Here is a 56,343-nt window from a genome sequence, read left to right as displayed (position 1 = left end):
CGTCTTTCCACGGCCGGTCGAGCTCTTGGCACCTCAACACTTCGCGCACGGCATCGCGGATCGGGATCAGCTTCCGGATGATGCGGACATGCTTCTCCGGGATGCCTTCGGCGCTGCGCCCTTTGCGCGCTTTCACTGCGACGGGCTCACCGTCGAGGACCTGCATCAGGCCGTGGGCCTTGTCGAAGAAGTAGCTGCCCTCGCGGACATGGCGTTCGGCGGGCAGATCGACGTTAGACGAATCGCCGGCTTCTTCCAGGTCGGGATCGATCACCTCAGGCTCGCCGTCGTAGACGGCTTCCGGAAGGAGACCGACCGCTGCCGCGACTGCGGTCTCGAGGTCCACGCTCTCGCGCCGCAGGCAGGTGTAGGCCTCGCCGAAGGGACCGGAGGCAAGCGCATGTTCGCCGAGCACGAACTCCGGATGCCGTGCGAACCAGCGGTTCACGCGGATGGCGCCCTCATCGGCTGTCGCCGGTCGCACCTCATCGAGGTCGAGCCAGAACATATTGCCTTCCGCGTCGCCGAGCTTGCGCTTGCGGAAGAACAGGAGGTCGACGACGACATCGGTGCCGGCGCTGGCGCGGAAGCTGCCTTCGGGCAACCGGATCGCGGCGATCAGATCGGCTGACTTCGCAATATGCTCGCGCGCCGAGGCATCCGCCTTGTCCATCGTGCCTGAGCTCGTGACGAAAGCGGCGAGGGCACCCGGCTTCAGGAGATCGATCGAGCGCGCAATGAAGTAGTCGTGCAAACGCAACCCCATCGACCGATAGGCACGGTCTGACCGCACAGTGCGGTCTGAGAACGGCGGATTGCCGATGGCGAGATCGAAGCTTGCCGGCAGCTCGGTGCGCGCAAAGTCCGCGGGGACAATGCGCGCCCGCGGCTGCAACAGACGCACGATGCGCGCCGTGACCGGATCGAACTCGATGCCCGTCACATGCGAAGCCTCGCGAAGCCCCTCCGGCATCAGCGCCGGAAACAGGCCGGTGCCGATACCGGGCTCGAGTACGCGGCCGCCGCGCCAGCCGAGACGTTGCAGTCCCAACCAAATCGCCCGGACGATAAACTCCGGCGTGAAGTGCGCATACTGCGTGCAGCGCGCCAGCGAGGCATGGTCGAGATCCCCGACCGCATCCTGCAGGTCCTCGCCGATTGCCTCCCAGCCCTTGCGAAACTCGGCCTCGCCCGGACGCCGGAATACGAAGTTCGCAAGTTCGGACGCACCGAATCCGGTGAAGCGGATCAGCTCCTCCTGCTCTTCAAAGGTGGCCGATCGGTCGTCGGCCTCAATGGCGGCAGCGAGGCGGATCGCCGCGATGTTGTCGCGGGCGCGGTCCTTCCAGCCCTTCGCCAGCGCGCGGTCACCAGCGAGAGAGAAATTATCGCCTTTCGCGCGACGCGTGGATGATGTCGAATGCGCGACCGCCGCGACCGGGAGTGCAGGGGCCGGCGTCGACGGATCGGAATCGTCGTCATCGTCCGACTCGGCAGTACACCCGCCTGCGAACGCGGTGACACCGAGACCGAGGCCCGAGGAAAGCGCTGTGTTGCCAAAGAGGTCGAGGGTGAAGGGATCGTCTTGCGCCATGAAAGTTCTCCTTGTGGTGAAGGCGCGCGCCATCGGCCCGCCGAGTTGCCTCGGTCGGTTCGATCGTCACGGGGGGTCGGGTTGCGAGCGCTAGCGCGCCATGAGCGACAGCGAGACGTCGGTCTCGCTCAACTGCACGCGCAGATGCGTGAACCGGAAATCGCGATTGATGAGAGGGATGAGTTGCTCTGCGTCGATGAACTCGATCCCGTCGTCACCGCCGAAGTGGCGGCGCTTGTAGTCGAACCAGTCCGGATTGCCGACCGGATGGCATTCCTCCGAATAGACCACAAACGGGCGATCTCCTCGGCAAGCTTGCCGTTCGACATGATGTAGACGCCGTTGTCGCCGACCAGCCAGAGGCCGGATCTCTCGCCCTGACCGGGCTTGAGGCCGTAATACGGATTGCGAAACCCGCCATTGGCGGCGGCGTCGAACTGTCCGCGTTCGATCACCACGCGGACGGACGGGACGGGGAAAGTGAACATCGCCGCCTCCCTCACGCCGCTTGTCGCTCAGGCAGGAGCAGGTGCACCGGCAGCTTCGCTGAAATCTCCGCCTCGGTGAGCTGGTCGAGAAGCTTCAGCACGGTACCGCGCTGACCGCCGTAGCACAGCACCGTGCGCGCGCCGCGCAGATCCTCAGCGAAGCGTTCGCCCGCGTAGCCGCGGTAGTCGTCGTGTGTGCTCGACCAGATGTGCTCGAGCCGCTCTTCGCGCGTCATCGCCTTCACCGGCCGCGATTCCCGTTCGATGATCGCAACGCGCATGCGGTCGGGCGAACTCTTGTCGGCAAGATCGCAATATCCGTGGAAATAGCGTGGGGCGCCGTCAATCGTCAGCGAGAGGAAGACACTGGTGACGCTGCCGGTGAGGAATTCGCGCATCGTGAACATGTCGCCACGCATCCAAAGCGGCGGCAGGATCTCGAACATATGGTCGTGCTCGGCCTGGCCGATCTCGAACCATTCACCGCGATAGAGAGCGCTGGCGTCATCCTCGCAGCGGTTCGGCCGCTGCGCGTGGCGATCGAACATGCGGAACATCTGCCGGCGATCGGCGATGCCTTGGTAGACCTTGCGGACGGATAAGAGGGTCATGGGCGGGCTCCTTCAGCCTCGTCGGGCTGGAGCGCGGCTCACCCCTTCGGCTCGCCATCCTCTTCAACCCTTCTGACCCTCCTTCGCGGCCGCCTCTCCGGTCCGGCGGGTCAAGGGCCGCGTAGCGGGCGGAGCTTCCCTTGACGCGCCGGCCGGGCATGCGGCACGTCATTCCTCCTTTCCAGGTTCCTTCTTTCTCCTTCACCCCTGCATGACGCTGCTCGGCGCTCCTAATGGCGGCGAGGGCGGCCTTGAACAACGCAGAGCCTCGCTCCTCTGAGAGGTCCGCCGAGGCGGTCACCACTAGGCACGCGCCATGAATGTCCTCGTCAGCGATGACGTTCCGGCGACAGCGTAACGGCGTCGTCATTCGCGATCGTCTTATCTGCACCAGGGGGGGGGGCGCGCCACCCCAGCGCCGGCGCGCACCCGAAGCAGCAACGGCCGGGATGCGACCTGCATCACCCGGCCTCGGCGAATGGTTTGTGCACCGGCCGGGCGAGAAGGACTTTCAGGTCCTCGTTCCAGTCGTCGGCGCGCGGCCGCGAGCGCGCGTAGGCAGCCCCCATCTCGGCTGCGATCGCTCGAATGCGCTCTGCGTAGACGTCGCCCTGTCGGTTGTTGTCGGTAGCAGCGACGAGCCGGGTGCCCGGGCGTTCTGCGATCCGCCTGATGGCTTGCTCGCTCGCCGGCGACCACCCGCCGCCGGTGCTGACATAGAGCGAGTCTGGCCGCAGCACCTGGATGGCCGCGAGGCTCATCGCGTCGATCGCCGCTTCGGTGACGCAGATCCGCGGCGCCGCCAAGGGACCGAGCCGGAAAAGCTCCTTGGCCCCGCCGGTGGCGAAGCCGCGCCACTGCGGGCCGCGTTCCTCCCACCCCAGAAGCGCGCCGTCGCCATCGCGGTGTGCTGCCCACATGCTGCCGTGCGGTCCTTCGCGCAGCAGGTCCTGCTGGACCGCCGTCGCGACGATGGTCTCGGGGATTCCGCGTTCTCCTGTGAGATAGCGCCACGTCGCCGAACCAGGCCGAGGACGGACGCGGCGCGCCCAGCGGTCGGCGGCCGAGTGGACCGGTGTGGGCCGGCTCTGCCGCTCCCACGCGGGTGTCGTCGGAACGAACCCGACGAGGGCGGCGACGCACGCGCAGGCTTCGGCGAAGCCACGGGCGCCCAGGTGCTCGGCCAGGTCGAACACATCGCCTTTCGCCGTGGACAGCGGGTCGAACCAGCCGCGTCCCTCGTGGATCACGATGACGATCTTCACATCGCGGCGGTACTTCACGGCGCGGCGCGTGCTTTCCTTCACGTCGACTTTCCAGCCATCATCCTCGAGCAGCGCGGCGCAGCCGACCCTGCTTCTCAATTCCTCGATTTCGGTTTTCTCCATAGTCTTCACTACGCGGGCATCCCGCCCGGTCCTTTCTTCGGTTGACGCCCCTCGCCACACCGCGACGGGACGCCACCCGCCTGCCGCGAAGCGTGCCGGATGCAAGGGCGCGCTGGCAAGTCGTTGCGATGATTTCGTTTCGACCGCGGCGCAGCCTCCCTTGCATCGGGCGCCGCGCCAGCGGCACCGGTCGCCCGGCTCAATGAGCCGGGGACCACGGGTCGTACTCGTGGACGATCGAATCTTCTTCGCCGTCGTACTCGCTCGCGACCATCACGCCGAACGCGTCGTCGACCTGGAAGAGCACCACGGGCACCATCAAGGTGCGGGCGAGGTTGAAGGCGTTTTCCTGGGCGAGGTTGAGATTCTGCGACATCGTGAGGCTCCCGTCTTGGGGCGGGGACCATCCCCGCTCGACAGGCGCCGACGTGTCCGGGCGCGGCCGCGGTCACCTCGCAGGCGAAGCCGGAGAGGTCGCACGCTTGCGTAGCGAACCCCTTGATGTGGTGGAACGGCCCGCTCCGACAGCATCAAAGTGCTAACGTGGTCGTTGTTGCAAACGCCACAAGGAGGGACCGTTCCGTGAAAGAAGTTACCACTATTGGGCTGGACTTGGCCAAACAGGTTTTTCAGGTTCATGGCGTCGATGCTGATGGCGCACCACTGTTCAACCGAAAGCTGCGACGCGCAGAAGTTTTGCGCTTCTTTGAAAGACTGCCGCCGTGCCTAGTCGGGATTGAGGCATGCGCGAGCGCGCACTACTGGGCGCGGGAGATCTCAGTTTTCCGCCATGACGTTAAACTGCTACCGCCTCAATATGTGAAGCCGTTCGTCAAGCGCGGCAAGACCGATGCCGCCGATGCGGAGGCCATCAGCGAGGCGGTGACGCGGAAGACCATGCGCTTCGTGCCGGTCAAGACGGCTGAGCAGCAAGCTGCGGTGATGGTTCTGAAAACGCGCGCCCTGCACGTGCGCCAGAGAACCCAGGCAATCAATGCCCTGCGTGCCCATATGGGCGAACTGGGCATCATCGCTCCAACCGGCATCGCCAACGTCAAGGCCCTGGCAGCCATCATTCGGGATGAGGATGATGCGCGACTACCTCCCGCCGCGCGCTTCGCCCTCACCGAAATCGTCGATCAAATCGAAATGCTTGCCGCGCGGATTGACAAGCTCGAACGTGAAATTGTCGTGCAAGCTCGTCGAGACGACGATATGCGGCGCCTTACGACAATCCCCGGCGTCGGAGCCATCATCGCAACCGCCGTCAAGGCGTTCGTTCCCGATCCCGCTGGCTTCAAATCAGCGCGCCACTTTGCTGCATGGATAGGATTGACCCCGAAAGCCCATTCGAGCGGAGGTAAAGAACGGCTTGGTCAAATATCGAAAATGGGCAATCGGGACTTGCGATCATTGCTAACGACCGGAGCAGCATCTGTGCTTCGCCATGTTCGATATCATGACAGAGTATGGCCCTGGTTGAAGGGCATGCTGGGCCGACGGCCATTTAAGGTGGTGGCAGTCGCTCTCGCCAACAAGATCGCCCGGATGATCTGGGCGTTGCTGAACAAAGGTGGAGTATATCGCAATCCTATTACGGCGGATTCAGCTCCTGCATAGGTCGCAGCCGCCGACACGAGCTGCCCGGCAACTGCCGGCATGAGCGAGGTGCACAACAGACGATGAACCACGGGACGAAATCCCGAAACAGGCCAGGCCGAAACCCGTGACGCGCACAAAGCGCGCCCCCTTGATCCAGCCACCTGCTTCGCGGACTTCATCGAGGCCAGCGGTCAACCACCGCGCAAGTAGGCCGGACATATGACCGCACCGTCCTCATGTGGTGAAATCGACTGAAATGTATCCTTGCACCGCGGGCCGTTCCACATATGCGGGTTGATCGTGGAAGGCCGTGCCCGGACCAAGGAAAGCCCATTCGAGAGCGGGAGGTCCTTCCCCGGACGGTGCGCCGAACATCACAGTCTCAACGCTGACCAGTCGCCGGCGCCACTCTCACGCGTGCGCGCAAACCGGCAGTGATTGTAGATCGGACTCTGCGCTGACACCACAGGCGCAGACTCGGTGCAGGACACACTTCCACCGATCGCCGGGATAGCCCTCGATAGCGCTATTGCCGTCCGACGACCCCGGACCACGCTTTAGCCGCGGCTTCATGCGCATCGTGGTCGATGAGGCGGGCCTCCGGCGTTCGCTACCACGACCGCCAGGTCGTGGTGCTGCGGCCGTCCGACTGGGCGCACTGGATTCTATCTGACACGCCCCGAGTCCGAGCTGCTGCGTCCGCTGTCTCCAGACTCGCTCGGCGTCGAGACGGTGCGGACTGGCCGCGATAGCGCGGCCGACTGAGTCCAGCCCGGGGCTTCGCCTGCCACCCCGCCCGCGTGGTGCGCCCTGATTTCCGCTGTGGTGCAAGCCTTTGCATCGGCATCGCGGTCGGCTGCTTTACCGAATGCATCTGGAACGCGGCCCCGCAAGGGGTTATGAGTCGTGCGGGGCGGTACGCGCCGCCCTGGGGCGTGGAAACCCCTACGAACGGTTTGGTGCCGGCCGTTACGGCGCCGCACTCCTTGACCTTATGGTCGGGGAGCCTGTGGCGCATGCAACAGGTTCACCCGAACTAAAGGCCACAGGGCCGTTTCGTACGGTTTCCAACTCCCCGATCACCAAGAGTCACCGAGTTTGTTTGCGGGGGCGTACCGCAAACACTGTTTTCGCCGGGAGAGATCGAGTGGCCAAGGCAGGGGAGCGACGCGACAGCGCGCTCGAGTCGCAGGCGGTCTCAGCCCACCGCGCCTACGTCGAGGCGCTGGCGTCATGGGAGCGCGCGCTCCACACAGCGAGTTGCCCGGCCTGCTGGCCCGAGGGCACAACCGAGGAGCAGCACCTTCTCCGTTGCGCATCTGCCGAGGCCGAGAAGGAGCGCCGGCGCGTTGTCTTCCGCGATCTATGCGACGAGCTCGGCTACCTGCCCGACGGCCACGGCGTCGCTCTTCCGCCTGAGGGTTGCCCATCGGCCTCCGGCGCCGGCTAGCCCAAGCCTGCCTTTGCGGTCTTTGGCACGGCGTCTGCAATACGGAACTCTCGCTGGCAATGGTCTTTTCTGACCATACCGGCACCGCGTCATGCGTGGCGAAGTCGTCTTGTCTAACAAAGCCGAGGAGTCATCGATGCTCACGGTCATTCCCGACTTGGACATCCGCCGTCACGCTGCGCCGATTGACCAGGCTTTTCGTTTCGCCACGGTCGAGAAGAAGGGCCGGGAGGAGGACCTGCGCCAGCCTGACGGCCTCGAGCACGACAGTTCGACATTCGCGAAGCGCATCGGCGCGGCGAGGTCGTCGTGCTGCCGATATCCTTAAGCCGCGAGACACTCAAGGCGACCCAGGCCGGCAGCGCGAGACCGCCTTTCGGACGCAGTGTGCCCGCAGCCGGGTGAACGAAAACGAGTGCGAAAGGAGATGCCTGTGATTCGGACCGCCGACACCAAAATCATCGCCCGCGAACTGCACGCCCGCTACGACCACCTGAGAGCGGTCACCCTGATCGGCAGGACGCTGCAGAAAGCCCTGTTCGCCGGCCGCTCGGACGAGGTCGTATTTTGGGCGCTGGTGCATGCGCACTATCGCGGCGGCGATCTCTGCGCTGCGATCGAGGAGCAGCTGAACTTTTTCGCGCCCTTCATCATCCGCGAGCCGTCCGAGGTGAATTGACCGCGCGGCCGCCTAGACGTCGGTCGGGTTCACGATGATCGATGCGCTCGAAGCTGTCGGCGGGTTGGCGGCGATGCCGGTCGTGGTCGGAAAGTCGCCCGGCCCGGAGGGACCGCAGACGACTTGACCATCCTGGCAGTTCGGATCTCCCATCGCGCGCGCATTATTGGCCATCTTGCAAATGGTCGTGCCGTTGATGTCGGCGAATCCGGAGCATTTGCCTGAATTCAGCATCTTCTGGCAATTGCCGGTACCGAGTTGGATGCACGCCGCGATCAAGCTGGCGTCGACCTTCTGGCCATCGAAGGTCGACATCGAGGCGAGGTGCCGGACGGCAGGCGAGTTGTAGCCGTCGTTGGTCAGCCTCGCCCAAGAATCGACCTGGTCCTGCAACGACATGCAGCCGTAGCCGGCTCGGTCGGTCCCAGCGTACTTCTGGACGTTGGCATTGTTGAGCTGGAAGATGCCGGTGCAGCAGCTGCCATTGTAGTTGCCTTTGTTGCCGCCCGACTCGAAGCGACCCAGGCCGCCAAGCGAGCATGACGTTCCCTTGAGGTCGTCCCGTAGCGGGGAATTTCTTACGGCGTCGGTGATATCCTGGGCGGAGTAGTTGGTGCGCTCGCAGTATTGCCCCGCCGTCGCCTGCTCGGCTCCAAGCCACAGAAAGCCCGCGTAAAAGACAAACGCCAACAGCAGGCTGACGAGACGCGTGCGCATGGTTTCCTCCGCATCCTGGGGCGTCACTTCAGGGAGTACGTCCGCGCGCAACTCGGCACATCGCGGCCTCCGATGGTGGTGCGGAAGCTGATCGTGCCCGCGGCCGGGTCGTAACGCGTGTAGGAGTTGTCGTTGCGGTTTTTCGCTGGAAGGTCGGGGTCGGTGTGGTCCGTGTAGCAGCCGGTGTCTGACTTGATGGTCAGGACCTTGCCGTTCTCGATGGTCACGATGCGCAGAGGGCAGGTCGACGGTTCGATCCCGGCGCCCTTGTCGTTGGCCCCGCTTTCGCAAGCACGCGAGAGCGCCGTGCTGACGATGATGGTGCGGTCGCCGTCGCGATAGGTCGATGCGAGCGCGGTCACCAGCGCGTTTTTGCCGCCGAGGGGTCGCTTGAGCTCGGTGGTCACGTAGGCGTTGGCCTCGCGGATCACGTCGGGCCAGACCAGCGTCTGCAGCGGGTCGGTCGTCGACGGAACCTGGAAACTGTAATAGCTCATCGCCTGCCAGCCATCGGCAGATTGATCCTGCGCGGCTGCAACACCTGGAATGGCGAGCAGCGCGATGATCGAAACAGTCAACTTGAATCGCATCGAAGCCTCCTGATGCTGAGATTGCCGATCAGCATGACACGGCCGCGAGCGCGGTCCAGGCCGCGCGCCAGCGCGCCCCGAAGGGGTCGCCTTGGCGGCGCCGTCAGCGGGTGTGGCACCATGATGGATGGATGGGCAGCGTTTCATGGCGGATAAAGGGCGATGTTTTGTGAGCAGCCATCGACGGCCTGATGATCGATGATGAGGCCGGCTTTCACGGTCTTGGTGGCGACGTCGTAGGACGCGTAGGAAGCAGCCTGCGGCGTCACGCTCGCCCCGGCGACGGGCGAAGCGAGTTCGAGGAAGCAGGCGTGGCCGCCGTCGAGGGTGCGGACCTGGAGTCCCTCGTAGATGGCGATTCGCAGCGGGCAGCGTTTTACGGTGGCGCCGGCGGCCGCGCGCAGTTCCTTGAGCGTGCAGCCGGTGACCGTGTTGAGGATTGAGAGCACGACGGATTTCGTGGAACTCCAGATCACGAAATGCGCTTCCGTGGCGGGCGCATTACCATCGGAGAATCTCTGGTCGCCACGCGCCTTGTAGGCGCGGTTGTTGGCATCGACGGCGTCTTTCCAAATGTCCAGGTAGGTCGCGGTCTGCGGTGACGGCTTTTGAAGGTCCGCATATGACATCGGCCGCCAGGCCCCTGGGTCGGGCGTTAGCGATTGCGCGTGAGCGCCAATGGAAAGATCGACCATCATTGCCCCCGCGATCAAGACGCGTGCAAAGCGCCCAGGATGACGAAAAAGCGCGCACGAAATATACCGACATCTAATATAGTGTCTTTGCTTTGTCGACACCAGCGCATCGCACACGCCCGCCTCCTATTCGTAGCGCGGACGGCCGGGGACCCACCACCAGAAGTCCTTGGGCGACCGCTCGCGATTGCGCCACGGCACAGCACTGCGTGGCGGATAGACGGGCTGCATGTTCCAGACGGCCCCGTAATAGTAGAAGTTTGCCGTCTCGCGCCGTGTACGACGCCCCACGCTGTCCAGGAAATCCGTCGCGCAATGGACCACGGGCCCGTGGTAGCGCGTCACCCGCGCGGTTTGTTCGTCAATCGCGCCCGGCTTGCAGCCGAACAGCCAAATCGAGGTGGGGTAGGTATGATCCGCCGGCGCTGTTGCGAGCAGACGACGATAGGCCGCGTTTGCCTCGGGCTGCGTCGGATACGGAAATCGTTCCGTCAGAACCGGCGCGAAGGTTGAACGGTCGCGGGCATATTCCAGGCGACCCGGCTTCACCTGCTCGGGGCTGTAAAGCGGCTCCGGTATCGGCAGACCATTGTCGACGACGGGCGCAGCCGGGGCGCAACCGGCCAGCGCAATCAACAATGGTGTCACCAGATAAGGGTGTCGCCGGATCATGGTATTGCCTCGCCGCGCGCCATCGGTTGCAACTTGACGTCACGGCTGGCGCGCCAGTCCCACGGCATCTGGAAGGTGCTCGACCACAAGCCACGGTACGCTTTGCGCGCTTCCTGCTCGGCCAACGCATAGCTGCGAATCCCAGGATCGTCTTGCGAAGCCGGGATCGCCACCGCCACCCCTTCACGAACCATGTCGGCGGCAATGTCGGGATGACCGGCGGAGGCGCAGCGTACCAGGTGTTCGCTGGCCTCATCGCGCAGCGTGGCGCAAGCCAGCCACGTGTTCAGTGTCGCGGTCACAAGCCACGCCGTCGCCATCGTGCCGCAGGGCCAGGCCTGCCGGCCAAGGCGTGCGGATTGATCGGGCGCGCAGGTGTCGATTCCGTAGAGCCGATAGGCTTCGTGCGTTTCGATATCGCGGAAGCGCGTGCCGTCGATCACCTCGACGCGCAACGGCGGCGACTGGACGGCGGCCTTGGGAGAATAAACGCCAGGTGAGGTGGCAGGGGTTTGAGCCAACCCCACCTGGCTGCCGAACACTGCAAAGCCCGACACCATCCCAAGAACGAGCTTACGCGGCAACATCGTCGCGCGATCCAAGATCGAGCTTGTGGAAGACGTTGGCGATAATGTCTGTCGTGTAGACGGTTTCGCCATCCTTCTTATAGGAACCGTCGGCAATCCGGCATTCGGCGTAGACCGCGTCGCCCTTGGCGATGTTCGCGATCGCCCATTCGGCAGCCTTTTCATTGAGGATCGTGACCGTCACCCAGTCTGTTTCCTCGCGGCGCTCGCCTTTGCCGTCGGTCCAGGCGCGATCGGTCGCGACATTGATCTTGGCCGCCTTGTTGAAGGCCTTCGGCGCCTGGCCGACCCGGCCACGCAGGATGAACAGGTTTGTGGTTCTCAAGGTTAGTCTCCTTCATTACTGGCTGGACTCTGCGGGAGTTGGCGGTTGCGATGGCGGCGGCGTAGGCGGGCGCGCCTGTTCGTGAAGCGCGCGCAGGATGATCGCGTTCGGATCGGGCAGGTCAGGGAACGCCCACAAGCCTGCCTTGGCGCGCTGCGCAACAAGCTGCGCGACGAAATATGGGGCGTGGACGGGCTGACCGTCCGGCTTCAAAGCGGCGAAGGCGAATCCAGTCGCGACCAAGGCTGTGCCGAGATCAATCCGCGATCCGGCGCCCGCGCCGGCCACACGCGTCGCGACACAGAAGACGAAGACGGTCTTGGTTTCCGGCTGCTCGGCGGCATCATAGCATTGCGGCCGCAGATCGCGGGTGAGCGCCACCAGCATCGCGAGCGAAGCCTCGCCGCAATCGCGTTCAAGACCATGGGCGTTGGTGAAGCTGGTGCCACGAAGGCAGGACTGCACACCATACAGTCGGTAGGTCACGCCGGCTGCGGACCAACTGTCGCCAGTGAGATAGAGCGCACTCGCCGGCACCGGGAACCAACGAGAGGCCGGTGCCTCCGCGAACGCCACATTGAGCGTGAGTAATGGTGCAACGATTCCGGCAACGACGTGGGCGCGCCTCATCTCAAGTCACCCTGCAGGGAGAAGTAGAAGCGTTGGGTGGCGTTCGCCGTGCTGATGTCGATGGAGTAGGGAGCGCTGTGCGGATCGCGCGCCGTCGATGGATAGGTCGTGGTGCAGCCGCCATCGCCGCCGGAACAGATCTGTTGCGGCTTCGAGACGTCGGCGCAAAGATTGCCGTTGGGCGCCGCGGACACACCGACTCCGCTGTCGGACCCTGAGTTAACCGGGGTCAATTCCGCCGGACACGCTTGGTAAGACTCATAGCCGAATCCACTGGCGTTACCCTCAGAACAGGACGGCCAGCCGCCGCCTTTCGCCAACTGGCGGAACAAGGTCTGCATGACCGGTAGGCAATAGGGGATGCCCGACCAGCCCCGCGCGGCCGCGGCGGCACACAGCAACACCTTGCACCCAAAGGACGCATTTCGCGCGTGCGCGCGCTCGGCGCCAGGCGCACACGAGAGGCCGACGGCCACCGACAGGGCTGCACTGCGCTTCATCCAACCTCCGGGAGTGAGAGCAGGGGACACATCGCTTATCCTGTTGCCAACCTATCAACATCTAATATATTGTCTATTGGAAAATGAAAATGGGGTGGCATGTCGATTCGCATCACGGCGATCGGGTTCAGCGTCCTGGCGGCTTTCGGCGGCGCGCATGCGCGGGACATCGGGAAGCCGGCCCGCCTCGCTGCCGTCGATGCCATGGGCAGGGTGCTTCCCGTTGAGTCTCCCCCGGCTTCGATCGAACGCATCGACAGCACCTTTGCCGCCATCGCGCCCTGCGCGGGCGTCAAGGCGATAGCGCCCGGCGACGCGCGCGCCCTCGTCGTGCGCATCGCGATGGAGGAGAATTTTTATCCCGACTTCGTCCAGGCGGTCGCCAAGAACGAAAGCCACTTCAATTCGATCGCGCTTTCAGACAAAGGCGCATTCGGCTTGATGCAGTTGAAGCCGGAGACGGCGCAACGCTTCAAGGTTAACCTCTGCGACCCCGCCGACAATGTCCGAGGCGGCGTTCGCTTTCTCCGCGCCCTGCACGACAAATATCGGAATCCGTTCTTCATCCTCGCCGCTTACAACGCCGGCGAGGGCGCGGTGGAAGAGAACCGCGGCGTCCCCCCATTCCCCGAAACAGTGCGCTTCGTGGCGCAGGTCATCAACGACTTCTACACCTGGCCGGAGCCGGGGAGCGCGAGCCGTCCTGGCCGACGCACTGCTGTCGGACAGCCGGATCTGATCGAGCCGGGAACGCCAGGCGCCGCCGCGGCTTCGCCGACCAAGACGGCACCGGAAGCGCACTGGAACGACGGATTCGTCATGCATGTCGACTGAAACGGAGGATGGGATGAGGAGATCGGTATCGCACTGGCCGCTTGCCGGAATGCTCTTGGTGATGAACATCGCTGAGGCGGCGGCGCAGTCGAGCGGTGGAACGTTGCAACCGGTGCAGTCGACGTTGACCCAACTGGTGTCGGCGCTGACCGGGCCGATCGCGACCGCGCTTGCCACGCTTGCCGTCATCGCCTGCGGTTTCTTCGCCTGGTCCGGGCGCCTGACCTGGGGCATCGCCGGCAGCGTCATTTTCGGGATCGTGCTGGTGTTTGGCTCCGCGCAGATCGTCCAGTTCTTCCAATCGGCGGTCGGACAGTGACGGAGAATGAGCTCGAGGATCCGCTGATCACGCCCCTCGTCAAGGCGTTGACGCGGGCGCCGACGCTGATGGGCGTGCCGTACATGTACTTCATGTTCAACGGCGTGGCCTCCAGCGTGTGCTTTTTGATCTCGCACAATCTCTTCCTGCTGTTGGTGGCGATCCCGCTGCACCTGTTCGGCTTCGTCATGACACTGCGCGACGACCGCATCTTCGAAATCCTGTTCGTCAAATCCACCAAATGTCCGCCCCGCTCGCGCGCCTTCTGGGCCGCAGACAGTTACTCGGCTTGAGGTGACGTCATGGTCGCGCGTGCTCTGCTCGATGAACTGACCTTCGGCGCGGTGTCGCGGCGCGAGCGACCTGTGGCGTCGCACCTGCCCTATACGCGCCACGTCGACGATCACATCATCAAGACCCGCGACGGACTGGTCCTCACGGTACTCAAGCTCGACGGCTATTCCTTTGAGACCTCCGACATGAGCGAGGTCAATGCGCGGTTGCTGGGCCGCAATGACGTGGTCCGCACCCTCGCCAATTCGCGGTTCGCGCTCGCGACCCACATCATCCGGCGCGAGGTGCAGCCCCGCATCGAATCGACCTTCGACAATCCGCTCTGCCGTGAACTCGATGAGCGCTACGACGCGGCGCTGTCGCAGCGCCGCATGTTCGTCAACGACATCTATATGACCCTCGTGCGCCGTCCCCTGCAGGGGCAGGCTGGCACCTTCGACGTGATGCTGACCAGGCTGCTCGGCCGCAAGGACGAAGCCGGAGAGTCCGTCGCGGCGCAAACTGCCTTGACTGAGCTTCGCGACGCCGCAACCGCGGTCCGTGAAAACCTTGCCGGATACGGCGCCCGCCAGTTGGGCGTGGTGCTCCGGGAGGGCTTGTGGTTTTCCGAGCCGCTCGAGTTCCTGGTGCAACTCATCAATGGCGGCATCCCGCGCCCGATGCACCTGCCTCGCATGAACCTCGCGGACGCGCTGTCGATGAAGCGGATCTTCTTCGGCCGCAACGCGATCGAAATCCGCGGCGCGGGACCAGAAGATACGCGCTTCGGCGCCATGGTGTCGATCCGCGAATACCCGGCGCAGACCGGGCCGGGCTCGTTCGACAATCTCTTGCGGGTGCCGCACGAGTTCATCGCAACGCAGACCTTTGCCATTGTGGACCGGCCGGAGGCGGCCAAGCAGATCGACCGCGTGTCGCGCCAGGTCGACATGTCGGACGAGGCCGGGTCCATCGTCGCCGAGCACCTCGACGAGGCGCGTGACGAGCTGCTCGCCTCGGAGGCGATCTACGGCGAACACCACATGACGGTGTTGTGCCTCGGCCGCGACCTGCCGGAGGTCGGGGCGGCGGTTACGGCGGTCGGCGCCGCGCTAACCGATCGTTCGGTGATCTGGAGCCGGGAAGATCTGAATTGTGAGCCCGCGTTTTGGGCGCAGTTTCCGGGCAATTTCCAATACATCGCCCGCAAGGCCGTGATCTCGTCGAAGAATTTCGCGGGCTTCACCTCGCTGCATAACTATCCGAGCGGGCGGCCGGACGGCAACCATTGGGGGCCGGCGATCTCGGTCTTCGAAACCACCTCGCAGACGGCTTACTATTACAACCATCACGTCCGCGATATCGGCAACTTCACCGTCGTCGGACCGACCGGATCCGGGAAGACAGTCTTTCTGTCCTTCATCGCGGCGCAGACGCAGCGCGTGCAGCCTCGACCGAAATTGCTGTTCGTCGACAAGGACCGCGGTGCCGAGATTTTCATCCGGGCGCTCGGCGGCCAGTACGAGACCTTGATGCCGGGCGAACCGACCGGATTCAACCCGCTGTCATTGCCGGACAGTGCGCCCAACCGCGAATTCCTCTACCAGCTGTTCGCCTTCATGTTGCGGCCTGCGAACGGCGCGGATTTGACCGCGTCCGAGGAGCAGGTGATCCGGAACGCGATCGCCGCGGCGCTCACCGGCGGTCCGGCGGGTCGCACCCTGAAAGCTTTCTCTACCCTGTTGCGCGGCCGCATCAGGGCAGGGGACGGCGATCTGCTGGCGCGCCTCGAGAGCTGGATGCGTCCCGACCAACGCGGCTGGCTGTTCAACAACGAGGAGGATCAGTTCTCGCTGTCGAGCGTGTTTGGATTCGACATGACGCGGGTGCTCGACGATCCGGTGATCCGTACCGCAGCACTGATGTATATATTCCATAGAACGGAGGAGCTGCTCACCGGCGACCCGGTGATGATCTTTCTCGATGAAGGCTGGCGACTCCTCGATGACGACGTGTTCGCGTTCTTCATTCGCGACAAGCTCAAGACCATCCGCAAGCAAAACGGCATTGTTGGTTTCGGCACGCAGTCTGCCGCTGACATCGTGCGATCGAAAGCATCGAACACGCTGATCGAACAGACCACCACCAACATCTTCTTTCCCAATCCGAAAGCCGACGACGAAAGCTACCAGAAGGCCTTTCGCCTCTCCGGGCGCGAGGTCGCCTGGATCCGCGGCACGGTCCCGGAAAGCCGTTCGTTCCTGATCAAGCATGGCCGCGACAGCGTCGTGGCGCGGCTCAACCTCGCCAGCATGCCCGACCTGATCAAGGTGCTGTCCGGGCGCACCGAGACGGTCGCCGAGCTCGACGCGCTGCGCGCGCGCGTCGGCGATGACCCGGCGGTATGGCTGCCGATCTTCATGGGGAGAAGCCAGGGATGAAGCTCCAGATTGCGATCTTGGCGGCGGCCCTGTTGTCCGGCGTTGCGCCCGCGCTAGCGGATATTCCGGTCAATGACGCGGCGCAATTGACGCAGCGCTCGCAGACCGCCAGCACGACCGTGAAGCTCGTGCCGGTGACGACGCAACGGCAGGACGCCAATAGCGGCGTCAAATGCGCGGTGACCACCGGCAAGCAAGCGACCATCACCAACCCCACCGTGGAGCCGCAAAGCGGCGCGGGCAGCCAGGCGATCCAGTCGTACGCTCCCGAAATGCCGGCGGTGCCCGATCCAACCGCCCAGGGCACTGCGCTCAACAGCCAGACCTTGTTCAAGTCGAGTGGTGACGTGGTGGCGGGGTTGGAGGCCAGCCGCTCGACAATGACGGCGGCCCAGACGGCGTTCCAGGCGGCCGGCCAGCAAGTCGGAACAGCGCCGACAGTAATGGCCGCAATCGACATGAACAGCGCGGCGCGGCTGCAAAACAACCTCGCTTGGAATAGCGCGACCGGCTCGGCCAATCTCTGGGTGACGGCGATCAATGCCCTGAATCTGGCGATGACGAGCGACATGAGCCGGTCGGCGCTCGGCATGCGCGCAACGGCCAGTGCTGCCCAGGCGACATCAAGTCCGGTCTGTCCCATCGGCATGGTTGGATCCGGGACGGCGGCCGATCCCTGTCGGGCGTCGTCGGCGTGCTCGACAACGCCGCCCGGATCAACGCCAGACCCCGCCTGCGTGAGTGCGCGCTATGTCGATACCGACGGCAACGTCATCTTTTACCTCGCCCAGGAGCAGAACGCTGCCAACATCGGCAATGCCGGCGCGAACGCCGCGTTAACGGTCACTGAGGTCACCGCGGCGCTTGCCGCGATTTCCGCCAACAGCCGATAGGGAGGGCCCAATGCGTTGGATTTTCGTACTCGCAGTAGTCACGTCGGCATTGGCCGGCGCGGTGCCCGCGATGGCGCAGGTCGCGGTGATCGACAGCGCAAATCTTTCAAAGGCGCAGCAGATCGCGACCAGCACCCGGCAGATCCTCACGGCCGATCAACAGATCCTCCAGTTCACGCAGAAGACCCTGCAGGCGGTGACCGGCGACCGGTCCTCGCAGGCGCAAGGCACGCTCGCGCAGATGGCGCTTGGCGGCGGCTTCTCGATGGCGCAGGCGCCCTCCCTCGGCTCGGTGATTTCGGGCGGGGCGTTGTCGTTCGCCGGCATGGGATCGGCGTCTCAGAACATCGTCTCGACCCTCATCAACGGGCTGCAGTTGGTGCAGACCATTACCGGTCTCGTCAACGGCCAGGCCCACCCCGCCGACACCGCATACAAAAACTCCGTCAACGTTGCTGCAACGCTATCTGGGCTGATCAACTCGACACAGAGCGCTGTACAGCAGCGCTCGTCGGCGTTCACGCAAGGCGGCCAGCAGATCGGCCAGGCGCAGGACCTCAAAGGCAGTGTCGACCAGAACACCCAAGTGCAGATCCAGACCGGGCAGACGATCAACGAGCTCAACGGGGTCGTCAACAACGCCGCGGCCGCCGCCAATCAAGCGAACCTTGACCGCATTGCCGCGGAATCGTCCGCCGCGCGCGCGATGAAATTCACACAGTAGTCATCAACGTGATGGGGGCGGTATGTCCGTGCGTGTTCTGATCCTTGTTGTCGTCGTCGCCCTCATTGTCGGCGTCGCCGTCGGCCACTACGCGCTTCCGCGAGGCGACGCATCTGCGATCAGCGGCAGGGTTGAGGCCGGCGTCGGACAAGAAGACCCGGCCAAAGCCGCTTCGCGCGCCATGACGTTCACGCAACCGAAGGCGCCGGCCCGGTGAGGACGGTGCTCGCACTACTCGTCGTGGCGTTCACGGCCCTCGCGCTCGCCGGCTGCGCCTACAAGCCATTGAAAGCGCCCTGCTCACCTGACGAAGGCGGGACACCGCTCGCTTATTCGGACGTCGCGCCACCGACCGTCCCGGGAGCTTTCCAGCACCTCGACCGCTGCGGCCCGATGCGGCCGATCTGAGAGGGGCGATGGGAAACACCTTCAATATTACGACGCTCCTGCAATCGGTTGATCAGCTCGGTCAGAACTATGTCTCCACCGCTTACCAGGCGCTGGCCAGCGCGGCGACCTCGGGGGGCGGTACCGGCGTCGCCGGCTTGCTGCTGACGCTCTACGTGATTTTTTGGGGTGTCGGAATTTGGCAGGGCACCGCGACAGGCGGCCCCGCCGACCATGCCTTTCGACTGTTTCGCGCGATGCTGATTTACGCCATGGCCACGAAGTGGGGCGACTTCCAGACACTCGCGTACAATTTCCTCAACGACGGCCCCTCCGCAATTGGCAACGCGCTCCTGAACGCCGTCACGTCGGCCAACAACACCGGCACGTCCGCAAATCTGAATTCCGTCAACGGTGTCCAGTCGGCGCTGCAGAATATGTGGAACACGACCAACAGCGCCACCGAGGCCTTCCTCCAGAATGCCGGCATCACCAATTGGGGGCCTTACATTTTCGCAGCTGTCTTCTACGTCGTGATGGCGATCATGATCGGCTTTGCGATCTTTCTCATCGTGCTGTCGAAGATGTTCATGTGGCTGTTGCTGGCGTTGGCGCCGCTGTTCATCATCCTGCTGCTGTTCGGCGTGACGACACGGTTCTTCAGTGGCTGGCTCAGCGCGCTCGTGCAGTATTTCCTGGTCCAGGTGCTCGTCTACGCTTTCCTCGCCTTCTACGTCTCGCTGATTCAGCAGACGATCGACACGCTCAACGGCGTCGCCAATTCCAAATTGGCGACCTGGGCCACCATCGGCCCGGTCGTGCTGCTTGCGATCATCGGCATTCTGCTGCTCAGCCAGATCAACAATGTTGCGGCGGCGATCGCCGGCGGCGTGCCGATTTTCTCACCGCGCATCGGATCGGTCATTGCCACCGCTACAGGCTATCGGCTCGGCGCTGTCGCCAACCGGGCGCGCCTTGCCTTCCGCAACCCGCTCAATCCCGCCTCGACGTCGCGACGCGAGGAGCTCGCCGCGCGTCAACGTGCGCGCGTCGGTCTTCGCGCTGGGTCATGGGCGCAGTCCGCGGAATTTCGTCGTCTTGCCGACCAACTCCGCAATCCCGGCGTGCCGCCGGCGTCGAGTGGCGGAGGTCGGCCATGACGGAAACTGTGTCAACAGAGCCCGCGCGCGTCGATCCGCGGTACTACGCCGACGGCGCGACCTGGGAACGCGACATCGCCCGACGAAACCGCACCTCCCGCGCCCTGGCTTGGATCGTCGCCACTGTGATGACCGTGGTTGCGGTCGGGGCCCTCGGGACGCTGGCCTTACTTGTTCCCCTCAAAACTTACGAGCCCTACATGGTCGTGGTCGACAAGACCACCGGCTTCGTCGAAGTGAAGCGCCCGATGGCGGAGGGCCCGTTGACGCAAGACGAGGCGGTCACAACGTTCAACGTCGTGCGCTACATCAAGGCGCGGGAAACCTATGATCCGAAGGCGTTGAAGGACAACTTCGACCTCGCCCAGCTGCTGGCGACAGCGGACGCCGCGCGCGAATTGACGGAAATCTATTCGCCCGCCAATCCGAGCAACCCCGTCAAGGTCTACGGCACCAACACGGTCGTCGCAGTCACGATCAAATCGGTGACGTTCCCGAACAACCGGACCGCGCTGGCGCGGTTCTCCACCGAGGAGAAATCGTCGACCAACATCGTCACCCGCAACTGGGTCTCGCTGGTGCGGTTTCGCTACACCTCCGCGCCGATGCGCAACGAGTGGCGCTTCGACAATCCGCTCGGCTTCCAGGTGCTGGAATATCGCCGCGATCAGGAAACGGCGCCTTCGCCCGGAACTGTGGGTGCGCAGCAATGAAGAACCGTCGTGTCGTCGCCGGTCTGATCCTCTGCATCACGGCGAGCGCCGCCCACGCGGAGGCGTTGCCGCGCCCTGGTCGCACCGATTCCCGTGTCCGGGATGTCGTCTACAACAGGGACAACGTCACCGCGATCGACGCCAGCTACGGCACCTCGACGATGATCGAGCTGCAGCCGGACGAGAGGATTGAAACGCTGGCGCTCGGCGACTCGATTGCCTGGAAGGTCGAACCGAACCGCAAAGGTGACATCATCTTCGTCAAGCCGGTCGACAAGAACGCGATATCGAACCTCAACGTCGTCACCGACAAGCGCATCTATTCGTTCTTGCTGCGCTCGAACACGCGGCCGCCCGGGGGACAGATTTACGCGGTGCGGTTCCGATTCCCGGACGACGAGGCGAGCGCGAAGCTTTTGGCCGAGGCCAAGAGGCGTGCCGCCAATCCCAATCTTAAGGATCTTAATATTGCCAACGCCAACAGCGACTATGGCTACAAGGGCTCCTCCGTGAACAAGCCGGTCGCGGTGTTCGATGACGGGACCAAGACCTGGTTCCGGTTCGAGGGCGAGACGCCGGCGATCTACATCGTCGACGCCGACCGCAACGAGAGTCTTGTCAATTTCCGGACCGAGGGCCCCTACGTCATCGTCGACAAAATCTCGCCGCAGTGGACGCTCCGCAACGGCCAAGAGTCGACCTGCGTCTTTAACCGCCGCCTCACCAACGTGCATGAGCCGAACGGGCTGGAGCCCTATAAGCCGCAACGTGTGGGTGCGGCGACGACCGTGGGAGGCTGATCATGCCCACGCCTGACGACTACCGCTCGTTCGAACTGGAAGCCGCGGCGGCAACTTCCGTCGCTCGCGGTCGCACCGCGCTGGGCAGTTTCCTGAAATTTGGCGTGCCAATCGGCGCACTTATCGTTGCGGGCTGGATGATCTACGGAACGGTCGCGCGGCGCTCGCCAACCCTGACAACGCCGGACAAGGAGGAGTTTACGACGACGCAGTTTCCAGCGCCGTCGCTCTCGACCCCTCGGACGCAGACCAGTCAGGGCACCATCGTCATCCCGCAGGCGCCGGCCGAACCCGCCCCACCACCTCCGGTCGCGCCTCCTCTCGCGCTGCCGGCACCACCGCCCCCCGAACCGCCGCTGGCAGGCGTCCCACCCAACGACGACGAAGCGCGCCGTCTCGCCGAGCTCGAGCGCCAACGACAGGAGGAGGAGCGCCGCCGGTGGGAGCGCCTGCGCGCCCCGCAGGTCATCACTGACAACGCCGCGGCCGCGGCGAAGGCTGCGAACTCGAATGAAGGAGGCAGGGCTGCGAGCGGCCCGGAGGACGATCCCAACCGGCGTTTCCTCGCCTCGGTGTCTGCCGCCGGCGTCGAGGTCTCGCGCGCAAATAAAAACAACCGGATCGACGCGCTGGTGGCGCAAGGCACGATGATTCGCGGCGTGCTCGAGACGGCCCTTCAAAGCGACTTGCCGGGCATGGTGCGCGCGGTCGTGAGCGAGAACGTCTGGTCGTTTGATGGACGTCGTGTACTCATTCCGGCGGGAAGCCGCCTGGTCGGCGAATACAAATCAGGCATCGCACAGGGACAGACACGCGTGTTTGTCGTCTGGACGCGGATGCTCCGATCCGATGGCGTTTCGGTGCAGCTCGGCTCGAACGGGACCGACGACCTCGGGCGCGCCGGCAATGCCGGCTTCGTCGATAACCACTACGTCGAGCGGTTCGGCTCTGCCGTCATGCTCTCGCTCGTCGGCGGCGTCTCGCAGTTCCTCAGCGCCTATGGTCAGAACACCAACGGCTATGGCAACGGCACGGTCATCACCACCACGGACCCGGTGACGGGGATGGTCACGCAGACACAGACGGGCGTGAATCAAAACCAGTTGAGCCTACAGGCGCGCCAGATCGCAGCGCAGAATGTCTCGCAGACGCTGACCAACATCGCGCAGGAGGCGCTCAGGAATTCGATCAATATTCCGCCGACCATCTATCTCGACCAGGGCACGCGGATCATCGTCTTCGTGCGTCGAGATCTCGACTTTTCGGCGCTCTATCCGGACCCGGTCAAGCAAGCCCTGAGGGAGCTGAAGCGTGAACGCGCTCGCACGAAGCCTGACGGTCTTCATTGACCGCGCACTGGATCCGATCCGCACCTGGCTCGACGATGACCGGGTCGTCGAGATCTGCGCCAACGGTCCGGGCGAGGTCTGGATCGAGCGCTTCGGGCAGGCCGCCATGGAGCGCCACGAAGTGCCAAGCCTGACGGAGAACGCCATCCGGCACCTCGCCGAGCGTGTCGCGGGACATTCGGGCCAGAGCGTCAACGAGGAGCATCCGTTGCTGTCGGCGGCGCTGCCGACGGGAGAGCGGTTTCAGGGTGTCATGCCGCCGGCGACGACGGCGGGTGGCGCGTTCGCGATCCGCAAGCAGGTGATCAAGGAAATGCGGCTCGACGATTACCGCAAGCTGGGTTCGTTCGAGAAGGTGACGACGGCAGGAGAAGGCGCGCTCTCGGAAACCGACCGGCGCCTGTGCGAGTACCTCGACGCCGGCCGCATCGAGGACTTCATCCGGCTCGCCGTTGTCAGCCACTACTCGATCCTGCTGTCGGGCGGCACGAGCTCCGGCAAGACTACGTTCCTGAACGCCATCCTCAAGGAGGTGCCGATTGAGGAGCGCATCATCACCATCGAGGATACCCGGGAGGTCAATCCGCTTCAAAAGAACTACCTGCCACTCGTCGCTTCCAAGGGCGACCAGGGCGAAGCGCGCGTCACGGTCGAGACGCTGCTGCAGGCCTCAATGCGGCTGCGGCCGGACCGCATCTTTCTCGGCGAGATCCGTGGCGCCGAGGCCTATTCATTCCTGCGCGCCATCAATACCGGTCATCCGGGGAGCATCACGACCGTGCACGCCGACAGTCCCGCGGGCGCCTTCGAGCAACTTGCCTTGATGGTGATGCAGGCCGGGCTCGGCCTGCGCCACGACGAGATTGTCGGATACATCAGGTCGGTGCTTCCGATCGTCATTCAGCAGACAAAGGTCGGCGGCTGGCGTGGCACGTCGGCGGTGCATTTCTCGCGCATGGCGGAATGGCGGGAGCAGCGGCGAGGGGGGAAAGGCCGCCATGGCACGCGTCGTCGCCTATAGGATCGGCGTCGCGATCCTGCTGCTGCTCGCCTTCTGGCTGCTGTGGAGCATGGCCTACGAGGTCGTCGTGGCGCTGCGCTGGGCGCCGACGCGATTTCCCAGCGAAGGCGCGTCGCGCTGGGCTCTGTTCCGGATGCAGAACGCCGACCGCTCGGGCGACTTCTTCTTGATAGCCTGGCGGCATTTCTACGAACGACTTCTCTACGGCCCAACGCGGATAGAAGCCCTCATTCGGGCCGGTTACGCCGCCGCCGGGGTCGTGGCGCTGGGCGTCGCTGGCGTCCTGTTTGCCTTCATCAACCGGCGCCAGATGCCCTTCGGGGCAGCGCAGTTCGGCAATGTCATGGAGGCGGCGAAGCAGGGCCTGACGACCAAGCGCGGCATCGTGCTCGGCACCCTAAGCGGGGCGACGCTCCGCTCGGACGAACCCGCCCACATCCTGGTCGTCGGACCGTCGCGCTCGGGCAAGGGCACCGGCTTCGTCCTGCCGAACGGCTACCTCTGGCAAGGCTCGGCCGTCTTCTTCGATCCCAAGCGCGAGAACTTCGACGCGCTCGCCAACCACCGCGGGCGAAAAGGCAACAAGGTCTTCATGTTCTCGCCCGGGTCCAACGACACGCACCGCTACAATCCGCTCGACTTCGTGCGGCGGGACGAGCGGATGGCGACGGACTGCCTGGTGGTCGCCTCTTTCGTGATCCCGGAAAAGGCCGACGACACCTGGGCTGGCGCCGGTCGCCTGTTGCTGTCGGCACTGATTGGCTACGTGCTGTCGTCGCCTCTGATTGCCGCCGCGCAGCACATGCGCACCGTCGCGCGGATGACGACAACGGGGAAGGACATCTCCTCGGTCCTGCGCGCGATCGTCAAGACGGAGCACCAGAACTTGCCAACCTGGGTCGTCGATAGCTTCAACCAGTACATCGCACTCGAGCCTGAAACGCGCAACAGCGCCGTGTTCAACGTCAACATGGCGATGTCGCTTTGGAACAACGGTCTGATCTCGGCCGCCACGGAGACGTCCGACTTCGACATCCGCGAGCTACGGCGCACACCGATGACGATCTTCATCGGCTGCACGATCGCGGAGCTGTCGATCTTCCGGCCGCTGATCCGGATCCTGTTCCAGCAGATCCATGACCTGCTGATGGTGAAGATTCCTGGCGAGGATGAGCCGCATCAGGTGCTGCTGATGCTCGACGAGTTCTACCACGTCGGGCGTATGGATTCGCTGATCTCGAAGATCACGATCAGCGCCGGCTACGGCTTCCGCATGGCCATCGTCATGCAGGATCTCGCGCAGCTCGACGAGCTCTACGGCAGGAACACGCGCATCACCACGGTCTCGGGCTCGCAGATCAAGCTGTTCATCCAGATCAACGACCTCGAGACCTCGGAATTTGTATCTGAAATGCTCGGCGAGACGACGCAGGTCTACAAGACGCCGATCCAGCGGCCAGGGCAGGGGATCTTCGCACCGCGCGTCTGGGCGCCTCATTACATGCCGCGGCCACTGCGCAGCCCGCTTGAGTTGCGCGAGATGTCAGCTCGGCTTTCGATCCTCATGGTGAAGAACTCGCGGTCCTTCGAGCTGACAAAAATCCGGCACTATCTGGACAAGCCCTACCGCAACTACTTCGAGCGCGCGAAGGACTCTCCGCCAGTCCTCCCGAGGCTGCGCGCTTGGCAGGACGAGTCCCTGCGCGGGGCGATCAACCCGGCGTCGGAGCAGCAGGACGCACCACAGCCGCCGCCCGCTCCCACCCCTTCCCGGACGCGCATGCCAACGACGCGACGTGCGGCCCAGCGCGCGGCGACCAAGGCCAAGCCGGAGCCGGCGGCTCAGGACGAGGCCACGCCGCTAACGCTCGCGCCTCGGCGTCATGCGGGTCCACCGTCCCAGCCTCAGCCGCGCAAGGCGCTTTGCCTCGGCGCGGTGCCTCCTCCGCCCCCCGGCGAGAGCTGCGACGTGCGCGAGATCCTGGCCGCGGCGGCCGGGGAGCAAGACGCCGGCTTCAACGCCATGACGGGCGAGCTCCGCGAGGAGTCGAGCCCGAACGTGAGGCAGGCGGTCGAAACGCTCGATGCTTTGCACCGCTCCTTCGGAGACGACCAAAAATAATTCGCGGCAACAAATTAGGATGCACCGCCGCGCCAGGCTCGTCCGGCATTCATGCTCTATTCTCGCCGGTTCCGAGTACGACGACGGTCTTCTCGATTGCTTTATCGGCAACGGCCGTCGCCGACTGTTACTCTTTCTGGAGTAAAGGGAGTCCGGTCGCAAGCGCCCCTGAAAATCTGTAGGAATGTACGGACTTACGAGACATCCTTTCTCTTGAGCCAAGGGCCGGAAGGATGATCGGAATGCACAAATTCAGGCGCGACGGGGACAGCACGAGCCAGCTCTGTCTTCGGAATGGAAAGGTTCTTTATCTATAGGCCTTCCTGGCTGCGCGGGGCTGGATCTCAGTCTGGCGGATGACTGGAGGCAGCGATAGCAGGATGGTCGGCGACCCGCCCAGTTTGTGTCGGCACGATCCGCAACACCCTCAGCGCGTTCAGTATAACAGCCACGTCGATCAGTTCCTGCAGCACGGCTCCCTGCACGGGCGTCAGGTACCCCAGTGTGGCAGCGATCATTCCGGCAACTGAGAGGCCGATGCCGGCCGCGACACTCTCCAGTGCTATCCGGCGGGATCCTTGCGCAATTTCGACCCCGGGCAATAGTCGATCCAGATGATCGACCAGCAACACGACATCCGCTGCCTCGGCCGAGGCAGCGGCGCCACGCGCGCCCATAGCGACCCCGACGTCGGCGGCGGCAAGAGCCGGCGCATCGTTCACGCCGTCGCCCACCATCATGACCGGGCCGTTCTTGTGCTCGGTCAAGATTAGCAGAACCTTTTGTTCGGGGCTCAGGTCGGCCCGGACGTCGTCAAGCCCCAGCCCATCGGTCACAGCCTCGGCTACGGCACGGCGGTCGCCAGTTGCCAGAAGGATCCGGCCGATTCCCAGCCGCCGTAGTCCCGTAAGAAGCTCGGAAGTGCCCGATCGGAGTGCATCGGCCATGACGAGGTGACCCATGAGCTTCCCGTCGATCGCCAGCACCACGAGGACAGACCCGAAGTCGAGAACCTGCTTCTTGAACCTCTCTGAACCGATCTGCGCCGTCACGAAATCGGTACCTCCCACGACAACGCTGCGGCCCATTATTGTTCCTTCAATACCCTCGCCGGGAGTCTCCACCACGTCTTCGGGAATGGGCAGAGTGATGCCTTGCGCACGGGCCCCTGCAACAATCGCCCGTGCCATCGGGTGTTTGGAGGCCTGCTCCAGAGCGGCGGTGAAAAAAAGAGCTTCTTCCCCGGACATGCCCTCGCGGGTCTCGATCGAAACGATCTGCGGACGTCCGTCTGTCAGCGTTCCGGTCTTGTCGAGGATCAGTGTCCTGACCCGCGCCAGCGCCTCCAGCGGTTTTGCACCCTTGATAAGAACCCCGAAATGCGCCGCGCGCGACAAGCCGGCGACAAGGGCCACCGGCACGGCGAGGATTAAGGGGCAGGGCGTCGCCACAACCAGAACCGCCACCGCGCGGATCGGATCGCCGGTGAACCACCAGGCGGCAGTTGCCAGAGCGACAGTGACAGCGAGGAACAACAGGGAATAACGATCGGCCAGCCGGGCCATCGGCGCCTTAGACGCCTGCGCCGCCTCGACCAGCCGGACAATCCCGGCATAGGTGCTGTCAGCTGCCCGGCGGGTCACACGCAGATCGAATGCATCCCCCGCATTAGTCGAGCCGCTCATCACGTCCTGGCCACGGTTTAGCCCAGCCGGCATCGACTCGCCGGTGAGCGCCGACTGATCTAGCATCGCGCGGTCGCTCTCAACCATCCCGTCCACCGGCGCAACGTCACCCTGCCGGATCAGCAGCAGATCGCCCGGTGCGACGTCGCCTAGCGGCACTTCATCGAGCGCGCCGTCGCGGTGGCGGGTCGCGGTCCGGGGAACGCGCGACAGTAGATCGCTCATCTCGCGCCGGGCGCGACCTTCCGCAAAACTCTCGAGGAAGGTACCACCTGAATACATCAGCGCGACCACGGCAGCTGCCAGCGTTTCGCCGAAAAACAGAGCCGCCGACATCGAAAGGGCAGCGACGATGTCGAGCCCAACTTCGCCTTTCACGAGGCTTCGGACGATTTCAACCAGAAGAGCGGCCAGAACCGGGACGACACCTGTAGCCCACGCGATCGTCGCAAGCTCAGGCTTGTCCGCCACCGTCAGGCCGAGACCGCACATGAGCCCGATCAGGGCAATGGCCAGCAAGGCGACGTTCAGGCGGTTGTGCAGCAATGGATTCATAAGGTGTTCACCCCGGGGTCAAGCGCATGTCAAAGGCAGCCCTCGGACTTGTCGCTTCAGCCATTTGTCAACGGGCGATCATCCACCCACCTCCAATCGCGGATCTCTGGCATGTCCTGGCCGTGCGCGCGAATGTATGTGCGGTGCTCGAGCAACTTACCGTCCATCGCCTGCTTCAATCCGACGCGGATGCCCTTCAGTTTCGGCCCTCGGTCAAGCACGCTATGCACGAGATGGTAGCGGTCGAGACCGTTGAGCACGGTCATGTCGAAGGGCGTCGTCGTCGTGCCTTCTTCTATTGTAGCCGCGCACATGGATGTTGTCGTGATTAGACCTGCGATAGGTGAGGCGACGAATCGTTCAAGGATAGCCGTAGTAGGCAAAGATGACTGGCCTGTCGGTGGCAAAGAGCGCGTCGAACTCCCTGTCTAAGAGGCCGTGCGGATGATGCTCCTTTGGCCGCATGCCGTGATGCCGCGCGCGGCAAGCGCTTGGCGGAACCAGTCGGCGTCGCATGTTCAAACCATCGGCCGCCAGAAGGACAATCTCGGCGCGCAGCGCATCCGCCCGCTCGATCTTGCGACGTCGCACCCTCCGCTTCCAGCTCGCTGCGTTCCTTCTCGCTGAGAACGATCTCCACCGCAGCGGAGCTGTCATCGCCGCCTCCGAATCTTCTGGATGCAGAGATGGAATCATGACCAGCCATAAATGCATAGAAATTTCAGAGACAGGACGCTAGGGAACGGTTGCGCGATCATCTCTTCGATTGGCCCCCGCGCGGCCGCTTGCCTCGGGCCGGTGCGCAGAAGGCTGAATGCAGCGCCTCCACGACAGTTAAAACCTCCGGCCGTGCGATGGAATAATAGACCGTCGTTCCTTCGCGACGGGCTTCGACAAGCCCGTCCGACCTGAGCCGCATGAGCTGCTGCGACATCGGCACCTGTTCGATCCCGAGCCCTTGACGCAATTCAGCGACTGACCTCTCGCCGTCCACCAGGGCGCAGAGCACCAGCAGGCGCTGCGGGTGGGACAGGCTGCGCATCAGTTCCGCGGCCGATTCCGCCGCCGGCATCATATCTCCTACATTCATAGTATTGAATTTATACTCCTTGAATGTTATAAACAAGCTGTCCGACCTTCCCGAGAGGCCGACGCAAGGTTCAAAGGACAATTTGCTCCTGCCTTGAACCAGATCAAGACGCAATGCGCGATGTCAGGGAAACTCGACGGATAATCGGAGGAATAGTCCATGTCTCACATTGTCGTTCTCGGCGCGGGCCTTGGTGGAACCATCATGGCCTATGAGATGAAGACCAAGCTGCGGCGAGATGATCGTCTCACCGTCGTTAATCTCGGCTCGACCTATTCGTTCGTGCCTTCGAATCCGTGGGTCGCCGTCGGCTGGAGACAGCCGGCGGATATCGAAGTCGACCTCGCTCCGGTATTGAAACAGAGAGGCATCGAACTGCGGCCGGAGGGGGCCAAACGCGTCGAGCCGGCTGAAAATCGGATTCAGCTCAATGACGGCACATCCATTTACTACGACTATCTGATTATCGCCACCGGACCTGACCTTGCCTTCGACGAGGTGCCGGGGCTGGGCCCGAATGCCCATACCCAGTCCGTCTGCCAGACCGATCATGCCCTTCAGGCCAAAGTCGCATTCGACAAACTCGTCAAGACGCCGGGACCGGTGGTGATCGGCGCCGTGCAAGGCGCATCCTGCTACGGCCCGGCCTATGAATTCGCCTTCATCCTCGAAACGGCCTTGCGCAATGCGCGCGTCCGCGACCGCGTGCCGATGACCTTCGTGACGCCGGAGCCCTATATCGGCCATCTCGGGCTCGACGGCGTCGGCGACACCAAGGGCCTGATCGAAAGCACGATGCGCGACCGCCACATCAAATGGATCACCAATGCGCGCACGACAAAGGTCGAACCTGAAAAACTCGTCGTCGAAGAAGTCAACGACGACGGCTCGGTCAAGGCAACGCACGAACTGCCCTTCGCCTTCTCGATGCTGCTGCCGGCCTTCCGGGGCGTCCCGGCCGTTCTTGGCGTCAAGGGCCTGGCCAATCCGCGCGGCTTTATCGTCATCGACAAGCACCAGCGCAACCCGACCTTCCCGAACGTTTTCGGCGTCGGCGTCTGCGTCGCCATTCCGCCGGTCGGCAAGACGCCGCTCGCGGTGGGCGTGCCGAAGACCGGTTTCATGATCGAATCCATGGTCACCGCCACGGCGGAGAACATCGCTTCGCTTCTCAAGGGCGAGCACCCGAAAGCGGTCGCCACCTGGAACGCGGTCTGCCTCGCCGATTTCGGCGACGACGGCATCGCTTTCGTCGCCCAGCCCCAGATCCCGCCGCGCAACGTCAACTGGTCGTCGCAGGGCAAATGGGTCCACGCCGCCAAGATCGGTTTTGAAAAATACTTCCTGCGCAAGATGCGTCAGGGCAAGGCCGAGACCTTTTACGAAAACCTCGTCCTCGACATGCTCGGGATCAAGAAACTGAAGGAAATTCACGTGGAGACGGCCGAACAGGCGCAGTCTTGAAGCAGAGGAGAAACGACAATGACGATCGATCGCGCCGTGATGATGTTTGCCGGCTTCATGGTTCTTGTCTCGCTGGGGCTCGGATTTTACGCGTCGCCCTGGTGGTATCTGCTCACAATCTTCGTCGGGGTAAACCTGATCCAGGCGTCGGTCACAGGCTTTTGCCCTTCGGCCATGATCTTCAGGAAACTGGGCTGTCCGGCCGGCGTCGCATTTAAATAACGACGAGACCTTCTCTATCCGATGGTCGGACGAGACTTGTGATCGCTCTGTGAAAGCTGCACGCTCATGCATCGACCGATCTTGCGCTTCCTGACAGCCGTTCTCGCCGGCGCGGCGATCGCGGGCGCGACGGCGGCCGACGCCGGCGAATTCGTCGTCAAGGCCACGACAATTCCCGAGATGAAGGCCGTCTTCGGCCAGGTCGAGAGCCGCATCGTGGTGCCGGCGCGTACCCGCATCGGCGGCTCGGTGCGCGAGCTTCGCGTCACGCAGGGCGACGAAGTCAGGGAAGGACAGGCAATCGCCGTCGTCGTCGACGACAAGCTCGCACTTCAGCTCAACGCCGCCGACGCCAAGATCGAGGCGCTCAACTCGCAGCTTGCGAATGCACGCGTCCAGCTTGAGCGGGCGCAGCAGCTCAGGGCGAGCGGATCAGGCACGCAGGTCAGCCTCGATCAGGCCAAGATGCAGTTCGAGGTCGCAACCAATCAGGTCGCGGCGGCCAAGGCGGAGAAGACCGTCATCGAACAGAGCGCGCGCGAGGGCACCGTCTTCGCGCCTGCAACGGGGCGGGTGCTCACAGTGCCGGTAACGCCCGGCTCCGTGGTCATGCCCGGCGAGGACATCGCCCGCATCGCGCCGGGACCGTATTATCTGCGGCTGTCGCTGCCGGAGCGTCATGCCAGCGAGATCGCACAGGGCGCCGACGTGACGGTCGGTGCGCGCGGGCTCACCGCGCCGGGCGGGCTATCCGCCGCGCATCGCGGCCGCATCGTCAAGGTCTATCCGGAGATCACCGACGGGCGCGTGATCGCGGATGTCGAGGTCGAAGGGATCGGCGATTATTTCGTCAACGAGCGCACGCTGGTGTCGATCCCGGTCGGCAAGCGTACGGTGTTGGCGGTGCCGGCGACGGCGATCCGCACCACCCATGGCGTCGATTATGTCCGCGTCGCCACCGACGCCGGCGCAATGGACGTCGCTGTCATTCTCGGCGAGACCTTCGCCGACAACGGCGCGGGACGCGTCGAGATTCTTACCGGCCTGCGCGACGGCGACCGGATCGTGCTGCCATGAAACTTGGCATCGCAGGCCACCTGACGCGCGTCTTCATCGCGTCGCCCCTCACGCCGCTGATCCTGCTGGCGGCGCTGGCGCTCGGGCTGGTCGCACTGGTGACGCTGCCGCGCGAGGAGGAGCCACAGATCTCGGTGCCGATGGTCGATATCCACGTCACCGCCAACGGCTTGAGAGCGGAGGACGCCGTCAAGCTGGTGACCGAACCGCTGGAGACCATCGTCAAGAGCATCGACGGCGTCGAGCACGTCTATTCGCAGACCGAGGACGACGGCACCGTGGTCACCGCGCGTTTCAAGGTCGGCACCAATCCGGACGCCGCCATTCTTAGGGTGCATGAGAAGGTTCGCGCCAACATGAACCGGATCCCGGTCGGGATTCCGGAGCCGCTCATCGTTGGCCGCGGCATCGACGACGTGGCGATCGTGGTCGTCACGCTCCGCCCGACGACGGCGGCCGCGTCCCGATGGACCGCGAACGGGCTGACTCGACTGGCCCGCGAGTTGCAGGTCGAGGTGTCGAAACTGCCCGACATCGGCCTCACCTATATCGTCGACGAGCAGCCGGAAGCGTTCCGCGTCGAGCCCGATCCCGAGCGGCTGTCGCTTTACGGCATCACCCTGCAACAGCTCGCCGCCAAGATCGAGGGCGCCAACCGCTCGTTCCGCATCGGCACCGTGCGCGAGGAGACGCAGCAGCGCGCCATCGTCGCCGGCCAGACCCTGCAGGCGTTGCCCGAGATCGGCAACATCCTGCTCACCGCGCGCGACGGCCGCCCGGTCTATGTGCGCGACGTCTCTCAGGTCGTGCTGGCGACCTCGCCGGCCGAGAACCGCGTCACCGATATCCGCAAGACGGCGGACGCTGGACTCGAACGCGCGCCCGCCGTCTCGCTCGCCATCGCCAAGCGCCCCGGCACCAATGCGGTGGTGATCGCCGACGAGATCGTGCGGCGGCTGGAGCAGACGCGCGGCCAGATCTTCCCCGAAGACGTGGAGATGACGATCACCCGCAATTACGGCGAGACGGCCAACGAGAAAGCCAACGAGCTTCTGTTCCATCTCGGCCTCGCGACGGTGTCGATCGTGGTGCTGGTCGCCGTCGCCATCGGCTGGCGCGAGGCGCTGGTGGTTGCGGTGGTGATCCCGACCACCATCCTGCTGACGCTGTTCGCCTCGTGGGTCATGGGCTATACGCTCAACCGCGTCAGCCTGTTCGCGCTGATCTTCTCTATCGGCATTCTGGTGGACGACGCCATCGTGGTGATCGAGAACATCGCCCGCCACTGGGCGATGCGCGACGGCCGCTCGCGCGCGCAGGCCGCGATCGACGCGGTCGCCGAGGTCGGCAATCCGACCATCGTCGCGACGCTGACGGTGGTGGCGGCGCTGCTGCCGATGCTGTTCGTGTCCGGCATGATGGGCCCCTATATGAGCCCGATTCCGGCCAACGCCTCGGCCGCGATGCTGTTCTCGTTCTTCGTTGCCGTCATCCTGACGCCGTGGCTGATGATGAAGCTCGGCGGCGATCACAATACTGCCGGCAAAGGCGATGAGGCGGCGAGCGGCGGCCGGCTCGGCCGGCTTTACGTCGCGGTCGCGAAGCCCGTTCTGGCGTCACGCCGGCGAGCGTGGATTTTCCTGGCTCTGGTCGGGGGGGCGACGCTGGCCTCGCTCGCGCTGTTCTACACCAAACACGTCACGGTGAAGCTCCTGCCGTTTGACAACAAGGCCAATCTTCAGGTCGTGCTCGACCTGCCAAAGGGGTCGTCGGTCGAGGACACCGACCGGGCGTTGCAAGCGATGGTCGACCGGCTCGCCCCGGTGCCGGAGATCGTCTCGTTCCAGACCTATGCTGGCACCGCCGCGCCGTTCGATTTCAACGGTCTGGTGCGGCATTATTACCTGCGCGCGGGTCCCGAGCAGGGCGATATCGCGATCAACCTTGTGCCGAAGGGAGCGCGCGCACGGGCGAGCCACGCCATCGCGCTGGACGTGCGCGAGCGCCTGCGCGGTATCGACCTCCCGCAGGGCACGATCGTCAAGGTAGTGGAGCCGCCGCCAGGGCCGCCGGTGCTGGGCACGCTGCTGGCCGAAATCTACGGCCCCGACCCCGACACAAGGCGCGCGGTAGCCGCCAAGGTGCGCACGGCGTTCAAGAGCGTCCCGTTCATCGTCGATGTCGATGACAGCTATCATAACCAGGCCGAGCGCGTGCGCGTCGCGATCAATCAGGACAATCTCGAATACTACAAGGTCGAGCAGGCCGACGTGTACGACACGCTGCGCTATCTCTACGGCGGCACGACGGTCGGCTATTCGCAACGTGGCGGCGGACGCTACCCGATCGCCATCCGCCTCGCGCTGCCCAAGGCGGGTGCGGTGATGGACGAGCGCGCTCTGACCACGCCGGTGCCCGCCAACGCGCTGCCGGGCGGCCGCGGGGTGGTCGAACTCGGCGATGTTGTCAGTGTCGCCCATGAGCCAGCGTCCTGGCCGATCTTCCGCCACAACGGCCGCCCCGCCGAGATGGTGCTGGGGGAGCTCGCCGGTGCCTATGAAGCGCCGATCTACGGGATGCTCGCGGTGCGCGATGCGATCGACCGGATCGACTGGGGCAGTCTGCCCAAGCCCGTGATCGCCTTGCACGGTCAGCCGGACGACGAAACTCATCCGACCCTGCTTTGGGACGGCGAATGGGAGGTGACGTGGGTGACCTTCCGCGACATGGGCGCGGCCTTCATGGTGGCCATCCTCGGCATCTACGTTCTCGTCGTCGCGCAGTTCGGCTCGTTCAAGCTGCCGCTGGTGATCCTGACGCCGATCCCGCTCACCTTCATCGGTATCATGCTCGGCCACTGGCTGTTCGCCGCGCCATTCACGGCTACCTCGATGATCGGCTTCATCGCGCTGGCCGGCATTATCGTGCGCAACTCGATCCTGCTGGTCGATTTCATCCGCCATGCGCGCCGGCCCGACCGGCCGCTGATCGACGTGTTGCTGGAGGCGGGCGCAATCCGCTTCAAGCCAATCCTGCTGACCGCGATCGCGGCGATGATCGGGGCGGCGGTCATCCTCACCGACCCGATCTTTCAGGGGCTCGCGATTTCGCTATTGTTCGGACTGGCGTCATCGACGGCCCTCACCGTGCTCGTCATCCCCGCAATTTATGTCGTGCTGAGAGGAGGCTCGAAGCCCGATCAGAGCCGGCAGGCACCGACGCCCCCCGAACCAACCCATGCCGGCTCGACATCAACCTGAAACATAGGAAGCCGTGAGGGACCATTTGAGAAATCGACGGCGTGAAACTGTCCGTCGTCAGACAATTTGAGACTCATCAGGCATTTCGTGAAGAGAGGCTCGCTCATCAGGGGTTAGAATTTTAGCGGCCCGCAGTCGATGCTGCAAGCGGCGGTTTGCGATGGTGGCAAGCTTGATACGTTTGCGTTCGGCGAGGATCGTCTCAGATCTGCCGAAGTAAACGTCGGCAGTTGTAACGTTGTCGATGCTCTCGTGGTAGCGGACGTGATTGTACAACAAGGTTTAAGAACGCCCACGAGACCGTTTTTCGAGAACTGCTCTATCATTGGCATCCGTGGTTCGGGATGTCGGTAGCGATCCACGAGGCAATCGACAAGGCCGATGGCGTCGTTTTCCGCTGCACGTTGAGCGGCTCGGCGGCGGACCGGTGGCTGGAAGTGCCAGCCTGGTTCGAGCGGGCGATGTGCCCCGATCCGCCGCGGCTGACCACATCGTCTTTTGTTAGCATGGATGCGCTGTCAGCGCTGTCCGATCTTCTCCAGCAGACACTGAAGCCGCCACTGTCTTCATCGAATGCGCCGTATTCTGGCGCACCCATATCCTCTCACGATCAGGATCGGGGAGAGGCCCATGATCATGCGAAGCTCGGTGCAACCGTCAGCGATGCCGACCGAACGACGACGGCTTCGGCAAAGCGACTGATCTCAACAGATCGATCTGTTCGCCCGCGGAACGCCGACGCAGACACCCGCATGGCGGGATTTGCCGGAACAGGTGCGGGATGTGCTGACTGCGTTGATGACGCGGCTGATCCTGGAACACGCTCGGATCAGCAGCGCGGCCTCACCGACGGAGGCGGGTCATGATCACTGACAAGGTCCGGCCGCACCATCTGGAGCGCAAGGCGCTGCTTTACGTACGGCAATCCTCGGCACATCAGGTGCTGCACAACCGCGAGAGCAGCGCGCTGCAGTACGCCATGCCGGACCGCCTGACGGCGCTCGGCTGGTCGGAGATCGAGGTTATTGATGATGATCTTGGCCGCTCTGCCGCCGGCGGAGTGCAGCGTGCTGGCTTCGAGCGCATGGTTGCCGAAGTCTGCCTCGGCAAGATCGGCGCTGTCTGCGCACGCGAGGTGTCGCGCTTCGCCCGCAACAGCCGAGACTGGCAACAGCTGATCGAGATGTGCCGCGTGGTCGACACCGTGCTGGTCGATCAGGAGACAATCTATGCGCCGAGGAGAGCTTATCGTCGCCGCGCCGGTGGGCTTCGTGAAGGCCGGTGACCGCTATGAGAAGGATCCAGGCCGGCGAGTGCAGGACGCGATCATGCTGGTCTTCGACAAGGTGCAAGAGCTTGACAGCGCGCGACAGGCGCTGTGCTGGTTCCATGAGCACGATGTCGATTTGCCGGTGAGGCAGAACAACGGGGACACGACCTGGCGGCATCCCAACTACGCCACCATCCACCGGATGATCGACAATCCGATCTACGGCGGAGCCTATGCCTATGGTAAGACTGCCGTAGCATCGGGATACAGCGCCGATGGCGTCAGCGTGAAGACCCATTGCAAGGCGCGGACTGATTGGCTGGCGCTGATGCCGAATGCGCACGAAGGATACGTAAGCTGGGAGAGGGCGGAGGCGATCCGCAAAATGGTTAGCAGCAACGCTCCCACCGGCCGGCATCATGGCGCGCCCAAGCATGGCGACGCGCTCCTCGCTGGGTTGATCCGATGCAACCGCTGCGGACGCAAGCTGACGCTGAAGTACACAGGCGCCAAGCACGGTATCCCGCGCTACAGCTGCAGCCGGGCCTGGATGGACAATGGCGCCCCTCACTGCATCGCCTTCGGCGGCCTGCGTGTTGACGACGCCATCGAGAATGCGATGCTGACTGTAGTGGGGCCCGGCGCGGTCGCCGCCGCTACAGCCGCCGAGACGGAGGCGAGCCAGCGGCGGGATCAGGTGCGCGACGCTCTCGGCCGCGACTTCGAAGCGGCGCGTTACGCCGCCGACCGCGCCTTTAGGCAATACGATGCTGCCGACCCAGCCAATCGGCTGGTCGCGGGCGAACTGGAGGCGCGCTGGAACAGGGCGCTCACGCATATGGCGGAGGTCGAGGCAAAGATCGCGGCACATGATGCAGCCGCGCCCGTTGCCGCCGTCGATCCTGTCGCGCTCGGTCTATTGGTGCGTTAAACCTCAAGACCGTCTGGACCGCACCGACGACCGATGCGCGGACCGATACAAGAGGCGGACAAACCCCTATTCTTGCAGGCGTCGACACCCAAAAGACAGTTTCCAAACCTCATCGAGCTGCCGACATCGTGGTGCGAAAACGAATCAGAGCGAAGATGAACAGTACGGTTCCAATTGCCGCGATTTTGGCTAGTTGCGGCCAGACGATGGCGATGCCAGCACCGCGGAAGATCACAGCCTGGGCGAAGCTTGTAAAGTGCGTTGAGGGCGCAGCTTGCATCAAGACCTGCAGAACCGGGGGCATGCCCTCGAACGGCGACGTGCCGCCAGACAGCATGTTCATGACGATAAAGAATGGGATCGCCAGCAGCCCGAACTGTGGCATTGAGCGTGCGAATGTCGATAGCATGATGCCAAGAGCCGTCATGGCGTAGAGGAAGAATGCCGAACCAACGAGAAATAGCGGAATCGAGCCAGAGACGACGACGCCCAGAATACCTTGCACAACCACATAGAGCGACAATGTCACCGCGAGCAGAATCGCCAGGCCGTTGGCCCAGATCTTGGCGATCATGATCTCGCCCGGCGTCACCGGCATCACGAGCAGATGCTCGATGGTGCCTCGCTCCCGCTCCCTGATGACGGCGGCGCCGGATAGAATGAGCGACAGCATGGTGATGTTGGATACGATCTGCATCACCGACATGAACCAGCTTGAATCGAGATTTGGATTGAACTTCGTTCGCATAGCCAACGTCACAGGCAGGCTTGAATTGCCGTCTGTGCGGCCGACGAAATTCGCCAATTGGCGGCTGATGATGCTCTGGATGTAGGCGGCACCGTTTCCGGCCAGTGTCATGGCGGTTGCGTCGACGTTGATCTGAAGGCGCGGCCTGCGGCCGGCAAGTACGGCGGCCTGGAAGTTCGGTGGAATATTTATGACGAAGGCATAAAGCCCACCATCCATGGCGGGATCGATCTGTTCAATGCCTAGCATGACTGGCTGCTTAAAGTATGGCTTGAGAAATGCCGCGTCAATCTGGCGAGACAAGTCCGATTGATCCTCGTCCACGATTGCGATCGATGCGTTGCGTACCTCCGTCTGAACCCCAGTGGCCACTGTGTAGATTGCAAACGTGAAGGTGAATACGAGTAGAAACACGAGTACGGGATCGCGCCGTAGGCTGTAAAGCTCCTTCAAGCCTAGCCGGTAGATGTTCTTGAGACGTCGGCGCATCAGACTTCCTGCTTTCTCAGCAGCAGCGTCGCTAAAATCCAGAACGCCATGCAGAATACAAGCAGCCACCAATAATCAGGGTAGAGGTTGGCAAAGCCCAAGCCTTTGTTGAATACGCCAGAGGTAATCTTCTGAAAATAGAGCGCAGGGAAGGCATGACCGACGATGCGGGCCCCACCTTCCAGCGTCGACACGGGATAGAGCATTCCGGAGAAGTTGAGACTCGGGATCATGACGATAATGGCGGATGCAAATATCGCGGCTAGCTGTGTCGATACAAACGAGGATATGACCAGACCTAATGACGTGGCGGCCGTGGCGAACAGCAGCGCCCCGAGCGCAAGGGCGGCGACGTTGCCACTCACGGATACCCCGAACAGCACAGTTGTCAGAATATACAGACTGAGAAAGCTGATTAACGCCACGCCGATGTAAGGCAATTGCTTGCCAACCAGGAATTCGATCTTGGTCGCTGGTGCGGCGTAGAGATTCATTATCGATCCAAGCTCCTTTTCCCTGACGACACCGAGAGCCGTCAACATGGTCGAAAACATGTACATCAGCAGCATCAGGACGCCTGGCGAAATGGCGTTGACGCTCAGGAATGCCTGATTGTAGCGAAGCCGCGTTTCGATGTCGGCGGGATAGAGCAGCGGCGTGCGGCCTGTTTCACGCCTAGAAAACTCGGAGAGATAGTTGGACAGAACGCCTTGAACGTAGCCGCGCGCAGATTCGGCCTGGAACGTATTGGCGCCATCGAACCATACGCCGACCTCCGGCGCGCGTCCCGACAGCAGGTCTTTGCCGAATTTCGGCGGTATCTCCAGACCGAATTTGATTTGACCCCGCAACATCTGTTCGTCGAGTTCCGCCTGCGAGGCGAGCCTTCCCCGCTGCTCGAAATAGCGGGAGCCTGAAAAGTAATCCAGGAAGGACTGGCTCTCCTGGGAACGATCCCGGTCGAGGGCTGCATAGGTGAGCTTTTCGACGTCGAAGGAAATTCCATTGGCCATGGCAATCGCCAGCACGATGGGTCCGAGCAGCGCAAAGACAATTCGGATCGGATCGCGGACAAGTTCCACGGCTTCGCGTTGGGCGAACGCCCACACACGGCTTGGATCGAACCAACGGCTGGACTTGGCTGACGTTGAGCGCGGTGCCGACTGTGGCTCGTCTGCGGCACTTGCAGCGACTGGTGGGGCATCGGCAGCGACGGCGTCCTCGAGATAGCCGATGAAGGCATCTTCCAGTGTCTGGGCTCCCCGTGTACGGCGCAGTTCATCGGGGGTGTCCATCGCCAATATCTTGCCGGCATGCATCAGCGATATCCGATCGCACCGCTCGGCCTCGTTTACGAAGTGTGTGGAAATGAAAATCGTCACTCCATCATCGCGCGATAATTGAATGAGCAGTTCCCAGAACCGGTCTCTCGCAATGGGATCGACTCCGGATGTGGGTTCATCGAGGATCAGCATTTCTGGCTTGTGCAGAACGGCAACGGCAAGCTGTAGGCGCTGCCTAACACCGAGCGGCATGCTCTCCGGCAATTCGCCCGCTACCTCGGAAAGTTCGAAACGACCGATCATCTCGTCGACCCGTTCCGTACTTTGGTCTGCGGGCAAGTCGAAGAGACTAGCGTGCAAGTCCAAGTTCTGCCGTACGCTCAGCTCAGAGTACAACGAGAATGACTGCGACATGTATCCTACGCGGCGGCGAGTCTCGATGTCGTTTGGATCGACCTCGTGGCCAAACAGCTTCGCGGTGCCCTCAGTGGGCGGCAACAAGCCAGTCAACATCTTCATCGTCGTCGTCTTGCCGCAGCCGTTTGAGCCGAGAAATCCGAAAATCTCGCCGCGCTCGATGCGGGCGGTGACGTGATCGACCGCCGTGAAATCCCCGAACCGCATCGTCAAGTCTTCTGCCTCGATGGCCGGCGGTCCTTGCGCCGCGACCCTCGGTGGCAGTACAACGGCTCTGTGGTTAGCGCGCTTGGCTTCCGGCAGAAGTCCGATGAATGCCTCTTCCAACGTGTCGCGTTGAGCCTGGCGCTTGAGTTCATCGGCCGTGCCGATTGCGAGGATCTGGCCCGCATCCATCGCGATGAGGTGGTTAAAACGTTCGGCTTCCTCCATGTAAGCCGTGGCAACTATCACACTCATCGTCGGCCGGCGCGCATGGATGCGCTCGATCAGCTCCCAAAATTGCTTGCGTGACAGCGGATCGACACCGGTCGTCGGCTCATCGAGAATGAGAAGATCGGGATCGTGAATCAGCGAGCAGCACAGTGAGAGCTTCTGCTTCATACCGCCTGAAAGCTTGCCTGCAGGCCGGTCGGCGAACGGATCAAGGCCGGTAGAGCGCAGTAAGTCGGCAATCCGCCACTCACGTTCCGTGGCTGACTGCCCGAACAATCGTCCGAAGAAGTCGACATTCTCGACGACCGATAGCGTTGGATAGAGGTTGCGGCCAAGACCTTGCGGCATGTAGGCGATGCGGGCACACACGTCAGCGCGGTGCCGGTGAGCCGCCATGTCGCCGCCAAGAACATGTACGTTTCCTGACTGGATCTTGCGCACACCAGCTACCAGAGCCAGAAGCGTCGACTTGCCGACACCATCGGGACCAATGAGGCCGACCATGCGCCCTGCCGGAATATCGATTGATACTGCGTCGAGAGCTTTGGTGGCAGCGTATTTATGAGTGACGGCCGCCAAGCGCGCAACACAGGCCGCTTCATCGCTCATTTCGGCTGAAGCTCCGCTGGCGGCAGTTTAACCTGGAGGCTAGTGGGCCATACTGCATCGCGCACTAGCTTGACATAGGCCACACCAGTAATGCCGGCCTTCACACGGCTCGCATACCGCTTCAGAATATCCTCCGGCACCTTCACTTTGACCCGGAACGTAAGTTTCTCGCGTTCACTCTTGGTCTCAACGTATTTGGGTGTGAATTGAGCATCCGAGGCCACGAACGAGACGGTTGCAGGTGCGACATACTGGGGGAGTGCGTCAGGAACAATCCGCGCCTCTGCGCCCAACTCGAGCTGTCCGGCGTCCTTGGTCGGCAGAAAGATCGTCATGTAGACATCCTTCATGTCGAGAAGCGTCAGAACCTTGCCGCCGGCACCAAGAACTTCGCCGGGCAGTGCGAGACGATACTGCACGCGACCGTCGCGCGGCGCGGTCAGAACATAGTCTTTCAAGTTCTCCTTAATACGCTCGGCCCTGGCAACTGCTGCCTCGATCGCGGCTTTGGCTAGCCCTATGCCGGCAGTGGCGGAATTGACCGCGGATTGCGCTGTCATCATCGCTGCTCGCCGCTGATCGACCTTCTCTTGTGGCGTATAGCCTTTCGCACCCAGGGTCTCTGATCGTTCGAACTCCTGTGTCGTCAAAACCAACTCGCTTTTCCTCTGGGCTAGAAGCGCGATGGCCTGATCCAGCTGCTGCTCGCTTTGACGAGCCGCCGCGTCAGCCTCGCGCAATTGGGCTTCAAGCTCCGCCGTATCGATTTTCGCAAGTACCTGCCCTGCTTTGACGGTATCACCCTCCGCGACCAAGACCTCTTTCACGCGGCCGGGGAACTTGGTCGCGATATCGATGCGCTCGGCTTCAAGCCGGCCATTAGATTTTGCAAATCCAGCGGGTAATTCGACGAGCCTGAACTTGATCCAAGCCGCATAGCCGCCACCAGCGACGGCGACAAGTGCCAACAGAACGAGCAGCTTTCTCCACATCTTTTTCACGCTTGTGGCTTTCTGTCGACAATTAGTTGCTTCTTGCTCGGCCGCTGCAAGTCCCTAAATCCTTTTAATTGAAGCTCCAGCAACCTGCGCCCTTCTTCGACGAGATCGAAGTTGCGAGCGTTGAGCGACCAACGCATAGCGAGTCCTTGAACAAGCGCCAGGACAAGATAGGCGGCATCGTCCGCGTCTAACGTTTTGTCGAACCGGCCCCTTTCGATTTCTGCAGCGATCAGCCCTGAGATATAAGCTTGGCGGCTCGCAATCATTCCGGCGAAAAAGGCTCGCAGCGTATCGCTCTTCACATGCAGCTCGCGCGAGAACAGGATAGCTGTAATGGCAGGCGTTTTTTGTACGAAGGACAGATGGCCAGTTACAAAAGCGCGCAGCTGATCAATCGGCTGACTCTGCTTCCTGTCGTTCCTGACCGAAATCGCATGCAACCGCTCACTAATGCACTCGGCCACCGCCTCCCAGATTTTCGCCTTAGTCGGGAAATGGCGAAAAATCCCGGGCTGTGAGATACCGACCGCCTCGGCCAACACCTCCGTCGACAGTCGGTCCGGGCCGATGTCGTCGGCGAGGCGCAGAGCCGCATCGACAATCTCGATCTTGCGGTCCTCAGCGCTTTTCCTGACACGCACCGTCATAGAATTTTGCCTTTATCAAATCGCGCGTGAAGTCGGGACAATAGAGGTAATTCTCCGGAACTACGGAGTTTGTGGCCATTTAGATATTTGAAGAACTCAACTTTCCGCAGCGGAGGCCGCTCGGGTTGTCACGACGACTGCAATGCGCGGTCTTACTGACACCCGCGACAATCAGGGATTGCTGATGCCTCTTGGGGAATGTGCGCAATAGCGTCTTGGTCCTCCTTGACAGCTTAACTAAGTGAGTTAGTTATCACTTACTACAAGACAGTCAAGCGCGCCTAACGATTGTGATCGCGGTCTTCCGAGCCTGGATTCTTCAGTGATGACCCCGACCTGGGATTGACAATTGCCTATCTTGGAAAGGACTGCCGATGAAAAAGCGATGACAAGGGAGACGGATTCATCGCGTCCAAATTGGGCAATCATAGCTGCCTTAGTTGCAATCGCTTTCGGCGTGCTGACAATTATTTCGGGTGGCCGCGCGCTGTTGGCGATGCTGCAGCCAGGGCCACCGTTGGCAACGCGGTCCCATTTGTACTCTGGTTCAATTTCGTAGCGGGTTTTTGCTACATTCTTGTCGGAGCCGGTCTCTATCTCTGGCGACGATGGGCGCCCCGCGCTACGTCCCCCGAGCCTGACAATCTTGCTCTGGATTGGCGACGTAGAAATTCTCATCCGGGGACAATGCGCGGCGGCGGGCGCCGCTCTGCCACAAGCCAACTGCCATATGGAAGTTCAATGTTCCAGCGGCTGCCAGCCGGCATGGTCAAAATGCTCGCCATATTGAGCGAGCGCCCGCACGATCTTCATGGCACCTTGATTACGACGGGTGCCGGTCTTCAGATCGGCCGCGCCATCGATGATCTGCTCGAGGATCAGCTGAAGCTGCTGGTCGGCCTGCTCCGGCAGCTTGCAGTTTCCGAGCACATAGTCGATCTGCGTTTGAATACGCGTCGCCAGGGCGTCAGATTGCGCAGGCGTGAAGTCATTGTTGTGAATGGGCTTCAGCGATTGCGTCATAGCAACACGGATTTCGCCCATGCCGCGGCGCAGGACATCATCCGTCGGCCACTTCTTGCCGTGGTCTAGGCGCAGCTGAATTGTCACGGCTGATCCGTCATGCGCGTGCGGTTCAGCAGCTAGGGCAGACGGCCCCACGATAAACCCGAATGCGAAGATTGCGGGTATGAGCGATTTGGTCAGAAAGAGCACCCGGTTTTTCTCCGAAAAGATTTCTTTGCTCGCAGTTTAGGAACGTAACGACTGTTGATCGCGGCAGCAGTAGTTGGCGTCATCCTCCCGATTGGCGCGATTCTTTGGGCGGCGCACGTGATCAAATATCCCGCGCCACGCCAGGGGCTCTTGGCCACGTCGACGCCAAATTAACTGATCGCCCATCGAATTAATATCGCTGAGAAAGACTTGCTCCAGCTGATATAGATCAACTCAGGCTTGGCTATGGTGATCGAATGAGCTTGCTTGCGCACAGAACGCTGCGATGGCTGCCTTTGTCGTCGGAGAGGCTCCCCGAGCAAGAGCCCCCGATCCATTCAAGACCGTTTACTCCGACGCGCCTGATTGATCAAAAGGCGGTAAGCATAGGTGATGACAGCGCTGGGGAAGTCCCGGGTTCTGTTGAATTTCTGAAGAGGTCGGCGTTGCCCCACCTTGAGCCGGTAGGCTCGGGGTGCTGATTCCACAAGGAGAGCAACGCCATGACGAGAGATATCACACCGGCTGGTTTGCCGGCGGCCGGAGCTGTGGACGAACGATGATGGAGGCGGATGTCACGGCGGCCTGCGGGCCGCGCCACGCTCGCGATGCGGCGCGGCGGGCACACCGTTGGGGCCGAACACGGGGACGGATCGGCTTCCACAGCGGCAGATCGAGGTCGAGCGCCCGCGGGCTCGGGGCGTGGATGGCCGCGAGATCATGATCCCGAGTTGGGAAGCGGCGGCGCAGGAGGACTGGCTCGGTCGCTGGGCGATGAACCTGATGCCGATCAATGTGTCGACGCGCCGGTTCGGCCGCGCTGTCCGGCTGCCCGAGGGTGATGTGCCGGCACCGCCCGGATCGGGGGTTTCGAAGTCGGCGGCCTCGCGGAGGTTCGTCGCGCTGTCGGCGGCGCGGCTGGCGGACTTCATGGCTGCCGATCTGTCCGCGCACGACCTTCTGGTGGTCCATTGTTGTCACATCTGCTTATCGAAGTGCAATATCGGCGCCATGTATTACCACCGCACCATCGCGGACCGATTTACGTACCGGGCCGGCGCTATTCCTCGGTTCCGCAAGCGCCGGTACAGAGCCCGTCACAGTTACTGGCGTACGAGAGGATGTATCATGGTGGGGCCTGTCCGGTTCTGCCCATAAATCGCTGATCGAAATCAAGACCCGACGCGAGAGCCGGGTCTTTTTCAGCTTCGTCACTCCGCGCTTGAGCTGCTCGATCTCGAGCTATTCGGCTTCATCTGGCCGTTGCCAGGAAAGGCGTGCTGCAGATCGTCCGAGAACTTCTTCACGCAGTCGCGCTACTGCGATGTGGAAACGTTCAGGTCCTGCGATGCCTGTACTTTCGATACACCTCGATCCTTGATCAGCCGCCTGGCTCAAGCCTTAATTCCCGCGTAAACTTCCATCCAATGACGCCAGCACGAGCATGGCCCGCAGATTAAGCAAACGAGGACTTAGCCATTGTCGGACCGCTTAAGCCAAACCTTCCGCTTTATGGAGGCCGTGGAGCACACGAAAACTGCAGCCGAGATCGAAGATTGCCTTCTGGGACTCGCGGCGGGGTTCGGCTTCACCGGTCTCTTCGGTGGAATCGTGCCGACACGACCAGCACCACTGGCTGAACTTCGCTCACGAATCTTATTCCAGCGCTTTCCAGGACAATGGTTAGACCGCTATAGCAGGAAGGGATACGTATTTCGCGATCCGATCATTCAGCACCTTTTTCATGAACGGGCGCCGTTCAGATGGCACGAGGGCTACGAGAGCTGTCCTCAACGAAGCAATGTCAGGCTGATAGAAGGCGAAGCCGCGGAATTCGGACTGCGCGACGGTTACGTCGTGCCGATTTCAACAATTGACGGTGAGATTGTGTCTTTGTCGTTCGGCGGACCGGAAACACTTCCGGTTTCGGCTGATCTATCAATTCTGAACTTTGCGGCCAGCTACGCCTTGGGCCAACATCTCCATCGCATTGCGACCTGGCGGCACGTCAATAGCAATCTGACCGCACGGGAATGGGATTGTTTGCTTTGGGCGGGCGAGGGAAAGACGAACTGGGAAATCTCGGCGATTCTTGGAATCTCAAAATCAACCGTGACCAAGCATATCATGGCGGCGCGCGAGAAACTTGGTGCAGTTAGCAAAGCTCATGCCATTGCCATGGCGATTCGGACGAAGCTCCTTCGCTGAAAGCGTTGCCATTGTTGGCTTCTAGCTCGCTAACGATCTTTCCTGCTCAGCGCGAGCGCTCGTAAGTGCATCTGCGGGGCCGGAAAGCGTAGTGATTTCACTCCATAGATTACGGTTCCTTCGGAGACTATTCTGGTTCCATCGGAATCAATTGGCCGGTATTATGGTTCGATCGGAGTCTTTGAAAACAAGCCGCCGGCTCATTGGTGCGAAGGCTGGAGATGGCAACTTGGGGCAGGGCACTCGCTGTAAAAATGAAAGCTTTAGAGTTGAGCATCAAAGGTGAAAGTAAAGGCCGCTAGAACAATGGCACAAGAGCCTGGATCGATTATCAGGCCCCCGGCAACAGGCCGCGCTCGATTAAGGTAGTCCGCGCCCGCACGATAGTCGTCCCATGGTGTTTTTGTTCTCCGCTGAAGGCCAATTGTCGGCAAATTTGGCAGCAGGCTGTTGCCAAGGAACCTCGCCGTACGCACGCAAGAGCTATCGCCAATTTTTGGTGACGGCCGGTCAGGCGGCGGTTGTGGGCTGACGGTCAGTCGGTTTGGCGATGACCTCGATCCCGTCGTTGAATGTCACACCGAGGACGAGTTTTGGACCCTTTTATTTTAATAGCTGTGCCTGTCGCGAATCAAATCCGAAGATATTGCTGATTCAGCCCGCCCAAGAAGAATACGCCCGCTCGATCAACTGTCTGCGGTAGGAGGCGCATCCTTATAGTGAATTCATATGCGACAGCAGCACATGACGAAGATGCTGCTCGCTCAACACAATAACATGATCAAGGCACTCCCGTCGGATCGAACCGATCAGCCGTTCATCATAGTTGTTTCTGCCATGGGGTCCGCCGCGACGTCGGTCGATCGCGAATGCCCAACGATCGAAGCCTTCGAATGAAAGCCGCGTCAGCATTAGTGACGACCGCGGAAAGACCGCTCATCGGCGCGAACGGTACCGTTAAGCCGTCGGTCATTCTGATCACGATATCGAGGGCGCTTTCGGAAGCCGCGCAAAGGAACGCTCCCGGCTTGGCCGGAATTCGCAGATTGAGTTCGAAGAGGGCTACTAATCAGCAGCCCTCTTGCGGCCGGAGATCATGGACGCGACCAGGTTTTCACGATGCTGGAAGCTCATGATCAGCACGCCGATGACGTGCGCCACGACGAGGCCAACGGTCAGATTGGCCAGGAACTTGTGGACGTGTTCGATCAACTTGGAGCCCCAGTAAGAGTCCGTGGTCATCATGTAGCCCGTGGCGCCCGTGCCGGCCAGCGCGATCAGGAGCGCGACGATCATCGCACCGCCCGCTGGATTGTGGCCGATATAGCGCGGAGCCCTGAGCATCACGAGGTCGCGAACATAGGCGAGGACCTCTCGCGGCGGACGAACGAAGTTAGAAAACCGCGCATGCCGCGGACCGACGAAGCCCCAGACGATGCGGGCCGCGAGGAGCCCAGCGATGACGTAGCCGGTCGCGATGTGCACCCGTTCGAGCTCGTCGCCGGTGGCGTAGGCGATCACGAAACAGGCAACCAGGAACCAGTGGAAGATCCGGACGAATGGATCCCAGACTTTGACCGTGGCCGGCGGCATCGCGCCGCCGGCTCCGATCATATTGCTCACGGTTCTCATTTGCGAATCGTCACATCTGGCCGATGATCTGGCCGTTGGTCGGGTCCACGAACAGCTCGACCCGGTTGCTGTTTTTGTCGAGCGTGTAAAACTCGCCGCAGGTATTCTTGAGCTTGGCTTTCTGGACCTTGTAGCCTTGAGCCTCGACCTTGGTCTGCAACTGCTCCACCGGGAGCCACTGGGTCTCGGGGGCCGACGTGCACGGCTTGCCGAGGCTGCCAGCCTGGGCGGCGGCCGCCCCGAGCGTCACGGCGGCAATGGTAAGGATCGCTATCTTGCGCATAGGTGTCTCCTGACAATGGCCGGCCGCACCATGCGCCGGCGATGCGGGCAACTTTGCCAGAAGCGGCCTGACCGCCGCCTGTTGACCCAGGTCAGCGATTTGTCAGGTGATATCTGGCATCCATGTCTTTCGGAGAGTGAGTTGCTTTCATGTGCCTACGTCTGCGCCGAGTTTGTGCCCTGATCCTTGTGGCGGTTCTTCTGGCCGCGAGCAGCGGGTTGCCGGCATTCGCTCACGACCACGATGACGCACGACGGGCTGTCGAAGCCGGTGAGATCCGTCCTCTTACAGACATTCTGAATATCGTCAGGGGCAAGCTTCCCGGCGACGTCGTCGGCGTGAAGCTCGAACGGGAAGCCGGCGCCTGGCTGTACGAGTTGCGCGTCGTCGACGACAAGGGGCGGCTGTTCGAGATCCACGTCGATGCCCGCAGCGGCGAAGTCGAGCGAACCAAGGAGAAGTGATGCGCGTGCTTGTTGTAGAGGACGACCAGCGGATCGCAACGGATGTCTCGCGCACGCTCAAAGCGTCCGGTTACGTGGTCGAGACGGTTGCGAACGGCGAAGACGCTTGGTTCCTCGGCGACACCGAGGACTATGGAGCCGTCATTCTCGATCTTGGCTTACCCGGAATCGATGGTCTCGCGGTCCTGAAGCGTTGGCGCGCCAACGGACGCCACATACCTGTCCTCGTTCTCACTGCGCGAGGAAGCTGGGCCGAGCGAGTGGACGGAATCGACGCCGGCGCCGACGATTACCTGCCGAAGCCATTCCGGATGGAGGAGTTGCTGGCGCGGCTGCGGTCCATCGTGCGGCGCTCAGCGGGGCATAGTTCCTCGGTTATGACCGCGGGCGAAATCACCCTGGACGAGCGGCGGATGAAGGTGACGCGACGAGACGTGCCGATTGCGCTTTCGCCGCTTGAGTACAGGCTTATCGCTCATCTCCTCCGGAATCGAGGGCGGGTCGTCTCGCAGCAGGAGCTTGATGAGAACGTCTACGGTCACGGGGAAGAGCACGACTCCAACACGCTCGAGGTGCTTGTCGGTCGCGTGCGCAAGAAGCTCGGCGCTGATGTGATCGAAACGCGGCGCGGCTTCGGTTATCTGATGCCGGAGGCCCCCGCATGAACCGGCATTCGCTCAAACTGCGGCTCGTCGCCGGCGGCCTCATGGCCATCCTGATCGCGCTTGCGATTGCCGGTGGCGCGCTCATCGTTCTTTTCGAGCGTCATGTCTCACGCACCCTGGCTCAAGATCTCGACGTTCATCTGAAGCAGCTTCTCGCGGGCATCGACGTCGACCCGCAAGGCAAGCTGGTGCTGATGCAGACGCCGGTCGATCCACGCTTCGCCGAGCCTCTCTCCGGACTTTACTGGCAGGTCGGCGATGACCGCGGGCAGCTTCTGCGCTCGCGCTCGCTCTGGGATTCCACCATCGAACTCCCGGCGGATCGGCTGAGCCCTGGCGAAACGCACCAGCACCAAGCGTCGGGACCTGGGGGCCAGCGCGTGCTGGTCGCCGAGCGCGCCGTCACGCTTTCCGCAGATGGGAAGCCGGTGATCGTTCGCCTTGCGGTCGCCGAGAACCTGGCGAGGGTGTCGGCGGCGACCTCGGCCTTCGCCAAAGATCTCGCGCTCGCGCTCGTGCTTCTCGGCTGCGTGCTGGCTCTTGCGACATGGGTTCAGGTGGGCGTCGGCTTGCATCCGCTGGTCACTCTGCGCCGCGGCGTGGCCGACATCAGAGCAGGACGGATCCAGCATCTACCGTCCTCGGTCCCGACCGAAGTTCGTCCCCTCGTCGAGGAAGTCAATGCATTCATTGATGCGCAGGCGAGGGAGATCGAACGGTCCCGCGGCCGCGCCGCCGATCTGGCTCACGGACTGAAAACGCCGCTTGCGGCTCTTGCAGCGGATGCGTCGCGCCTCCGTGATCGGGGTGAGCCCGCCATCGCCCGGGATATCGAAGCCGTCGGGGAAGCCATGGGCCGCCACGTCGACCGTGAACTCGCCCGGGCCAGGGTTCGCGGGCGAACGCGTGGCGTCCCCGCAGCGTCCACATTCGTGAAACCACTCGTGGAATCCATCGTCGCGACTGTGTCGCGCACTCCCGACGGCGCGCGAGTGAGGTTCGAGAACCTCATCGCCGACGATCTTTGCGTCCCGCTCGACCGGACTGATCTTGCGGAGGTTCTGGGTAATCTGATCGAGAACGCGGCCCGGCATGCCGCAAGATTGGTCCGCATCACCGACGGAAGCCAATTATCCCTTGTCGTCGAAGACGACGGCGAAGGCATCGAACCAAGTCACATGTCACGCGTGCTCGCGCGCGGTGTCCGTCTCGACGAGCGAGGCAGTGGCGCGGGTCTGGGACTTGCCATCGTGCAAGATGTCCTAGATGCGTACGGCTGGGGGCTGGAGCTCTCCAGGTCGGAGCTCGGCGGCCTGAAGGCGGTAATCGCTCCGATGTCCGAAAGCGACCGTTATCGTCGCAGAACGAAAGGGGGATCGTCAACCTCGGAAGCGATCCCGCCCATTCAGAGTTAGAATATCCATCCAGAGGGATAGGATAAGTACATGATGACGAAGCAGCACATCCACGAAAGCCATGCCCCGATCGTCAAGCGCCTGAAACGCGCGGAAGGCCACCTTCGCTGCGTCGTCGAGAGGTTCGACGACGGCCGTTCCTGCCTGGAACTGGCCCAGCAAGTAAATGCGACCGAGAAAGCAATCACAAAAGCAAAGCGGACGCTCGTCCACGATTACGTGGACACTTGCCTTGACGTCGCGGTCAACGGCGACTCCTCGAAGCCGACGAAGAACGTGCCTGCCGACTTCAAGGCGATTGCGCGCTACCTCTGACCGGAAGCCGGCCGATGTCTTCTCGAAAGTCCATATTGTTGCTGGGTCTTGCCGCCATCGTCGCGGCTGGCGCGTTCGCGGCCTGGGGACCGGGAGCGCCGGCGCTGCGCAAGACGACGAGTCTGGTCGCGGCGGAGCCGCCACAACAATCCAGGCCACAGGGGGAGAAACAAAACCCCGTCATTCGGATGGACGAAGAACGGATCGCGTTGGCCAAGATCGAGCAGGTCAAAGTCGGCCCGGCGACCATGGCGACGAGACTGTCGGTTCCGGCTGTCGTCGCACCCGATGCCGATCGCGTCGCCCACGTGTCGGTAAAGCTGTCAGGAACCGTCGCCGAGCTTCGCAAGAACATCGGCGACGAGGTCGAGAAGGGCGAGGTCCTTGGAGCGCTGGAGAGCAGGGAGGTCGCCGACGCGAAGAGCGAGTACATGGCCGCGCGACTGTCGAACGATCTGCAGCAGGATTTGGCTGCCCGCGACAAAGCGGCGTGGGGCAGCAGCAAGGCGATACCCGAGCAACAATACATCAGGTCGCGCAACGCCGCGTCGCAGACGGCCATGCGTCTCGACATCGCTCGGCAAAAGTTGCTCGCGCTGGGGGTCGACGAAAGCGAGATTGCCGCGATCCCACAGGCGCCCGAGGAAACGCTCCGGCTTCAGAACGTCCGTGCGCCGATCTCTGGACGGGTAGCGGAACGTAAGGTCGACCTCGGGACCGCTGTGGGGAGGGACAACCTCGAGACCGAACTCTTCGTCATCGTTGACCTTAGTAGGGTCTGGGTCGAGATGGCGGTCAATTCGTCTGATCTGCCTGTGGTCCGCGAAGGGCAAAGCGTCGTCGTGTCCGTCCGCGGCGGCCCCGTAGGAGCGGGCAAGATTATCTTCGTCAGCCCGTTGCTCGACAAGGACACGCGGGCGGCGCGCGTCGTCGCCACCCTGGATAACCCCGATCGACTCTGGCGTCCCGGATCGTTCGTGACGGCAGCCATCGCCGTGGACTCGCGCCCGGTCTCTGTGGCGGTGCCAGCGGTCGCCGTGCAGAGCGTGAATGGGCGCAAGGTCGTCTTCGTGCGGACCGCCGAGGGATTCGAGAAGCGGGACGTGGTGCTCGGTCTTCGCGACGATGGGATGGTTGAAGTCACCTCTGGGCTTGCTGCCGGCGAAACGATCGCGTCTTCGAATACCTTTCCACTGAAAGCCGAACTCTCCAAACCGGGCGTCGAGGACTGAGATGATCGCGCGCATCGTCGATTTCTCGGTCAGGCGCCGATGGCTGGTACTGCTGGTCACTTTGGTTGCTGCGGTCACCGGTCTCTGGTCGCTGACCAGGTTGCCGATCGACGCGGTTCCAGACGTGACCAACGTCCAGGTGCAGATTAACGCGGTGGCGCCGGCGCTGACGCCAGTCGAAATCGAGAAGCAGGTCACGGTCACGCTGGAAACGGCGCTGGCCGGCATACCCGGCCTGGAGTCGACACGTTCCTTTTCGCGGAACGGTTTCGCACAGGTGACCGTCGTGTTCGTTGACGGCACGAACATCTACTTTGCGCGTCAGCTCGTCGCCGAGCGCATTAACGACGCCAAATCCTCGCTACCCCCGGGCGTGGAGGTAAAAATGGGGCCGGTCTCGACCGGTCTCGGTGAAATCTACTGGTGGGCCGTCGAATACGAAAAGCCCGGCGCTACCGCGCCCGTTCGCGACGGCCAGCCCGGCTGGCAGAGCGACGGCAGCTATCTGACGCCGGAGGGCGAGAGATTGACCGACGACTTCCGCCGGACGGTCTACCTCAGGACGGTACAGGATTGGATCGTCCGGCCACAGATGAAGACGGTGCCCGGCGTGGCCGGCGCCGACGCGATCGGCGGTTTCGTCAAGCAGTATCAGGTGCAGCCGGATCCAGCGAAGCTCATCGGCTACGGCCTCTCCTTTAAGCAAGTCATCGAGGCGATCGAAGCCAACAACGCCAGCCGAGGCGGCAACTACATCGAGCAGAACGGCGAGGGCTACGTGGTCCGCGCTGCCGGGCGCGTCGAGAACGTGGAGGACATAGGACAGATCGTCGTCTCGACCCGGAATGGGGTGCCGGTACGGATCAGGGACGTCGCCGATGTCACCATCGGGAGGGAGTTGAGATCCGGAAGCGCCAGCGTAAACGGACGCGAGGTCGTGCTCGGAATAGCCCTGATGCTTATTGGGGAAAACAGCCGCACCGTCGCTGCCGCGGCGGACGCCAAGATCAAAGAGATCACCAAGATGCTACCACCAGGCATCCACGCCCGAACGGTGCTCAACCGCACGCAACTCGTCGACGCCACGATCCACACGGTTGCGACCAATTTGGCCGAAGGCGCGCTGCTGGTAATCGCCGTTCTGTTCCTGATGCTCGGCAACTTCCGGGCGGCCCTGATCACGGCCTGTGTCATTCCGATCACGATGTTGCTGACCGCGACGGTCATGCTGCGGGGGCACATCAGCGCGAACCTGATGAGCCTTGGCGCGCTCGACTTCGGCCTGATCGTCGACGGCGCCGTGATCATCTGCGAGAACAGCCTCAGGCACCTCGCCGAGCGGCAGATGGCCCTCGGACGGGCGCTTTCGGGCGACGAACGCCTCAAGACGATCACCGCGTCCGCGGTCGAGATGATCCGGCCGACTGTCTATGGCCAGCTCATCATCATCCTCGTCTACGTCCCGCTGCTCACCTTCTCCGGCGTGGAGGGCAAAACGTTCGAGCCGATGGCCCTGACGGTGATGATCGCGCTGGCGACGGCCTTCGTAGTTTCCCTGACCTTTGTCCCGGCCGCGACAGCGATCATCCTGACAAGGCCCGTGAGGGAGAGCGAGAACTTCCTCGTTCGCCGGCTGAAGGATGCGTACGTGCCGATCCTGTCCCGAAGCATCGGAAATCCCGGCCTGGTCATCACAGCGGCGGCCGTCCTCTTTGCCGCCTCGCTCGTCCTGTTCTCCCGCCTGGGGCAGGAACTCACGCCGACGTTGGACGAGAAGAACATCGTCATGGAGGTGAAACGCGTACCGAGCACCGCGCTGGCCCAGGCTCAGGCCATGCAGCTCGAAATCGAGAAGGTGATCAGCAAATTCCCTCAGGTCGCGTTCGTGTTCTCGCGAACCGGCACGCCGGATCTTGCGGCTGATCCGATGCCGCCCAGCGCATCGGACACCTACATCATCGTCAAGCCGCAACGCGACTGGCCCGATCCCTCGATGACGAAGGATGATCTCATCCACGCAATCGAGTCGGAAGCGACCAAGCTCCCCGGCAACAAGGTGGGCTTCTCGCAGCCAATCGAGATGCGCTTCAACGAGCTCATCGCCGGCGTCCGCGAGGACCTCGGAGTCAAGGTATTCGGCGACGACTTCTCCGCGATGCAGCGGACCGCGTCACGCATCGCGGACGTCCTGAGAAAGATCGACGGCGCCGAGAGCGTGAAAGTCGAAGAAACCAGCGGACTGCCGTTCCTGGAGATCCGGATCGACAAGGCCGAGATCGCGCGGCGCGGTCTCAATCTCGCAGACGTTCAGGACCTGATCGAGACCGCCGTCGGCGGACGCGCGGCGGGACTGGTATTCGAGGGAGACCGGCGCTTCCAGATTGTGGTCCGGCTGAACGACGCGCTACGCAACGACATCTCCGCGCTCGAAAACCTCCCGGTGCCGTTGCCGCATTCCAATCCGAACGCGCCGGCTCCGACCGTGCCGCTGCGCGCAGTCGCAACGTTCGAGCAAACGGAAGGGGCCAACCAGATCAGCCGCGAGAACGGCAAGCGGCGCGTTGTTACCACAGCCGAAGTCCGCGGCCGGGACATCGGGTCGCTGGTCGCTGAGGCCCAGACGAAGGTTGCGGAAGAGGTGAAGCTGCCGCCGGGGAGCTACTTGGCCTGGGGCGGGCAATTCGAAAATTTCTCGGTCGCACGCCAGCGGCTCGTGATTGTCGTCCCCGCATGCTTCGCGATGATCTTCCTGCTCCTCTTCGGCGCATTGGGGTCGGCGCGCGATGCACTCCTCGTCTTCAGTGCCGTGCCGCTCGCGCTGACCGGCGGGATTGCTGCGCTGTGGCTGCGCGGCATGCCGTTCTCTATATCTGCCGCGGTCGGCTTCATCGCCTTGTCGGGCGTGGCCGTTCTCAACGGGCTGGTGATGTTGACACAGATCCGGTCGCTGATCGATAGCGGCGTGCCGCTTATCCAGGCAATCTACGACGGAGCGCAGACGCGTTTCCGTCCCGTCGTCATGACGGCGCTGGTGGCGTCACTCGGCTTTGTACCGATGGCGCTGGCCACGGGGACAGGCGCGGAAGTGCAGAAGCCCATCGCAACCGTCGTCATCGGTGGACTGCTGACGGCAACGGTGCTGACGCTTGTGGTGCTCCCGGCGCTTTATGCGCGTTTCGCCCCGCGACGTTCGGAATTGGATAACGCGAATGACATTGCGACGAGTCGCGCAGCCGAATAGGTTCAATTCTTGAGAACCTGTTGCCATCTCTTTGCGGCGCAGGTCATTGCGTTGATTGGCACAGGGCTAATGACGGTCGCGTTTGGCCCTGGTGGCCTTCAAGATGGCAGGCAACGAGACGCGCATGCGAAGCGGCGTGTGCACGTCTTTGTGAAAATTCCCTTGGTGGAGGACCGAATGATCGTCCGCATCCTCTTATTGGCATGTTCTCTTCTACTTGCGAGCGAGCTGCCGGCGGCATCCCAACAGCCTAAGGATGATCCCTGGAATCCTCAGCACATAGATGCACTGCCACCCGACATCCGTAACTATATAGCGGTAATCTGCAAGGGACCGGCTAAGGCGCAGCATGATTTCGCGACCTATTCTCCAACTGAGAGGCGTTGGCGAATAAACCTCGAATATCTTCAATGCGATGGTCTCCGCGATTTCCGACGAGGACACCAATGTCTCGACGTAGATTTTATCCAGGTTGGCTCACGATTCCGGCTTGCCTCAAAGCAATATCGAGAATGCGGCTTCTGATGCCGAGCCGCATCCCGGCCGTCACACGTCCTTGAACTCGCGAACCAACTGGGATTCAGTTGACCTCGCGCAAAAAGAGAACCGGCCGGCGAAGTAGCATTGGGTTCCTTCAACGATGGAGCAAGCCGATGCAGAAAGTCTGGTCCAAACGGTCGCCGCTCTCTCCCTTCTACCCGGGACAGTATGGGCGCAGGCGCCGTCAGATGCCGAAGGCTACTATGGGTGGAGGCACATGATGGGGTGGGGCGGAGGGTACGCCATGATCTTCGGTCCGTTGTTCATGATCCTTTTTCTCGCAGTCCTAGAGCATTTTCCGACCGGAATGAATCGTTTGGGATTCCCAAAACGGCGCGAGTCAGATTCAAGCTGCATGCTGGCGAAGGAGGCCAGCATGCATGGCC

General features: G+C 62.6%; 54 protein-coding genes and 4 pseudogenes (1 of these 58 only partly in view). 34 read left to right on the top strand and 24 right to left on the bottom strand.

Annotated elements, in window-relative coordinates:
- The 5 genes and pseudogenes from B2M20_RS18100 to B2M20_RS19830 all read right to left on the bottom strand — a co-directional run.
- Nucleotides 1-1,594, bottom strand: the beginning of a protein-coding gene (locus tag B2M20_RS18100) for an Eco57I restriction-modification methylase domain-containing protein (protein ID WP_079448426.1). 3,512 nt of this gene lie to the left of the window's left edge; only the first 1,594 of its 5,106 coding nucleotides appear in the window; it begins with the start codon at nt 1,592-1,594; the stop codon falls past the left edge of the window.
- A gap of 90 nt (nt 1,595-1,684) precedes the next feature.
- Nucleotides 1,685-2,082: pseudogene (locus B2M20_RS18095) on the bottom strand (DUF3085 domain-containing protein).
- 11 nt (nt 2,083-2,093) lie between these two features.
- A complete protein-coding gene (locus tag B2M20_RS18090) occupies nt 2,094-2,693 on the bottom strand; it encodes a DUF1419 domain-containing protein (RefSeq protein WP_079448404.1) in 600 nt (199 codons plus the stop codon).
- A 461-nt stretch (nt 2,694-3,154) separates the two neighbouring features.
- Nucleotides 3,155-4,081: a DUF3991 and toprim domain-containing protein gene (locus tag B2M20_RS18085; RefSeq protein ID WP_079448403.1), complete on the bottom strand. Its 927-nt coding sequence runs from the start codon at nt 4,079-4,081 to the stop codon at nt 3,155-3,157.
- Nucleotides 4,082-4,280: 199 nt separating this feature from the next.
- Nucleotides 4,281-4,457 (bottom strand): hypothetical protein, encoded by a 177-nt coding sequence (locus B2M20_RS19830; RefSeq protein WP_173816067.1) that lies wholly within the window; start codon nt 4,455-4,457, stop codon nt 4,281-4,283.
- 206 nt (nt 4,458-4,663) lie between these two features.
- Between B2M20_RS19830 and B2M20_RS18080 the strand changes: the two genes are divergently transcribed.
- The 4 genes from B2M20_RS18080 to B2M20_RS18065 all read left to right on the top strand — a co-directional run bounded on the left by B2M20_RS18080 (nt 4,664) and on the right by B2M20_RS18065 (nt 7,812).
- Nucleotides 4,664-5,701, top strand: coding sequence for an IS110 family RNA-guided transposase (locus tag B2M20_RS18080; RefSeq protein WP_079448402.1), 1,038 nt, complete (start codon nt 4,664-4,666; stop codon nt 5,699-5,701).
- Nucleotides 5,702-6,830: 1,129 nt separating this feature from the next.
- Nucleotides 6,831-7,133 (top strand): hypothetical protein, encoded by a 303-nt coding sequence (locus tag B2M20_RS18075; protein WP_244553591.1) that lies wholly within the window; start codon nt 6,831-6,833, stop codon nt 7,131-7,133.
- 136 nt (nt 7,134-7,269) lie between these two features.
- Entirely contained in the window at nt 7,270-7,461 is a 192-nt protein-coding gene (locus B2M20_RS18070; protein ID WP_139372956.1) for a hypothetical protein, read from the top strand.
- A 105-nt stretch (nt 7,462-7,566) separates the two neighbouring features.
- Nucleotides 7,567-7,812, top strand: a complete 246-nt coding sequence (locus tag B2M20_RS18065; protein WP_079448425.1) for a hypothetical protein — start codon at nt 7,567-7,569, stop codon at nt 7,810-7,812.
- Between the two features lie 12 nt (nt 7,813-7,824).
- Here B2M20_RS18065 and B2M20_RS18060 read toward each other — a convergent pair whose 3' ends face one another.
- From B2M20_RS18060 to B2M20_RS18025, 8 genes are all read right to left on the bottom strand, one after another.
- Nucleotides 7,825-8,529 carry a hypothetical protein gene (locus tag B2M20_RS18060; RefSeq protein ID WP_079448424.1) on the bottom strand — a complete coding sequence of 235 codons (705 nt, stop codon included), beginning with the start codon at nt 8,527-8,529 and terminating at the stop codon, nt 7,825-7,827.
- Between the two features lie 23 nt (nt 8,530-8,552).
- Entirely contained in the window at nt 8,553-9,107 is a 555-nt protein-coding gene (locus tag B2M20_RS18055) for a hypothetical protein (protein ID WP_244553590.1), read from the bottom strand.
- Nucleotides 9,108-9,262: 155 nt separating this feature from the next.
- A complete protein-coding gene (locus tag B2M20_RS18050) occupies nt 9,263-9,814 on the bottom strand; it encodes a hypothetical protein (RefSeq protein WP_244553589.1) in 552 nt (183 codons plus the stop codon).
- Between the two features lie 126 nt (nt 9,815-9,940).
- Nucleotides 9,941-10,486 (bottom strand): hypothetical protein, encoded by a 546-nt coding sequence (locus B2M20_RS18045; protein WP_079448399.1) that lies wholly within the window; start codon nt 10,484-10,486, stop codon nt 9,941-9,943.
- On the bottom strand, nt 10,483-11,073 hold the full coding sequence (locus B2M20_RS18040) for a thermonuclease family protein (RefSeq protein WP_079448398.1): 591 nt from the start codon (nt 11,071-11,073) through the stop codon (nt 10,483-10,485). The genes B2M20_RS18045 and B2M20_RS18040 overlap by 4 nt, the downstream gene beginning before the upstream one ends.
- Entirely contained in the window at nt 11,060-11,398 is a 339-nt protein-coding gene (locus B2M20_RS18035) for a single-stranded DNA-binding protein (protein ID WP_079448397.1), read from the bottom strand. The genes B2M20_RS18040 and B2M20_RS18035 overlap by 14 nt, the downstream gene beginning before the upstream one ends.
- A gap of 15 nt (nt 11,399-11,413) precedes the next feature.
- Complete coding sequence (locus B2M20_RS18030; protein ID WP_079448396.1) at nt 11,414-12,028, bottom strand: thermonuclease family protein; 615 nt, start codon at nt 12,026-12,028, stop codon at nt 11,414-11,416.
- Nucleotides 12,025-12,528, bottom strand: coding sequence for a hypothetical protein (locus tag B2M20_RS18025; protein ID WP_079448395.1), 504 nt, complete (start codon nt 12,526-12,528; stop codon nt 12,025-12,027). Before B2M20_RS18025 ends, B2M20_RS18030 begins: the two co-directional genes overlap by 4 nt.
- A 99-nt stretch (nt 12,529-12,627) precedes the next feature.
- On the opposite strand from B2M20_RS18025, the gene B2M20_RS18020 reads away from it, so the two are divergent.
- The 14 genes from B2M20_RS18020 to B2M20_RS17955 are packed head-to-tail and all read left to right on the top strand — an operon-like array spanning nt 12,628 to nt 25,564.
- Entirely contained in the window at nt 12,628-13,362 is a 735-nt protein-coding gene (locus tag B2M20_RS18020; protein ID WP_079448394.1) for a lytic transglycosylase domain-containing protein, read from the top strand.
- A gap of 13 nt (nt 13,363-13,375) precedes the next feature.
- The gene (locus B2M20_RS18015) at nt 13,376-13,681 is read left to right on the top strand and encodes a TrbC/VirB2 family type IV secretion system protein (protein ID WP_079448422.1); all 306 of its coding nucleotides are present in this window, start codon (nt 13,376-13,378) and stop codon (nt 13,679-13,681) included.
- Nucleotides 13,678-13,974, top strand: a complete 297-nt coding sequence (locus B2M20_RS18010; protein ID WP_079448393.1) for a VirB3 family type IV secretion system protein — start codon at nt 13,678-13,680, stop codon at nt 13,972-13,974. Before B2M20_RS18015 ends, B2M20_RS18010 begins: the two co-directional genes overlap by 4 nt.
- Nucleotides 13,975-13,983: 9 nt before the next feature.
- On the top strand, nt 13,984-16,395 hold the full coding sequence (locus tag B2M20_RS18005; RefSeq protein WP_079448392.1) for a VirB4 family type IV secretion/conjugal transfer ATPase: 2,412 nt from the start codon (nt 13,984-13,986) through the stop codon (nt 16,393-16,395).
- Nucleotides 16,392-17,288, top strand: coding sequence for a hypothetical protein (locus B2M20_RS18000; RefSeq protein ID WP_079448391.1), 897 nt, complete (start codon nt 16,392-16,394; stop codon nt 17,286-17,288). The genes B2M20_RS18005 and B2M20_RS18000 overlap by 4 nt, the downstream gene beginning before the upstream one ends.
- A gap of 10 nt (nt 17,289-17,298) precedes the next feature.
- On the top strand, nt 17,299-18,012 hold the full coding sequence (locus tag B2M20_RS17995; RefSeq protein ID WP_079448390.1) for a conjugal transfer protein: 714 nt from the start codon (nt 17,299-17,301) through the stop codon (nt 18,010-18,012).
- A 22-nt stretch (nt 18,013-18,034) separates the two neighbouring features.
- A complete protein-coding gene (locus tag B2M20_RS17990; protein ID WP_079448389.1) occupies nt 18,035-18,229 on the top strand; it encodes a hypothetical protein in 195 nt (64 codons plus the stop codon).
- 5 nt (nt 18,230-18,234) lie between these two features.
- A complete protein-coding gene (locus B2M20_RS17985) occupies nt 18,235-18,420 on the top strand; it encodes a hypothetical protein (protein WP_244553588.1) in 186 nt (61 codons plus the stop codon).
- 8 nt (nt 18,421-18,428) lie between these two features.
- Entirely contained in the window at nt 18,429-19,559 is a 1,131-nt protein-coding gene (locus tag B2M20_RS17980) for a type IV secretion system protein (protein WP_079448387.1), read from the top strand.
- Nucleotides 19,556-20,272, top strand: a complete 717-nt coding sequence (locus tag B2M20_RS17975; RefSeq protein ID WP_079448386.1) for a VirB8 family type IV secretion system protein — start codon at nt 19,556-19,558, stop codon at nt 20,270-20,272. The genes B2M20_RS17980 and B2M20_RS17975 overlap by 4 nt, the downstream gene beginning before the upstream one ends.
- A complete protein-coding gene (gene virB9 / locus B2M20_RS17970; RefSeq protein WP_079448385.1) occupies nt 20,269-21,072 on the top strand; it encodes a P-type conjugative transfer protein VirB9 in 804 nt (267 codons plus the stop codon). The genes B2M20_RS17975 and virB9 overlap by 4 nt, the downstream gene beginning before the upstream one ends.
- A 2-nt stretch (nt 21,073-21,074) precedes the next feature.
- Nucleotides 21,075-22,421, top strand: a complete 1,347-nt coding sequence (gene virB10, locus B2M20_RS17965) for a type IV secretion system protein VirB10 (RefSeq protein ID WP_079448384.1) — start codon at nt 21,075-21,077, stop codon at nt 22,419-22,421.
- Nucleotides 22,384-23,442 (top strand): P-type DNA transfer ATPase VirB11, encoded by a 1,059-nt coding sequence (gene virB11, locus B2M20_RS17960; protein ID WP_079448383.1) that lies wholly within the window; start codon nt 22,384-22,386, stop codon nt 23,440-23,442. The genes virB10 and virB11 overlap by 38 nt, the downstream gene beginning before the upstream one ends.
- On the top strand, nt 23,420-25,564 hold the full coding sequence (locus B2M20_RS17955) for a type IV secretory system conjugative DNA transfer family protein (protein ID WP_079448382.1): 2,145 nt from the start codon (nt 23,420-23,422) through the stop codon (nt 25,562-25,564). Before virB11 ends, B2M20_RS17955 begins: the two co-directional genes overlap by 23 nt.
- Before the next feature lie 344 nt (nt 25,565-25,908).
- Here B2M20_RS17955 and B2M20_RS17950 read toward each other — a convergent pair whose 3' ends face one another.
- From B2M20_RS17950 to B2M20_RS17940, 3 genes and pseudogenes are all read right to left on the bottom strand, one after another.
- Complete coding sequence (locus B2M20_RS17950; RefSeq protein WP_079448381.1) at nt 25,909-27,804, bottom strand: heavy metal translocating P-type ATPase; 1,896 nt, start codon at nt 27,802-27,804, stop codon at nt 25,909-25,911.
- 56 nt (nt 27,805-27,860) lie between these two features.
- Nucleotides 27,861-28,269, bottom strand: a pseudogene (locus B2M20_RS20455) (phosphoketolase family protein); the annotation flags it as partial.
- A gap of 289 nt (nt 28,270-28,558) precedes the next feature.
- The gene (locus B2M20_RS17940; protein ID WP_420799343.1) at nt 28,559-28,876 is read right to left on the bottom strand and encodes an ArsR/SmtB family transcription factor; all 318 of its coding nucleotides are present in this window, start codon (nt 28,874-28,876) and stop codon (nt 28,559-28,561) included.
- Between the two features lie 177 nt (nt 28,877-29,053).
- On the opposite strand from B2M20_RS17940, the gene B2M20_RS17935 reads away from it, so the two are divergent.
- The 4 genes from B2M20_RS17935 (at nt 29,054) to B2M20_RS17920 (ending at nt 34,917) form a co-directional block, all read left to right on the top strand.
- On the top strand, nt 29,054-30,358 hold the full coding sequence (locus B2M20_RS17935; RefSeq protein WP_079448379.1) for an NAD(P)/FAD-dependent oxidoreductase: 1,305 nt from the start codon (nt 29,054-29,056) through the stop codon (nt 30,356-30,358).
- A gap of 18 nt (nt 30,359-30,376) precedes the next feature.
- A complete protein-coding gene (locus tag B2M20_RS17930; protein ID WP_079448378.1) occupies nt 30,377-30,580 on the top strand; it encodes a YgaP family membrane protein in 204 nt (67 codons plus the stop codon).
- A 66-nt stretch (nt 30,581-30,646) separates the two neighbouring features.
- Nucleotides 30,647-31,657, top strand: a complete 1,011-nt coding sequence (locus tag B2M20_RS17925) for an efflux RND transporter periplasmic adaptor subunit (protein ID WP_087881224.1) — start codon at nt 30,647-30,649, stop codon at nt 31,655-31,657.
- Nucleotides 31,654-34,917 carry an efflux RND transporter permease subunit gene (locus tag B2M20_RS17920; RefSeq protein ID WP_079448377.1) on the top strand — a complete coding sequence of 1,088 codons (3,264 nt, stop codon included), beginning with the start codon at nt 31,654-31,656 and terminating at the stop codon, nt 34,915-34,917. The genes B2M20_RS17925 and B2M20_RS17920 overlap by 4 nt, the downstream gene beginning before the upstream one ends.
- A gap of 123 nt (nt 34,918-35,040) precedes the next feature.
- Here the strand turns inward: B2M20_RS17920 and B2M20_RS20450 are convergent.
- Nucleotides 35,041-35,190: pseudogene (locus B2M20_RS20450) on the bottom strand (IS3 family transposase); the annotation flags it as partial.
- Between the two features lie 71 nt (nt 35,191-35,261).
- On the opposite strand from B2M20_RS20450, the gene B2M20_RS17910 reads away from it, so the two are divergent.
- The 3 genes from B2M20_RS17910 to B2M20_RS17900 are packed head-to-tail and all read left to right on the top strand — an operon-like array spanning nt 35,262 to nt 37,118.
- Entirely contained in the window at nt 35,262-35,783 is a 522-nt protein-coding gene (locus tag B2M20_RS17910) for a hypothetical protein (RefSeq protein WP_079448375.1), read from the top strand.
- Nucleotides 35,780-36,202 carry a recombinase family protein gene (locus tag B2M20_RS17905; protein ID WP_079448374.1) on the top strand — a complete coding sequence of 141 codons (423 nt, stop codon included), beginning with the start codon at nt 35,780-35,782 and terminating at the stop codon, nt 36,200-36,202. Before B2M20_RS17910 ends, B2M20_RS17905 begins: the two co-directional genes overlap by 4 nt.
- Nucleotides 36,147-37,118, top strand: coding sequence for a recombinase family protein (locus B2M20_RS17900; protein WP_079448373.1), 972 nt, complete (start codon nt 36,147-36,149; stop codon nt 37,116-37,118). Before B2M20_RS17905 ends, B2M20_RS17900 begins: the two co-directional genes overlap by 56 nt.
- 109 nt (nt 37,119-37,227) lie before the next feature.
- Here B2M20_RS17900 and B2M20_RS17895 read toward each other — a convergent pair whose 3' ends face one another.
- The 5 genes from B2M20_RS17895 to B2M20_RS17875 all read right to left on the bottom strand — a co-directional run bounded on the left by B2M20_RS17895 (nt 37,228) and on the right by B2M20_RS17875 (nt 43,857).
- Complete coding sequence (locus tag B2M20_RS17895) at nt 37,228-38,355, bottom strand: ABC transporter permease (protein WP_079448372.1); 1,128 nt, start codon at nt 38,353-38,355, stop codon at nt 37,228-37,230.
- Entirely contained in the window at nt 38,355-41,099 is a 2,745-nt protein-coding gene (rbbA, locus tag B2M20_RS17890) for a ribosome-associated ATPase/putative transporter RbbA (RefSeq protein WP_079448371.1), read from the bottom strand. Before rbbA ends, B2M20_RS17895 begins: the two co-directional genes overlap by 1 nt.
- A complete protein-coding gene (locus tag B2M20_RS17885; protein ID WP_079448420.1) occupies nt 41,096-42,091 on the bottom strand; it encodes an HlyD family secretion protein in 996 nt (331 codons plus the stop codon). The genes rbbA and B2M20_RS17885 overlap by 4 nt, the downstream gene beginning before the upstream one ends.
- A gap of 5 nt (nt 42,092-42,096) precedes the next feature.
- Nucleotides 42,097-42,747 carry a TetR/AcrR family transcriptional regulator gene (locus tag B2M20_RS17880; protein ID WP_079448370.1) on the bottom strand — a complete coding sequence of 217 codons (651 nt, stop codon included), beginning with the start codon at nt 42,745-42,747 and terminating at the stop codon, nt 42,097-42,099.
- Nucleotides 42,748-43,485: 738 nt separating this feature from the next.
- Nucleotides 43,486-43,857: a hypothetical protein gene (locus B2M20_RS17875; protein WP_244553587.1), complete on the bottom strand. Its 372-nt coding sequence runs from the start codon at nt 43,855-43,857 to the stop codon at nt 43,486-43,488.
- Nucleotides 43,858-44,465: 608 nt separating this feature from the next.
- Here B2M20_RS17875 and B2M20_RS17870 point away from each other — a divergent pair.
- From B2M20_RS17870 to B2M20_RS19695, 3 genes and pseudogenes are all read left to right on the top strand, one after another.
- A pseudogene (locus tag B2M20_RS17870) lies at nt 44,466-44,931 on the top strand (IS256 family transposase); the annotation flags it as partial.
- Between the two features lie 510 nt (nt 44,932-45,441).
- Nucleotides 45,442-46,170 carry a helix-turn-helix transcriptional regulator gene (locus B2M20_RS17865; RefSeq protein ID WP_244553586.1) on the top strand — a complete coding sequence of 243 codons (729 nt, stop codon included), beginning with the start codon at nt 45,442-45,444 and terminating at the stop codon, nt 46,168-46,170.
- A 744-nt stretch (nt 46,171-46,914) separates the two neighbouring features.
- Entirely contained in the window at nt 46,915-47,067 is a 153-nt protein-coding gene (locus tag B2M20_RS19695; protein WP_210189132.1) for a hypothetical protein, read from the top strand.
- 168 nt (nt 47,068-47,235) lie between these two features.
- On the opposite strand, the gene B2M20_RS17860 is transcribed toward B2M20_RS19695, so the two are convergent.
- Both B2M20_RS17860 and B2M20_RS17855 read right to left on the bottom strand, forming a co-directional pair.
- The gene (locus B2M20_RS17860) at nt 47,236-47,784 is read right to left on the bottom strand and encodes a cytochrome b/b6 domain-containing protein (RefSeq protein ID WP_079448418.1); all 549 of its coding nucleotides are present in this window, start codon (nt 47,782-47,784) and stop codon (nt 47,236-47,238) included.
- Between the two features lie 28 nt (nt 47,785-47,812).
- Entirely contained in the window at nt 47,813-48,085 is a 273-nt protein-coding gene (locus B2M20_RS17855; RefSeq protein WP_079448368.1) for a PepSY domain-containing protein, read from the bottom strand.
- Between the two features lie 149 nt (nt 48,086-48,234).
- Here B2M20_RS17855 and B2M20_RS17850 point away from each other — a divergent pair, with 149 nt between their 5' ends.
- From B2M20_RS17850 to B2M20_RS17825, 6 genes are read left to right on the top strand one after another with little or no spacing between them, the layout of a single operon-like run.
- Nucleotides 48,235-48,549 carry a PepSY domain-containing protein gene (locus tag B2M20_RS17850; protein WP_079448367.1) on the top strand — a complete coding sequence of 105 codons (315 nt, stop codon included), beginning with the start codon at nt 48,235-48,237 and terminating at the stop codon, nt 48,547-48,549.
- A complete protein-coding gene (locus B2M20_RS17845; protein ID WP_079448366.1) occupies nt 48,549-49,214 on the top strand; it encodes a response regulator transcription factor in 666 nt (221 codons plus the stop codon). Before B2M20_RS17850 ends, B2M20_RS17845 begins: the two co-directional genes overlap by 1 nt.
- Nucleotides 49,211-50,629 (top strand): sensor histidine kinase, encoded by a 1,419-nt coding sequence (locus B2M20_RS17840; protein ID WP_079448365.1) that lies wholly within the window; start codon nt 49,211-49,213, stop codon nt 50,627-50,629. The genes B2M20_RS17845 and B2M20_RS17840 overlap by 4 nt, the downstream gene beginning before the upstream one ends.
- A gap of 33 nt (nt 50,630-50,662) precedes the next feature.
- Nucleotides 50,663-50,944, top strand: coding sequence for a metal-sensing transcriptional repressor (locus B2M20_RS17835; protein WP_079448417.1), 282 nt, complete (start codon nt 50,663-50,665; stop codon nt 50,942-50,944).
- Between the two features lie 14 nt (nt 50,945-50,958).
- Entirely contained in the window at nt 50,959-52,176 is a 1,218-nt protein-coding gene (locus B2M20_RS17830) for an efflux RND transporter periplasmic adaptor subunit (protein WP_079448364.1), read from the top strand.
- Between the two features lies 1 nt (nt 52,177).
- A complete protein-coding gene (locus B2M20_RS17825; protein WP_079448363.1) occupies nt 52,178-55,417 on the top strand; it encodes an efflux RND transporter permease subunit in 3,240 nt (1,079 codons plus the stop codon).
- Nucleotides 55,418-56,343: the final 926 nt, after the last annotated feature.

Origin of the sequence: Nitrobacter vulgaris, from assembly GCF_002028545.1 — a bacterium.
Classification (GTDB): Bacteria; Pseudomonadota; Alphaproteobacteria; order Rhizobiales; family Xanthobacteraceae; genus Nitrobacter; species Nitrobacter vulgaris.
The sequence above is the reverse complement of the archived record's forward strand: the minus strand, read 5'-3'. Positions and strand labels throughout refer to the sequence as shown.

What these genes read in the sequence shown, in the direction of transcription:
- B2M20_RS17900 (WP_079448373.1), top strand. Translation starts at nt 36,147, where the DNA reads ATGCGCCGAGGAGAGCTTATCGTCGCCGCGCCGGTGGGCTTCGTGAAG.
- B2M20_RS17910 (WP_079448375.1), top strand. Translation starts at nt 35,262, where the DNA reads ATGTCGGTAGCGATCCACGAGGCAATCGACAAGGCCGATGGCGTCGTT.
- B2M20_RS18060 (WP_079448424.1), bottom strand. Translation starts at nt 8,529, where the DNA reads ATGCGCACGCGTCTCGTCAGCCTGCTGTTGGCGTTTGTCTTTTACGCG.
- B2M20_RS17830 (WP_079448364.1), top strand. Translation starts at nt 50,959, where the DNA reads ATGTCTTCTCGAAAGTCCATATTGTTGCTGGGTCTTGCCGCCATCGTC.
- B2M20_RS18020 (WP_079448394.1), top strand. Translation starts at nt 12,628, where the DNA reads ATGTCGATTCGCATCACGGCGATCGGGTTCAGCGTCCTGGCGGCTTTC.
- B2M20_RS17835 (WP_079448417.1), top strand. Translation starts at nt 50,663, where the DNA reads ATGACGAAGCAGCACATCCACGAAAGCCATGCCCCGATCGTCAAGCGC.
- B2M20_RS19695 (WP_210189132.1), top strand. Translation starts at nt 46,915, where the DNA reads ATGACGAAGATGCTGCTCGCTCAACACAATAACATGATCAAGGCACTC.
- B2M20_RS17930 (WP_079448378.1), top strand. Translation starts at nt 30,377, where the DNA reads ATGACGATCGATCGCGCCGTGATGATGTTTGCCGGCTTCATGGTTCTT.
- B2M20_RS18090 (WP_079448404.1), bottom strand. Translation starts at nt 2,693, where the DNA reads ATGACCCTCTTATCCGTCCGCAAGGTCTACCAAGGCATCGCCGATCGC.
- B2M20_RS18045 (WP_079448399.1), bottom strand. Translation starts at nt 10,486, where the DNA reads ATGATCCGGCGACACCCTTATCTGGTGACACCATTGTTGATTGCGCTG.
- virB9 (WP_079448385.1), top strand. Translation starts at nt 20,269, where the DNA reads ATGAAGAACCGTCGTGTCGTCGCCGGTCTGATCCTCTGCATCACGGCG.
- B2M20_RS17860 (WP_079448418.1), bottom strand. Translation starts at nt 47,784, where the DNA reads ATGATCGGAGCCGGCGGCGCGATGCCGCCGGCCACGGTCAAAGTCTGG.
- B2M20_RS18025 (WP_079448395.1), bottom strand. Translation starts at nt 12,528, where the DNA reads ATGAAGCGCAGTGCAGCCCTGTCGGTGGCCGTCGGCCTCTCGTGTGCG.
- B2M20_RS17935 (WP_079448379.1), top strand. Translation starts at nt 29,054, where the DNA reads ATGTCTCACATTGTCGTTCTCGGCGCGGGCCTTGGTGGAACCATCATG.
- B2M20_RS17855 (WP_079448368.1), bottom strand. Translation starts at nt 48,085, where the DNA reads ATGCGCAAGATAGCGATCCTTACCATTGCCGCCGTGACGCTCGGGGCG.
- B2M20_RS18050 (WP_244553589.1), bottom strand. Translation starts at nt 9,814, where the DNA reads ATGGTCGATCTTTCCATTGGCGCTCACGCGCAATCGCTAACGCCCGAC.
- B2M20_RS18000 (WP_079448391.1), top strand. Translation starts at nt 16,392, where the DNA reads ATGAAGCTCCAGATTGCGATCTTGGCGGCGGCCCTGTTGTCCGGCGTT.
- B2M20_RS17920 (WP_079448377.1), top strand. Translation starts at nt 31,654, where the DNA reads ATGAAACTTGGCATCGCAGGCCACCTGACGCGCGTCTTCATCGCGTCG.
- B2M20_RS18005 (WP_079448392.1), top strand. Translation starts at nt 13,984, where the DNA reads ATGGTCGCGCGTGCTCTGCTCGATGAACTGACCTTCGGCGCGGTGTCG.
- B2M20_RS17940 (WP_420799343.1), bottom strand. Translation starts at nt 28,876, where the DNA reads ATGCCGGCGGCGGAATCGGCCGCGGAACTGATGCGCAGCCTGTCCCAC.
- B2M20_RS17825 (WP_079448363.1), top strand. Translation starts at nt 52,178, where the DNA reads ATGATCGCGCGCATCGTCGATTTCTCGGTCAGGCGCCGATGGCTGGTA.
- B2M20_RS17925 (WP_087881224.1), top strand. Translation starts at nt 30,647, where the DNA reads ATGCATCGACCGATCTTGCGCTTCCTGACAGCCGTTCTCGCCGGCGCG.
- B2M20_RS17880 (WP_079448370.1), bottom strand. Translation starts at nt 42,747, where the DNA reads ATGACGGTGCGTGTCAGGAAAAGCGCTGAGGACCGCAAGATCGAGATT.
- B2M20_RS18030 (WP_079448396.1), bottom strand. Translation starts at nt 12,028, where the DNA reads ATGAGGCGCGCCCACGTCGTTGCCGGAATCGTTGCACCATTACTCACG.
- B2M20_RS18070 (WP_139372956.1), top strand. Translation starts at nt 7,270, where the DNA reads ATGCTCACGGTCATTCCCGACTTGGACATCCGCCGTCACGCTGCGCCG.
- B2M20_RS17885 (WP_079448420.1), bottom strand. Translation starts at nt 42,091, where the DNA reads ATGTGGAGAAAGCTGCTCGTTCTGTTGGCACTTGTCGCCGTCGCTGGT.
- rbbA (WP_079448371.1), bottom strand. Translation starts at nt 41,099, where the DNA reads ATGAGCGATGAAGCGGCCTGTGTTGCGCGCTTGGCGGCCGTCACTCAT.
- B2M20_RS17905 (WP_079448374.1), top strand. Translation starts at nt 35,780, where the DNA reads ATGATCACTGACAAGGTCCGGCCGCACCATCTGGAGCGCAAGGCGCTG.
- B2M20_RS17975 (WP_079448386.1), top strand. Translation starts at nt 19,556, where the DNA reads ATGACGGAAACTGTGTCAACAGAGCCCGCGCGCGTCGATCCGCGGTAC.
- B2M20_RS18015 (WP_079448422.1), top strand. Translation starts at nt 13,376, where the DNA reads ATGAGGAGATCGGTATCGCACTGGCCGCTTGCCGGAATGCTCTTGGTG.
- B2M20_RS17990 (WP_079448389.1), top strand. Translation starts at nt 18,035, where the DNA reads ATGTCCGTGCGTGTTCTGATCCTTGTTGTCGTCGTCGCCCTCATTGTC.
- virB10 (WP_079448384.1), top strand. Translation starts at nt 21,075, where the DNA reads ATGCCCACGCCTGACGACTACCGCTCGTTCGAACTGGAAGCCGCGGCG.
- B2M20_RS18085 (WP_079448403.1), bottom strand. Translation starts at nt 4,081, where the DNA reads ATGGAGAAAACCGAAATCGAGGAATTGAGAAGCAGGGTCGGCTGCGCC.
- B2M20_RS17995 (WP_079448390.1), top strand. Translation starts at nt 17,299, where the DNA reads ATGCGTTGGATTTTCGTACTCGCAGTAGTCACGTCGGCATTGGCCGGC.
- B2M20_RS18040 (WP_079448398.1), bottom strand. Translation starts at nt 11,073, where the DNA reads ATGTTGCCGCGTAAGCTCGTTCTTGGGATGGTGTCGGGCTTTGCAGTG.
- B2M20_RS17850 (WP_079448367.1), top strand. Translation starts at nt 48,235, where the DNA reads ATGTGCCTACGTCTGCGCCGAGTTTGTGCCCTGATCCTTGTGGCGGTT.
- B2M20_RS17895 (WP_079448372.1), bottom strand. Translation starts at nt 38,355, where the DNA reads ATGCGCCGACGTCTCAAGAACATCTACCGGCTAGGCTTGAAGGAGCTT.
- B2M20_RS17840 (WP_079448365.1), top strand. Translation starts at nt 49,211, where the DNA reads ATGAACCGGCATTCGCTCAAACTGCGGCTCGTCGCCGGCGGCCTCATG.
- B2M20_RS17980 (WP_079448387.1), top strand. Translation starts at nt 18,429, where the DNA reads ATGGGAAACACCTTCAATATTACGACGCTCCTGCAATCGGTTGATCAG.
- B2M20_RS19830 (WP_173816067.1), bottom strand. Translation starts at nt 4,457, where the DNA reads ATGTCGCAGAATCTCAACCTCGCCCAGGAAAACGCCTTCAACCTCGCC.
- B2M20_RS17845 (WP_079448366.1), top strand. Translation starts at nt 48,549, where the DNA reads ATGCGCGTGCTTGTTGTAGAGGACGACCAGCGGATCGCAACGGATGTC.
- B2M20_RS17950 (WP_079448381.1), bottom strand. Translation starts at nt 27,804, where the DNA reads ATGAATCCATTGCTGCACAACCGCCTGAACGTCGCCTTGCTGGCCATT.
- B2M20_RS17955 (WP_079448382.1), top strand. Translation starts at nt 23,420, where the DNA reads ATGGCACGCGTCGTCGCCTATAGGATCGGCGTCGCGATCCTGCTGCTG.